We start from the raw sequence: 49,046 nt of genomic DNA on the forward strand, positions 1-49,046 counted from the left end.
CACCACCCAGAAGACCCTCAACCTTGAGACCCTACTCGCGGAAGACTCCACCTTCTACGGCGACCTCTTCCCGCACGTCGTCAAATGGGGTGGCGAACTCTACCTCGAAGACGGCGTGCACCGCGCGCTCCGAAACGCCCTGCACCGCCGCGCCGTCATGTATGCGCGCGTGCTGGACCTGGACTCCATCTCCCCGGCACTGTTGCCCGGCGCGTAAACCCCCCCGAATACAGAAAAAGCCGCGGACCGATGCAATGAAGCATCAGGTCCGCGGCATTTTTGTGACGTATAACTGCGCTACGTTTCGCGGTTCAGGTTCCGCGATTCAGAGGTGCCACGCTTAGGATGCGACCTTCAGGCCCGCCTCCTGCACCGGGGACTGCTCCGGCAGGGACTCCTCGGAGTCCAGGCGAACAGGGTTGCCCTCGGCGTCAAAACGCGCGCCCAGGCCCATCTGAATAAAACGGATGGTATTCAGAATCTGGCGCTCGCGGGTCTCCTCGTCCGGCGCGTCCTCGGCGCGGCCAGCGCTTGAGGAGAGCGAACCGTGCACGAGCATCGCCAGTTCGCGAATGTCGTTCTTGGGAATGTAGTTCTCAGCAATCGCGGCTGAGAGGATGTGTGCCAGCACCATCTGCAGCTCCTGCACGTGCTTGCCGAGCTTTGCGTAGGACTCGGGGGAGAGCATGGAGCGCATAGCCGGGCCCGGGGGCAGGTGGCGGCGCGCCAGGTCGTTGATCTGCAGGCGAATGTACACGGCGAGCTGGTCAATCGGGTTTTCGATGCCTTCCAGTCCGACGCGCAGTTCGTTGAGGAAGCGTTCGGTCTCGTCCAGGGCGTAGGCGACCAGCAGTTCGCCCATGTCGGCGAAGTAGTTGTAGACCGCGGTGCGGCCGATGCCGGCGTTCTTGGCGACGTCGGTCATGGTCAGGCCGGAGAGGCCGCGGTTGTAGAGGATCTCGCCGAAGGAGTTGAGGATGGCGCGCTTGGTGTTTTCGCGCTGGGCGGCGTTGGTTGCTGCAGAAATACGAGGCATAGTGACACTCTACCCCAAATCGTCAGCAAATGACGAATTTATCGAATGTGTCACCAAGAAATTTGCGCAATCCATGCGAATTTTCATGTTTATGACAAAACAACCGGCCCTACAGGAACCCCAAACGCGTAGCCGCCGCCAAATCAGCACCCACCAGCGACGCAATCGGATACCCCGTATGGCCCCGCCCCGGAGTCACCTGCAGAAGAGTCCGCGCCCCCAAACTCTCGTAGAACGCGCTACCCTCCTGCGCCGCAATACGCGCCGACCAGCTTCCCTCAGCACTCGTCGCCATACGACGACGACCCGACGGTGAACGCCCATCCAGTACACCCACATGCCAGCTCATCAGCAGACGCTCATGCGAAGAAGGATTCAGCGCAGCCCGCTCACGCACCCGCGCGGGCACACCGTCAGCGCCGCCACCACCGATGAAGGTGGCGCCGCCTCCGCGAATCCAGTCAATATCGTGCGACAGCAGCTCATAGCTGAGGAACTCCGCGCCGCCCGAATATCCGGCAAGCCAGACGCGGCTCATATCCACTCCGTACGCCAGGGCAATCTCCTCAACGAGGGCGCGGACCATCCTGCCGTTCGAGCGGGCGCGAACCCACCAGTTATAGGTCAGCGGAGGGGCATAGGCGCCAACATCCTTCAGCCGAGGCTCCCGCAGGCTGCCCGGTGAAAGCACCGGCACGGATAGCATGTTGAACTCAGCCGCCACCTGCGCCAACTCTGCACGCAACGGTGAAGTGCGGCGCAGCAGACGACTACCGGCGCGGGAGAGATGATCACCATCAAAATAGAACAGCACACCGGGCGCGGAATCAGACTCGGTCAGAAGGTGCAGATTATCGACCCGGTAGTAGATATTGCGGCCGCGATGCGTAAACGACCGGTAGCCGAGAAGCTCAGAGGACGCCAGCAGCATCGGCTCAAGAAGGGAAATGCCGGTACGAACCGCATGCGCCGCATAGGTCAGCACCGGATGCAACCGCGGGATATGTGCGCTGAGCCTACGCTGATTGCGGTGCCGCCTCTTCTGCGCTCGACGTGCAGAACGCCGTAGCGAACGTCGTATCGAGGCGCGTAGAGCACGACCCGTACCCGCTTCCAGCAGGGATGCGACCTGCTCAGTACGGTGAGCGCCGCTACGGTAAACTCCGCTGCGGTGAACTCTGCGGCTCAGTCTCTTCATATCTCCATTGTAAATGTGCGGGTTTTGCCGCTACCGGGATGAGATGGTGCCGCAGGCATCCCACGCCGGGTAACCGGGTGTATGCGGCGTCCACACTCTTGAAAGGCGTCCACACTCTTGAAAGAGGCGCAGAAACCTGCCGCCGCCACGGCATATAGGTACTATTAGATAGGCTCGGGTGGCAGACGAGCCGGTGAGTAGCGCCCTGCATAGCGCGCTCACCCACCACGCGTGAGGGCGGTGCCCTCGCGTGAAGAAACACATCGCATGAAGAAAGACTTGGGGAAAGTAATGGCTAAACCCGTTAGCGAATCTAAGGCTCAGACGAGCACCGTCAAGGTGCCCTGGGCTGGTCGCCGCGGCTACTTTGATCTGCTGCTGGGCGCGTCCTGCGTCATCCTGATCATTTCGAATATTGGTGCAACCAAGGGTGTGGAGTTCGGTCCGCTGCCCTTCGAACTGCCCCTTATCGGTAACACCATCGTCACCGATGGTGGTTTCTTCCTTTTCCCTCTCGCCTACGTTATTGGTGACCTTCTCTCTGAGGTGTACGGCTTCAAGCGTGCCCGCCGCGCTATTGTGGCTTCCTTCAGCTCGGCTGCTTTTGCCGCCCTGTGCTTCCTGCTGATTGTGCACCTGCCGCCGGCAAGCTTCTACACCGGCCAGGATTCGTTCGCACAGGTTCTCGGTCCGGTCTGGCAGATTTTTGCGGGCTCCCTGCTCGGCTACCTGTTCGGTCAGACCCTGAACGCCTGGGTCATGGTAGCGATGAAGAAGGCAAGCAAGGGCCGTTTCCTGTGGCTGCGCATGATTGTCTCCACCCTGGTTGGTGAGCTGCTCGACACCCTCATCTTCTGCTCGATCGCCGCACCGGTACTCGGCATCGACAGCATGGAAGCATTCCTCAACTACGTGCTGATTGGCTATATCTATAAGTGCCTGGTCGAGGTGCTCCTCATGCCGATCAGCTACCCGATTATTGGTTGGTTCAAGCGTCACGAACTGGAGTACGTGGCATAAGCTAACCTCCTTACAGCTGATGTGCAGAGCCGCCCGGCCTAACGACTGGGCGGCATTGCCTTTTCAGATTTGTTCAATACACAGCATGTCTAAGAAAGAGATACGTTATGTCTAAACTGCAGGGGAACACCCCCGAGCAGTCGGAGAAGAACGACTCGTTGAATCGTTCCCTCTCCCACGGCCAGTTGACCATGATTGCAATGGGCTTGGCGCTGGGTACGGGCCTGTTCCTGGGCTCCTCCTCCGCCATTAAGATTGCAGGCCCCGGCGCAATCCTCTCTTACGCTATTGGTTCGATGATTGCGGCAACCATTGCTGCGTGCGCGGGCGAAATGTCCGTGCGTCACCCCGTCCAGGGCGGTTTCGGCACCATTGCCAGCCGATACCTGAACCCCTTTAGCGGCTACCTGACTCGCTGGGCGTATTGGGCGTGCACCGTGCCGCTGGCCGGTGCTGAGCTGGTGGCGGTTGGCCACTACATGGCGTACTGGTTCCCGGACGTTCCCCTGGCTGTGTTCGTTGCTCTCTTCGGCGCGATTATTCTGGTGCTGAACCTGGTGAGCGTGAAGTCCTTCGGCGCCCTGGAGTTCCTGCTCTCTTCGATTAAGGTTTCTGCCGTCATCGTGTTCATGGTGATTGGTGTGCTGCTGGTGTTCGTGGGTCTGCCCGGTCACGCTGCGGCGGGTACCGCAAACCTCGTGAACGACGGCGGCTTCCTGCCGAACGGCCCGGCATCCATCTGGATTTCGATGGCTGTTGTCATGTTCTCCTTCGGCGGTGTGGAAATGATTTCCCTTTCCGCAGCGGAGGCGAAGGACCCGGCACGCTCGGTCGCAACCAGCGTGAAGGCAATGATTTGGCGCCTGTCCACCTTCTACGTGGTGTCCATGGCGATTATTCTCTGCCTGGTGCCCTGGCAGACCGCCGCACAGAACTCGGAGCTGACCGAGTCGCCGTTCGTGCTCGTCTTCTCTGAACTGGGTATCCCCTTCGCCGCGGACATCATGAACTTCGTGGTGCTCGTTGCTGCGCTCTCTGGCGCTAACGCCTCCCTGTACGCGGCAACCCGCCTGCTGCACGCCCTGGGCTCTGACCGTATGGCTCCCGCTGTGGCTGCCCGCACCTCCTCGCGTGGCGTGCCGGTCGTGGCTCTCCTGATCTCCTTCACCGGCGTGGTTGTGGCGACCGTGATGGCTGTTGCCAAGATTGGCGACATCTTCGCTCTGCTCATGGCGCTGGTGACCCTGTGCATCCTGATCGTGTGGATCATGATTCTGCTGACCTACCAGGCATACAAGAAGGACCAGAAGAACGCATCCTCCTTCACCGTGCTGGGTGGTCGCGTCACCGCTGGTCTGGCTCTGGCGGGTGTTCTGGCGACCCTGGCGGCAATGTTCATGCTGCCCGGCTCGGGTGTTCAGGAATCCATCATGGTCGGCATCGTCTTCTTCGTGCTGATTTCTATTGGCTACGCCATCTCCTCGAAGGTTAAGGGCGGTTATGAGCGCCCCGACCTGGACGCTATGCACGCCGACGAGGACACCAACGCGGCACAGCACTAAATAGCGTGAAAGCCTCGCGAGGCTAAAACATAAGAAGGCACCGGATGGGGGAGCAACCCCGTTCGGTGCCTTTTCGCTTTTGTGCTCTAGACGGCGCCGTTCTGAACAGCTCGGGCGTGCCCGTAGAATAGTTAACTATTCGTACCCGTCAACGAGGCTAGAAGCCGCAGGAGCCGGGTGCGAGCACACATTACACATCACGCCCCTAAGGCGTACTGACGGAAGGCACCTTCGTGTCCCACAACGACGATACCCGCAGCCAGGCTGCAGCGGGGACCGCCGGGCAGCGCACCCTGAAGCGTTCTCTGTCCCACGGACAGATGACCATGATTGTGATGGGTTCCGCGCTTGGTACGGGCCTCTTCTTGGGCTCGGGCACCGCTATTGCGATGGCTGGTCCTGCGGTCATTCTCACTTACGCTATTGGTTCTGCGCTCGCTTCGGTGATTGGCGCAGCAACCGGTGAAATGGCGGTTCGCTACCCTGTCCGCGGCGGTTTCGGCACTATTGCTACCCGCTACCTGGGCCCGTTCGCGGGCTTTTTGACTCGCATCGCCTACTGGACGGCGACTGTTCTGATTGCCGGCGTTGAGCTGGTGTCGGTGGCGACCTACCTGAATTATTGGTGGCCGCAGCTTCCCCTGTGGACGGGTATTGCCGCGTTTGGTGTGGCGCTGATTGTGCTGAACCTGACGAGCGTGAAGTCTTTCGGCATGCTGGAGTTCTTCCTCTCTTCGATTAAGGTCATTTCGATTGTTGCCTTCCTGCTGGTGGGTCTGTGTCTGATTTTCTTCGGTCTGCCCGGTCACGCCGCGGTGGGTACCGCTAACCTCTTCAATGACGGCGGTTTCATGCCTAATGGTGTGCAGTCGGTGTGGCTGTCGCTGGCCGTTGTGATGTTCTCCTTCGGCGGTATTGAGATGATTTCGATTTCTGCCGCGGAGGCGAAGGATCCCTCCCGCTCGGTGAGCTCCTCGGCGAAGGCGATGATGGTTCGCCTGGCGACCTTCTACGTGCTGGCGGTTCTGATTGTTGTTGCCGTCATTCCGTGGCGTTCGGCGTCGGGCCTGGGCGATGCGGTGGATGCTTCCCCGTTCGTTCTGGTCTTTGAGCAGCTGGGTGTGCACGGTGTGGCGCACTTCGTGAACTTTGTGGTGCTGATTGCGGCGCTGTCGAGCGCGAACGCGAACCTGTACGCGGGTGCGCGTCTGCTGCACTCCCTGGCGGCTGACGGCATGGCGCCTCGCCAGCTGGCTCAGGTGAACCGCGCCGGCGTTCCGGCTCGTGCAGTATGGCTGTCGACCAGCGGCATGGTGATTGCTATTCTGCTGGCGCTGTACAGCCCGAAGGAAGCATTCCTTTCCATGATTTTCGTGATCATGGTGTGCGCGCTGACCGTGTGGGTTCTGATTCTGTTCGCCTACATCGTATACAAGCGTGTTGAGCCGGCGACCGATGGTTTCCGCCTGTGGGGTGGCCAGTTCACTGCCGCGGTCGGTGTTCTGCTGCTTTTCGCGGTGTGGGTTGCGCTCTTCATGGTGCGCGGTTCCATGATTCCGGCTGTGGTGGGTGTGGGCTACTTTGTGGTCCTGAGCCTGCTGTACTTTGCTCGTATCCGCCACACTCACGTGATTGATGAGCAGACCTTCGTGGAGGCTCAGAAGGCAACCGGTGAGTATGACGCTATGCAGTACGACGCCGACCATGCTCTAGAGACCGCGGCGAAGCTGGGCCGCTAGGGTTTACGGTTCTGCGCCCTGGGGTTTGTCCCCTTGGAGCCCCGCACGGGGTAGCCGGGGGCTAGCGCGGGTAATAAACGAAAAATACGGAAACTTTTCGGAATTCCTCGTAATAAACCCGTAAAAATACCGTGGGCTCTCAGAGCGGGTCTATGATAGACAGTGAACCGTATGATCTTGTATGCGTTCAAATGTCTGTGTGTTGGATGAGGCTCGAAAGCATCGTAGCTTTCGAGCCTCATCATTTTAATTTCCAAACATATTTTTAGAGCATTAAACCTAGATAATGTGTTCATTTGCTTTATAGTGCGAACCTGTGTGAACAGCCCCCTCAAAGCGGCGGGGGAGTAGAGTTAAAACCATGCAAAGCCACGAAAACACCCCCGAAAAGAACTCCGCCTCCGAGGCAGCTACCACCGACGAACTGCTGGTTCACGTTCCTGCCCGCTGGGGCGACATGGACGCCTACGGCCACGTCAACAACGTCGCCATCCTCTCCCTCATGGAAGAAGCCCGCGTGGCGCTCTTCGGCCCGCCCCCGTCATCTGGTGAGAAGCCGGCCGTGGCACCACAGCCTCCCATTCCGCTTTTTGAACTGGTCACCGAGGGCGTGCAGGCGCTCATTGCCGAGCACGGCATCCGCTACCTCGCGCAGCTGCCCTACACCGGCGAGCCCGTACCCGTGCGCCTGCGCGTGGAGAAGGTCAGCGCCGCCTCCGTGCGGATTGGCTACTCGATTCTCTCCCCGGTGGACGGCCGCGAATGCGTGCGTGCCTTCACCGTGCTGGCGTTCTGGGATTCCGTGGCGGGGCGGCTGACCCGACTCAGCCCCGAGCAGCGTGACCTGCTGAGCTCCTACCTGCCGCAGAAGTAGGGGCTGGCGCTCTGCTGTAATAAACCGGTCTTGAACGGGGTTAAGCGTATGCTTTAAATACCTTCTGCAAAGGGTGCAAAAGGTTCATTCCCGGGAGAGATAACAATGTCGTTTCACCACACTCAGGCAGGCCCTGCCGGTTGGGGTCGCCGCACGATGCGCGCCACCGGATGCGCCGCCGCCCTGCTCCTTGCCCTGACTGGCTGCTTTGGCGGTTCTCAGAGCGAAAACTCCTCGTCGAACCCCAGCGCCTCCGGCACGGCTAACCACTCGAAGTACCCGCTACCGTCCTCGACGGCATCGCCGACGAAGAGCGCTGAGCCGGCAAAGAGTACCGAGCCGACGGTCACCGAAACCCAGGTGCCCGCCCCCGCAGAGAGCACCGAGGCGAAGGCGTCCGAATCCTCCGCACCCGCTGAGGCGAAGGAAACCCCCACCGCGGCAGCGACTCCTACCGGTGACACTCCTCGCGCGCCCGAAAAGGTGGAGGCTGAACGCGCCTCCGCCGGCGAGCGCTGCGGACACATCGGGCGCAAGGGCTACCTGAAGGGTGGCGCGGAAATCATCGTGTTGCGCGGTACCGTGGACTGCGCCCACGCACTGGATGTGCTGACCGAGTACGTCACCACCCCGCGTGCCGACGACAACCTGACCCAGCACCAGATCGCGAAGGTTCAGGACGCCACCTGCTACTGGAACCCGCAGTACGAGATGGCTGAGAACCGTCGCGAGGACCGCGGCGCCCCCGAATGCACTATTGGCGAGGATGCCGCCTTCGTGGCTCGCCTGCAGAACCCGGACGCTCCCGAGATCCCGTTCCTCATGGATCCTGCCCGGTACGACTCCGGTGCCGGCTACTACCGTTTCAAGAGCTACGATGAGCGCACCGTCTGCGAGTTGAATCCCGCTGAGTCAACTCTGACCTGTGAGCGTCGTCTGGGCGGTCAGCTCACCGATGGTAACGGCGCGGTGGGTCGTACCTTCTCGGCGCCGGTGCGCATCACCCGCATGAATTTTGCTACGGGTGCCTACGATGAGCGCGTGGAGGATGTTGCCCCCGCGACTCTGCATGCCGAGAGCACGACTGCGAACACGCTCATGTTGCGCCCGAATAATGTGACGACATTCCCTGCGGCTTCCGGTAAGCAGATTACCTGCTACGGTGATCCGGAGGACGGCATGATGACCTGCCAGGACGGCGGAACCTACTCGGTTCCGATTGGTGGCGGTCAGTTCTAAAACGGAGCGCGCGGGCATAATGGTTTGTCGATAGCTCGGGAGGGGCTCCCTGCAATGCCGGGGAGCCCCTCCTGCTGTGTTCTTCTGCCTGGTGCGTTCTTCCTGCGGTGTTTTTAGGGGGCTACCCTGCGGGCTCCTAAGTAGGCGTATAGCTAGCTCACAGGTAGCGTCTTTAGAATACTGGGTAGGAACCCGAACCGATGACGCAGAAAGGTCACCATGCATCCGGCACAGAAGCACTCTACCCAGACTTCTTCTACTACTCTCCGCACCGCTAAGCGCTACAGCCCCGTGGCGCTCGGTGCCACGCTCCTGCTGGCGCTGTCGGCGTGCTCCGGAGGCGCCACTACCGCCTCCCCGAGCGCTACTGCGACCCCGAGCCCGAGCGCTACGAGCGCGAAGGCAACCGCCAGCCCCACCCGCACCGCAACGGTCACTGAAAGCACTCCGACCGCCGGTACTGTGCACACCCCCAGCGCGGCGGCTACCGTCACCCCCGGCACCATCACTACCGTAAGCCCCGCAGCGACCGCGCAGGCGAGCGCGAAGGCGAGCTCCTCCGCATCGGCTAAGGCGAATACTTCGGCGAGCGCGTCGAGCACCGCAAGCCTGTCCAGCTCGGATGTTCAGTCTGCGGGCGGTAGCTGCGGCAGCATGGACGCTACCGGCTACCTGAAGCACAATGCTACGGTTCAGGTGGCCTCGGGTGCGGTGGATTGCCTGTTTGCGCGTGAGTTGATCCGCCAGTTTGTGGTGCAGAACCCCGCCGAGGTGACCGATAAGGCGAATGGTGAGCGTACCGTCATGTCGGCGCGCTGCTACTGGAAGCCGGGCGACGGCGCGGATCGTGCGACCCCCGAGTGCGTGTCCCTGGATGGTGGCAGCACCGTCATTACCGTGAAGCTGACCAACTAGTTTACGACTCACACCCGGCAGGGCACACCCCAGAAGGACCCCCCCCGCAAAGCACGGGTGTTAAACACAAGCGCCGCGTTGACGAATGATTCGTCAACGCGGCGCTTTCGTGTCTCGAAGCTATCTCAGGCAGCTGGCGCGGCGGGTTTTAGAGCTCTCCGCGGGCACGGGCGGCGAGCACGTCATCCAGGCGGGCGAAGGTCGAACGCCAGGTGGTGCGCACCTCCTCGTGGACCGAGGCGGGCATGGGACCAATCTCAATGACGATGCGGGTACCGGAACCCACGCCGTCGGCGGTAATCACGGTTTCGGGGAAGAAACGGTGACGCTGGTACACCAGCACGCTACCGGGGTTGCCCAGGTGGTCGGGCAGCTGCTCGGCGTATTCGAGCTCCTTGAACGGTTCAATGCTCAAAAAGCGGCTCTGCAGAATGCAGGACACCGAGGGGTCAACCTCGTTGATCATGGACAGGCGTTGCATGCCGCCGACGACGGGCTCCACGACAACGTCGGTGGGGCGCACGTGCCAGCCGGCGGGGCCGTACCAGCGGACCAGCAGTTCGGGGTCCAGGTAGGCGCCGAAGACGTCCTCGACCGGTGCGGCAATCTCGTGGTCGAAGACGAGAAGCTCCTCATCGGGAACATGAGTGATGCTCATAGGGTTCTCCTTAAACGGGTTGAAGAGCGGGTTTAGGGCTTCTTGCCGGAGTAGTAGTTGCCGAGGAACTCGTCACGGTACTCGAAGTAGGTGCCGTCCTTGATGGCTTCGCGGGCGTCGTCCACCATGCGCACGATGAAACGCTCATTGTGGATGGATGCGAGGGTCGCCGCCAGACGCTCGTCCGCTTTGAAGAGGTGGCGCAGGTAGGCGCGGGTGTAGTGGGTGCAGGTGTAGCAGTCGCAGCCCTCGTAGATGGGCGAGAAGTCTGCTTTGAAGCGTGCGTTGGTGATGTTGTAGCGGCCGGTGGGGGAGTAGACGGCTGCGTTGCGTGCCACGCGGGTGGGGGAGACGCAGTCGAAGGTGTCCACACCGTTCTCGATGCCGACGAAGATGTCGTCGGGTTCGGAGATGCCGAGCAGGTGGCGGGGCTTGGATTCGGGCAGCTCTTCGGCGCACCAGCGCACGATGGTGCCGAGGTTTTCCTTCTCGAGCGCGCCACCGATGCCGAAACCGTCAAAGGGCATGGAGCCGAGGTCCTGGCATGCCTTGCGGCGCAGGTCCTCGTACTGGGCGCCCTGAATCACGCCGAACAGCGCCTGGTAGGGCTTGCCCACGCGCTCTGCGGTCAGTCGCTGGTGCTCAGCGATGCAGCGCAGCGCCCACAGGCGGGTGCGTTCGAGAGCCTCCTCCTGGTAGCCGCGGGAGTTGTAGAGGGTGGTCAGCTCGTCGAAGGCGAACATGACGTCGGCACCAATCTGGTGCTGAACCTGCATGGACACCTCGGGGGTGAAGCGGTGAATCGAGCCGTCAATATGCGACTTGAAGTTTACGCCGTCGTCGTCAATGTGAGCGAGGCGTTCCTTGCCCTTCGCCACGTCGTCGTCGCCGAGGGGGCGGCCGTCGGCGCCCTTAGCGCCCGCGACGGTACCCATGTCGATAACCTTTTTGAATCCGGAACCCAAGCTCATGACCTGGAAGCCGCCGGAGTCGGTGAAGGTGGGGCCGTCCCAGTTCATAAAGGCACCCAGGCCGCCTGCCGCATCCAGGATTTCGGGGCCGGGCTGCAGGTACAGGTGGTAGGCGTTGGAGAGCAGAGCCTGAGCGCCGAGCTCCTTCATGGATTCGGGCAGGACCGCCTTGACGGTTGCCTTGGTGCCCACGGGGGTGAAGGCGGGGGTCTGAATCTGTCCGTGCGGGGTGGTGATGACACCGGTGCGTCCGCGGAACTGTCCGCCGTTGGCTTCTACACGTTCAGCGCTGGGGGAGGCGGTGTCCGCCAGGCGGCTGGTGATGGTGAAGCCAAAGTCCTCGGTGGGGAAAGAGTTATCTAGAACGCTCATTCTTCTCTCGATTGTTTGCTTTCCGTCTGAATGTCTACACCCTAGCCTACCGGAAAACCCCGCCTCCTTTGCCGGAGGCGGGGTTCGCAAGAAGCTAGCCGGGCGCAGCTGGGTTCAGCCAAGCTTAGCCGGCGAAGTCGCCGAGCATATCCACGGTCGGCACGAAGAAGAGGGTGCCGGTCACCGCGGTGCTGAAATCCAGCAGACGGTCGTAGTTGGCGCCGTCCACTCCCATGAACATGTTCATGAGCATCTTCTGAACGGTCGAGAAGGTGCTGGCGTAGCAGATGAAGTAGGTGCCCAGCTCGTTGTTACCCACGGTGCCGAAGGGCATGTTGTCGCGAATAACCTTGAAGTCGTCACCGATATTGGCGATGGCGGAGTGCGAGTTGGCGGGCTTTTCGTCCTCGCTCATCTCGATGTCGTCGTGCTTGGAGCGGCCGATGACCTTCTCCTGCTCGGAGACGGGCAGGGCGTTCCACGCGGTCATGTCGTGAATGTACTTCTGTACGAACTGATAGCTGCCGCCCTTGTACGCGGGGTCGTCGTCACCGATGAGGCCGAAGTATTCGCGTGCCGCGGGGGTCTGCGGGTTCTCGGTGCCGTCCACAAAACCGATGATGGAGCGGCCGTCCCAGTAACGGAAGCCGTGCACCTCCTCGAGCACCTCGGCAATATCGCGCAGAGCCGCGGTAATAGCGGACGCCATATCGTAGGCAACCGACGGCTGGGTCGCGCGGATGTGGAAGTGCAGATTGCCGGGAGTGGAGACTGCAGTGTGCTTGGGGCCCCTAATCTCCTCGAACTCCACAAGCTCCTGCGGCAGCGGCTTGGGCAGATCCAGGGTCAGCCACGCGCTGTGGCTGATACCCAGAACGACGTTAGCGTTCTCGGGCGAGTAGCGGTTAGCGGCGGTGTGGTTGAGGTTAATGACGAGCCCGCAGAGGTTCTGGAACCCCTCAATGAGCGCGTCCTGGGAGACGCCTTCCTTGAACTTCCACACCATGAAAATGGTGTTAGCGTTCGGGCTGGCAGTGACCTGTTGTGATTCTGAAGCAAGCATAAAATTCACCGTACGCCTGCCTGCAAGCCCCCGCAATGAAACCAGCCCTAACCTTCTGCGCTGCTGAGAGAAGGCTAGGGCTGGTATCAACGCTATGGAATATAAAAGCTGTGTTTAGAAACCGTGGGAGGCGAGGTCACGGGCATGCGCCAGACGTGCCGCCGTCTCAAAAATAGTCCACGCCTGCACCTGAGTGGACAGCTCCACCGGCGCGCCGGGCTTCACGACCTTACTCATCGGCTCGGTGAACCGCGGGGAGAACTGCACGAGCGCCTTACCGCGAATCTCGTTCGGATCAATGCCGTACTCGTTCATCGGAAGGTCGGGGTCAAACTCGCGGCGGCCCTCCCACAGGGCGCGTGCGGTCGAGTACACCAGGGTGGATGCGAGCGCTCGCGCCTCATCGCTGAGCAGCGGCGAGGATGCCGCCATGCCCAGGTAGCGTACGAGAATGCCGGTGAACAGGCCACCGTCGCCGTCGCCGTGCGAGATGAGGATGCGGCGGCGCGCACCGGAGAGGAACTCCACCTCTTCGGTCATGTGCTTGACGATGCCGACGATGAGGCGTTCGGCGCGTTCGGCGGGGTCCACCTCGCAGGGCACGCCGGAGGCGGCGAGGCTCAGCAGGGCGCCGAGGGCGGTTCCCTGGTTGTAGGTGTATTCGCCGCGTTCGTAGTCGTACTCGTCGCCGCGCACGTTCACGCCGTCAATATAGAGCGAACGTTCTGCATCCCAGAGGGTTTCGTTCATCCAGTCCATGAGCGCGGCGGCAGTCTTCGGGTCGCCCGCACGCACATACGCCAGGGCGGTCGGCGCGGTCGCCGCAGCATTCACAAAATCACGCTTGGACTTGCGCCAACTCATGCCACCCACCGGGGAGAAACCCTTTGCCAGCTGCTCGAAGAGAGCCGCGCCAGCATCCTGGGCGGCAACATCGTTCGCGCCGGTCAGCTCAATGCAGAAAGAGTTCATACGACCCACCGCGAGGGTCAGCCACGCCATATCGTCAAAGTAGTCGTTCGCGAAGCGGCCGTAATTACGCACGTTAATGCCGCGCAACAGTGCGCGGGCACGGTGCAGTTCCTCCTGAGCGGCGGTGATATCGCCCTCGCGCAGGTGACGCTGGCCGGCATCAATCACGCAGTCCAGCAGGTGCGCCTGCCACCAGTAATGCCAAATGTTTAGGCGCTGGCTCAGCGGGCGCGGGTCGGGTACCTGCACCGAACCGATGAGGGCGCCGGGAACACCAAGGATGCGGTGCGCGAAGGTGTCGGTGACGCTGGCGGCTGCGGCAGCGGCATGCGAGGAGGTGCGCTCGGCGTACTCGCTAATCGACTCCAGAGACTGCGCGTTGTGGGAAGACGGCTGGGAATTCATGGACCCTCTGTAGTTGCGGTGAAGTATTACGTCTGAAATTATCCCACTTTTTGCCCTCTGAGCGCCCGGATGCTGTGGGCGGGCTCTCGGGTGTGATCCCTCTTCGAGAGCCCGCCAAGAAGATGCACCGCAGGGAACGGGATGAACGCCACTCAAAAACCGCTTAGGCGGCTGCAGCCAGCGAACGTCCGCTGTACAGATTCACCCGCTCACCGGTGATGGGGTGCTCAAAGCGCAGGCTATACGCCAGCAGCTGCAGCGGGTACTCGGGGCGGTCGGGGGCATCGGGGAGTACCTGCGGGTAGAGCACATCGCCCAGAATGGGTGAGCCCAGCAGGTTCAGGTGCGCCCGCAACTGGTGCGTCTTGCCGGTGTGAGGAGCCAAATCATAGAGCGCCCATTCTCTATTCGGTTCCGCGCGCCAACTCTCGACCGCCTGCGCGCTCGGGGTGAAAGTCCGCAGAATCTTCGCGGTCGTGAGCGTATTTGGCTCCACGCCCTGCGCCGCGCACTCTTGCTCAGAAAGCTGCTGAACCTGCAACCGATCACGAATCTTCTGAATATGCGAACGCACCTGCAGACCCTCCGCACTCAACGTCTGCTCGAATGCCGCAATATCGGCGGGTACCGGCGCCACGGTACGGTAAGTCTTCGACACCCGGCGGTGCTGAAACATCATCTGGAAGGGACGGCGCGCCTCCACGGTCTTAGCAAAAAGCAGCACGCCCGCGGTCGGGCGGTCCAGACGGTGAATCGGAATCAGCAGCGGGTTCTGCTCGCGCACCCGCAACTTGGTCAGCGCGGTCTGCGCAATATAGGAACCGCGTGGGGTCGTCGGCAGAAAATGCGGCTTATCAATCGCCAGCACGTGCTCGTCCTCGTAGAGCACCGGCATATCGGAGGGCAGCTCCGGCTCATCGGCAAGCTCGCGGAAGTACCAGATGCGCTCGCCCGGCATGTAGGGGCTATCGCTGGTCAGGATTGTGCCGTCATCCAGACGCACCTCGCCAGTATTAAAGCGGGCGTGAATAATCTGCGGGTCGTTCGGGTAGAAGCGCGCAATCAGATAGTCCGCAATGGTCGCCGGGGCGGTGCTGCTCGGGGTGGTGCTGGTCGCGGAGCTACCGTTCGGGGCAAGCTCGGCGGGGAGCTCCTCTAGGTACGGCAGAATCAGCTGAATCGGGTCAATGCCGTTCTTCTGCGCCAGGGGAGGGGTCAGCAGACGGCGATGCGTGCGGCGTGCAGGCTTCGCCTGGTGGGCGGTGTCGGGCTGTATTCCCTGCTGCGTATCGGGCTGAGAGCTGGACTGCGGGCGTGCGGTGTTCTGTGTGGGCATGGCTCTACTCTACCGTCTTCGCGGGGCCGGTCGGTGGCGGCTCAGATGAGCCGGGCTGAACCGGGCTGTCTACCGGATGAGGCGGGTGGAAATATTGCCGTGGGTCTGGCTGTGGGGTTGCGAAAATCAGATTTGTCTGACACTCATGCACGTATGTGTGAATGTGTGGAACAAAAAACGAAAACTTCACAAATTTTTGAAATTATTGGACATTTAATTTAAAAAAACTGCATTAATTTTACAAAAAACAGCGTTTAAGTGCGGTATTTTCGAAAATGCTGTCAAATCAGAAACTAATAACCCTCAATTTAGCCCCTGTGGTTTTTCTAAGTATAAAAGATGTAAAGCAATTAAAGACCTGCTAACCTGGGCATCCTACGTCATAAACACCTTAATAAAGGCTGGAAACCGCCTTAAAGCGGTACGATTAAGACACAGAAGTTCGAAATGTCGAACGAAGGGGTCGAAATGGGACAGAAACAGCGCAAGGATGCAGAGATTAAAGGAACAGCCCCGATGACAGCGATGCAATCGGACAATTCTAAAATACCGGAAAATAAAGCAGGAGAGGTTATGGAACATTCACAAAAGAATGCAGAGCCTCGCACCGGTGCCCTGCGCATGGAACCGCACGAACGCGAAGAGCAAATTCTGAAAATTGCTGCAGAACATTTCGCTCGCCGCGGCGTGCTCGGCGCCTCCATGAGTGCTATTGCCCGCGACGCTGGCATCACGCGAGCCCTGCTCTACCACTACTTCCCCGGCAAGGACTCCCTGGCGGCAGCCGTCACCCGACGCGAAGCCAAAGCAGTCCTCGAAGCCCTGGGCGAGCACCACGAAAACCCCGAAGAGGCCCTGCGCAATGCACTGCGTACGTACTTCCTCGTCGTAGCCGGTGTCCCCACCCCCGGTGGGGAAGACTTCCCGAACAACCCCACCGACTACCTCGAATGGATGCTCGAGCACACCGGCATGCCGATTAATGACCGCACCCGCGTCATCCTCGGTGGTTGGTTGCAACTCGTCGACTACTTCGCCCTGCACGTCGTGCAGCTCAACCCCCGCGATCAGCGTACCGTTCGCTCCCGCGGGCTCGGGCTCGAAGAAGCCATCGACCTGTGCCTGGGTGCCGTGGACACCCTCACCGGCGGCTACTAGCTGCCTCAAGAAGTGACAGGTCAACGTAGGACTTCCCGCTCCGATGTTTGGTTACGTGCTCCACGGCAAAGGCGACGTGGACATCCGGGCGGTTATTCCTCCGCCGCGCCGCTTGCGACGTGGCGGACTCCGGGAACACCACCCGGTTCGTGAGTAGGGAAACATAATGCCCCGTACCCCCTTTCCGTGAGGGTACGGGGCATTATGATGCTCAGATTTTGTGATGTTCAGGTTGAGGGTGAAGGAATTAGCTTAACTTGAGGCTGAGCCTGAGGCTCTACGCGGAGGGCGCTAAATGGAGCGTCGCAACGACAGTCCGCGAACCGTCGCATAGAAACCCTGCGCCTGTAGCGCCGCGCGCAGTGCCTCCACCGGATGCTCCACAATTTCGCTACCGGAGGCGCTCAAAGTATGGGTGCCCAAAAGCTCCACATCGTTGACCTTCTCTACCGAAATCTTCTCCGCACCACCGGCAGACACCAGGCGCGCCAGGGCGGGGGCCGCCGCCTCCAGAAGCACCGGGTCGGTCGTAAATGCCAGCAGGGTCTTCGCGCCGCGCTCCACGTACAGCACCGGGGCGCCGTCCACCAGCACCACGCAGGCGCCCGCCTTACGCGCCGGGCGGTGCTTCACGGCGCCCTCGCCCTCGTGCGCAAAGGAGGGAATTGCGGGCCAGCTCAATGCCGCACCGTAAGGGTTCGCCGGGTCGGTCGCCGCCAGAAGGGTCACTGTGAACGTGCCGTACACCTGCTCGGTATCGGTACGCTGCGGGGTGTAGACACTCGCTCCAAAAGCCTGCGGACCTGCGTGAATGCTGAGATTATCGGCGGCGGAACGCAACAGATCCACCGTCGCCGGGGCAGCAAATTGCGCCGCACCCAAACCCTCAATAAAGTAGCCGCGACGCACCAGCGCACGATCCTCAGCCGCCGAATAAATCCGGTACAGCTGCGAGAACCCGCCGGTAGAATCCTCCACCTGCAGGCACCCGCGAGTCAGCACACCGTAGCGGTCCAAGAGCAGGTCGGCGCGTGCGAGTGCCGCAACCGTCGCCTCCACGGGCTCCTGCAGGAGCGTGTCCACGCGGGAGAAACGGCCGCTATCCTGCGGGGCAACGGCGGGAGCGGCGGCATGGAGCCCGCCGCGCAGGGAATGACCGCGCAGGGAACGCAGACCGCGCCCGGCGGCAGGCGCAGAGTAGCTGCCGGAACTATAACCGTCAGTGCCGTAGCCGCCCGCCATGCCGTTACCCATGGAGGCGCGCGCCGCCGCAATACGACCCGCACCGCGGCGACCCACCCGCGACAGACGCGCGGCAGGTGCCGGAGTCGGATGCGCACTGCGCACGCCCGCAAGCATCGCCCGAACCGGCGCGAAACTATCGTTCGTCACCGCACCAGCCCACACCAGACGCCACAGCGCCGCCGAAACCTCCGCCGCATCCGGGAAGGTCACCACCTGACCGGCGGGTGCAGCCGCACTCATCAGCTGCGCCACCCGCTCACGCAGCGCCGGCACGAACAGGCCGCCGTGAGCCAGCGCCTCATAGATGGCGTGCTCGAGTGTGCCCGGAGTCTGCAGCGCCTCCCAGGGTTCCGGGTTCTCCGCGCGCACCAGCTGCTCCGGGTAGTCCTCGCCCAGGGTCAGCGAAGAACTCTCGCTCAAATGCAGGCGAATCCAGCCGTCAGACTTCTGTGCGCTACCGCCGCCGAGCTGACCGGCGCCGGTGAAGAACACCCTGCCGCTGGCCATGAGCTCGTCCAGCATGTGCGGCTGGTAGCCGGGCACGCGCGCCGGAAGAATCAGCGTCTCCAGCGCGGAAGCCGGTACGCGCACACCCGCCAGCTGGTCGATGGCGGTGAGCAAATCCTCCGTGGCGGAGGTGGAGTCCTGGCTCGCATGGATGGTGCCGTTTTCTGCCGTCGGATTGAATGATGCCGAGCCGAGGGGTGCCACCCTCTCGCCCACCACTGTGGCGGCGCGGCGGGAGGGTATGAACGCACCGTAGGCGCTCGCCTCCGGCAGGGTCTGCGCAATCCGCACGGATAAAGAACGAACGTTCTGCCACGAAGGCAGGAAAACGCCGTAGACCTGCACCGATACCGGCTCAATCTCCTCACGCAGCGCCGCCAGAGAACGGGCACGAATCGTGCGCAAAACCTGAGTATCCACCCACTCAACACCGACCGCCCCGGAGGCGCGCAGCACCTCGGGCAGGAACTCGCCAGAGCTTAGGCGGCGCTGCTGCTGAAGACGCTGCAACACCGGGGTCAGCACGCCCACACCCACCGGGGTCAGGCGCGAAAAATGCTCCGCCGCCTGCTGCGCCGTGAAGGGAATATGGGTGCGCGCATAGCGAGAAACCAGGTCCTCTAAAGGCTCCGCGACCGACTCCAAAAGGGCAGCAGGAAGCGCCGCGGCGGGCATAATGCCCAGTCCATCGCGCAGGCGCGCGGCATCCTCAACCGCCGCATAGTACAGTTGCGGCTCGGTGGAACCATCGGCAGCTCCCATGAATGAGAACGCGCGGCGCGAGCGCACCAGCTGCTCCGCCAGGGCGCGCGCCTGATCCGTGCTGGCGTGCGCGCCGTACTCCTCGCTGTAATCTTCGGAGTCCTCATGCTTGGCGTCAGGTGCCGCAGTCCGCGGGTTGTCGGCACGCAAGCGCAGACTCAACTCCCGCGCGCTCAACGGACCCAGCTGACGCAAAAGATCCGCCACACCCTCCACGCCGCAGGCGCGGTAACGCTCACCCGTACGCTGCAGACGCTGCTGAGTCTGCACCAGAACCGCCGGATCCAGCAGGTCGCGCAGACCGCTCGACCCCAGTAGTTCAGCCAGCAACGCCGGGTCCAGCGACAGCGCGGCGGCGCGACGTTCGGCGGCGGGCGCATCGCCGTCGTAGAGGTGCTCGGCAACGTACTCAAAGAGCAGGGTGCGCGCAAAAGGCGAAGGGTCATTCGTCTCAACCTCCAGCATGGACACCGTCCGAGACTGCAACGAACGGTGCACTTGAACCAGCGCCGGAACATCGTACACATCCTGCAGACACTCGCGCGCCGTCTCCAAAAGCACCGGAAAATCAGGGTACTTACGCGCCACATCCAGCAGCTGCGCTGCACGCTGACGCTGTTGCCACAGCGGGGTGCGCTTACCCGGATTACGGCGCGGCAACAGCAGGGCACGCGCCGCATTCTCACGGAACCGAGACGCAAAAAGCGCCGAATCGCCCACGTGCTCGGTGACAATCGCCTCCAGCTCGTCCGGGTCGAAGAGGAACAGGTCAGCGCCGGGCGGCACATCCTCCATGGCGGGCAGGCGCAGAATCAAGCCGTCATCACTCGCCATGACGGAGGCGTCCACCCCGTACTGCTCCTCAATGCGGGCGCGCACCGCCAGCGCCCAGGGCGCGTGCACCCCGTAGCCGAGCGGCGAGTGCAGGACCACGCGCCAATCGCCCAGTTCGTCGCGGTGCCGCTCTACAATCATGCGGGTGTCGGAGGGGACCGCTCCGGTGGATTCGCGCTGCTCACGCAGGTAGGCGAGCAGGTTATCGACCGCCCAGGTGTCCAGTCCGAGCTGTTCGAGCTGCTGGCGGGCGGCGGCGCTATCGGTGGCGTCCAGGCTGGAGAGGGCGCGCGTGAACGCACCCGTCTGCACGCCCAGGGCGTAGGGGCGGCCCATGCGGTCGCCGTGCCAGAAGGGCAGGCGCGCGGGCTGACCGGGAGCGGGGGAGACCCGCACCGCGTCGTGCGTAATTTCTTCAATGCGCCAACTGCTCGCGCCGAGGGTGATGACCTCGCCGGCACGGGATTCGTACACCATTTCCTCGTCGAGCTCACCCACCCGCTTGGGGCCGCGCTCTTCATCGCCGCTGACCAGGTAGACGGGGAAGAGCCCGCGGTCGGGAATCGTGCCGCCGCTGGTGACGGCGAGGCGCTGCGCACCCGGGCGGCCCTCAATACTGCCGGAGGGGGCTTCCTCGGTGGGGGTGCGGTCCCAGATGATGCGCGGGCGCAGTTCGGCGAACTCGTCGGAGGGATAGCGTCCGGCGAGCATTTCGAGTACGGAGTCGAAGAGGGCGCGCGGCAGTTCGGCGTAGGGTGCGCTGCGGCGTAGCGCCTCGTACCAGGAGTCCACGCTGATGGGGCCCAACGCGCAGGCGGCGACGGTCTGCTGCGCGAGTACGTCCAGGGGGTTGGTGGGGATGGCAAGCGGCTCGAGGGTTCCGCTGCGCATTCCGGCGAGGGTGACGGTTGCGCCGAGCAGGTCGCCGCGGTGCTTGGGATAGAAGAATCCGCGCGAAATTTCGCCCACACGGTGTCCAGCGCGACCCACGCGCTGCAGTGCGGAGGCGACCGAGGGAGGCGCCGACACCTGGATGACGAGGTCCACGTGACCCATGTCGATGCCCAGCTCCAGGGAGCTGGTGGCGACCACGCAGCGCAGGGTTCCGCCCTTGAGTGCCTCCTCGATGAGGGTGCGCTGTTCCTTGGACACGGAGCCGTGGTGTGCGCGGGCGAGCGGCGGCACCTCGGCAATGTCGGAGATGCCTGCCGCGTAGTCTTCGGGGTCGATTCCCTGCTGTGCGAGGACGCGGCGCAGGTGAATATCGTTAAGTGCCGCGGTGAGCTTTTCCGCTAGTCCACGCGAGTTCACGAAAACAATCGTAGAACGGTTGTTCTCAATATGATCGACGATGCGCTCCTGCACACGCGGCCAGATGGAGGTCTCGGGGCGCTCGCTATCGGGGGTGTCTCGCAACGCCTTTTCGTGCAGCGCTCCCTCGCGCAATGCCTCTTCCGGGATGGTGAGCGTATTTTTGGGCGCGGCGGTATCGCCCTGTCGTGCCGGGTCTGCTTGCGCGGGTTCCTGAGCTGGGTTTGCTTGCTCGATTTCCTGCCCGGGGAATACGCCAATGGCATCTTCGAGCGTGTAGGGTGCGCTTGCCGGGATGCTTGCTGCACTAGAGATAGGCTGCGCCGCACTTACCGGCGAGCCGGCAGAAGCGGAGTGTGCAGTCCCGCCGCCTGGCACCTCCGAGGGTGCATATTCTGAGGGCGCGTAGAGCCCCTGCCCGTAGTCGTTGGCGCCTCCGAGTGCCGCCATGTCGGGTACGGGCACGCTCAGACGCAGGTCCCATTCTTTGGCGACCGGGCGGCTCATGATGGTCACCGGCTGAATGCCGCCGAGGAACCGGGCGACCGCCTCCGGGTTTTCGACGGTTGCCGAGAGCCCAATGCGCTGCGCGGGCTTCTCGAGGAGCGCGTCGAGGCGTTCGAGGGAGACTGCCAGGTGCGCGCCGCGTTTGGTGGCGGCGAGGTTATGGATCTCGTCCACGATCACGGTGGTGACGCCCGCGAGGGTGTTGCGGGCGGCGCTGGTGAGCATGAGGTAGAGGGATTCGGGGGTGGTGATAAGAATGTCGGGCGGGTTGCTGATGAGTTGGCGGCGTTCGCGTGCGGGGGTGTCGCCGCTGCGCACACCCACGCTGATGTTCGGTTCGCCCGTGTTGTTTTCGCTCAGGCGCGTGATTCCGGTCAGCGGTGCGCGCAGGTTGCGTTCGACGTCGGCGCCGAGTGCTTTGAGGGGCGAGATGTAGAGGATGCGCGTGCCGCCTACGGTTCCGGCTTCGTGTTCGCGGTGCAGGGCGTCGAGTGCCCAGAGGAAGGCGGCGAGGGTTTTGCCGGAGCCGGTGGGGGCGATGATGAGGGTGTTGTTGCCGTTGCGGATGCTCTCCCAGGCGCCTTCTTGGGCGGCGGTAGGTGCGCTGAAGGTGGCGCGGAACCAGTCGCGTACGGGGGCGGAGAAGTGGGAGAGTGCGTCGGTCATGTATCTATTATGGCGGGGTTTATGGTGTGCGCCTCTTGAATTGTTGGGGGTTGGGGGAGGAAGATGTGCTTGACAGTGTCTCTACAGAGTATGTAATGTTTTACTTGTAAAGTAATAGACTGAGGGAACAACCCAAAGGAGCCTCACCATGACCCGCCTGAACGAAGAACAGCTCATCAGCCTCTTCCACGAGCCGCGCACCGTCTCCTCCTTCACCGAGGAACCCGTCACCGACGAGCAGCTGCGCCGCATCCAGGAACTGACCTTCTATGGCCCCACCGCCTTCAATAGCCAGCCCCTGCGCATCACCTGGGTCAAGAGCCCCGAGGCACGCGAGCGCCTCGTCGCACACCTGGTAGACGGCAACAAGGCTAAGACCCAGGCGGCACCGGTGACCGCAATCCTCTCCGCAGACGCGAACTGGGTAGAGCACGCTGACACCTTCAACCCCAACGCTGCCGGCTTCATCAAGGGCTTCTACACCACCGAGGAGCTTGCCACCCCCGCCGCTGAGCTGAGCGCTCACCTGCAGGCAGGCTACTTCATCACCGCAATCCGCGCCCTCGGCCTGGATGCTGGCCCCATGACTGGCGCAGACTTCGCCGGCATCAAGAAGGAATTCTTCGCGGACAACGCAGAGATCCCCTTCCTGATCGTCAACATCGGCCACGGTGAGGCTCCCGCATACCCGCGCGGTGCACGCTTCAGCCACGATGAGGTTGCTCGCTCCCTCTAAGAGCGCGCGCTATGGTATGACTAAAGCTAAACCCTAGATTTAGACTTATAGACAGCTCAAGGGCGGTTCCCCATCATGGGGAACCGCCCTTGAACTATATGTGCGTTATACGCGCCGGTTTCTTAACCCTGAAACGCCGCGTTAGCGGGCACCAAACTGACCCACCGACAGCTGCGGAACAGACGAGGAACACGCGGTCGTATCCAGCGGAACAATCACGCCACCGGAACCGGAGGGAAGACCCACCAGGAAGCCCTGAACCGGGCGGCTACCACATGCGTCACCGAAGCGTGCCGGGTACACCGAACGCAGCACCGCGGTGGTGCTATCGCCGGGGTTGAGGGTCACACCCGCAGGGTTCATGTACTCGTCGGAGGTGGAAGCCTCACGACCAACCCAGGTTCCCGAAGGACCCGCATGGACCACGCGCGGGTAGCCGCGCAGGGTGCAGGGGGAGTTCGAGGAGTTCTGGAAGTACAGGGTGTAGTTTCGAGCGCCGGGGGAGCCATCTCCAATGGCAACCGAAACGTTCAGGTCGTCCAGATCGCACTGGGTCGGTCCCTCAGCGTTGTTGTTGGAGGAGTTAGAGGACTTCTCCGAAGAGCTCGAGGAATTCGAGGAGTTGGAAGAACTCGACGAGTTCGAGGAACCGGAGGAATTCGAGGAGTTACCCGAAGAGCGAGAGCCCGACTGCGAAGACGAGTCTGAGCCCTTCTGGGAATCCTGCTGAGAATCAGAGTCGTCCGACTTGTTCTGCTCGGAACCCTCGTGGTGGGAATCGGCAGAAGTGGAGCTCTGCTTCGACTCGTGAGTCTCGGTGTGGGAGGAAGACTCGGAGTGCTCAGAGGAAGACTCGTGGTGCTCCGCGTCGGGGGAGTTCACCACGGTAATGGAACCCGGGCTCACCGAAGGGGTAGCCCCGTCGGAGGCTACTCGAATCGTGCCGGGCTTGACCGAAGCCGAAGCGCTCGGCTGTGCCGAGGTGCCTTCAGCTTCCTGACCGGCCTGGGACGCGCCGCATCCACTGAGCGCGAGCACGCAACAGAGGAGGGTGGTTGATGCGAGTACCTGAGCCGATTTAAACATGATTACATCGCCGCCTGCATTTGGATTTCTGCTCCGTCCATACCGGGGGCGTACTCGACCTGGCAGCACAGGCGAGAGTATTCGTTGGCGACATCGTCGACCATGTCGAGCAGGTCCTGTTCAGCTTCGGTGCGCTCACCGGAAGCCTCGAAGTGCTCGGGGTCGATGAAGCCGTGGCAGGTAGCGCAGGATGCGTTACCACCGCAGGTTGCGAGGACCGGCACGCCGTTAGCCTGGAGGGTTTCCAGGAGGGTGTGGTGGTCTTCCCACTGAATGTCGTAGTTTACGCCTGCTTCGTCAGTGACCTTAATCGTTACGCCCATGCGTTCTCCTTCTTCTGTAGTGATGCGTTTCTATTGTAGAGGTAGGGGCTGTTATTCACCGTACTTTGTGGCGCATCCCCAACCCTACCGTCACGCATATCACGGGAACGCATATTAATTTTTATGCTGAGTAGCATGTCTGTATTGCCCCCAGTCTACCCCGTATTGCCCTGACAACGCGGGATATTGGCGCCAATGAATACTGCCCCCAGATGCAAAGACATGCTGGGGGCAGTATAAAGAACCGGCACGCGGGCGCGCTTCAACGGTGACGAAGAGCTACTCGGATTCCTTCTCCGCTGTCTTCTCCGCGCTCTTCTCGGCGTCCTGCTTTTCTGCGCTGTGGTCATCAGTATTCTGGACGCTTCGTCCCGGACCGCGCACAATACCGCGCACGCTATCGCGGGGGTCGGCGTAGCGCAGGTCAATACCGAAGGTATTGCGGATCTGACGTGCCGAGTTCAGGTGCCAACGCTGCGAATCCGAGGGAGTCACCGAGGTGACCGCCTTCTGACCCGGAGCCAGCTTCTCGTGGCGAATATCGTAGTGCTTACCGCCCATGGTGATGGTGAAGCCGTGCTCCTGCAGCAGCTGAACGAACGCATCCACATCGTGCGGGATCTTGCGGCCGCGCTGCCTCTTCGTGCCGCTCATTCTCGGCTGTGATTCGAAGGGGTTACGGCTGGGCGCGGTGCCGCGGCTAATACGAATCACCTGCTGGTCGGAGTGCGAGAACTCCACCTGGTAGCCGTTGAGTGAGTACACGGTGCGGCTACTGCCGGGAATCGGGCGGCGGTCCTCAGCCTCATCCAGGATGCGGGCAATATACTCGCCGGTCAGGCCAAACGACTTGAGCTGAGCTTGAGCATCGGGGGAGAGCTGGTAGCCTCCCGCGAGGGCCTGCAGCGGGCGTAGCGCGAGCACCTCGGCGGTCAGGGGGTTGAGCACCACCTGGTAGCCTTCCTCCTCGTGCGTATAGAGGGTAACTTCGCGACCGTAGCGGTTCTCCTGCGCGCTTTCCTGAACCACCGTGCTTGCGGGCGATTCAATGATGTCCAGCAGCAGCTCGTAGGTGAGCCCGTGGCGCATCATGTAGTCCATCACGCCGGGGAGCACACCGTAGATACGGCGGCGCGGCGGCACCTCGCCGTAGAACTCCTTCTCGATGCGCGCTGCAATACGCTGGTTCTCCAGCGGGACCTCGGTCAGCGGGATAAGGCGCTGGTTGGAGGGGCGAATCTTGGCGCGTGCGGCGGCGGGCTTGGGTGCCTGACGGTAAGCATCCACCAGCGCCTGCTGCTGCTCCACAAATTCCTGAGCGATGAGCGGTAGGAGGGTGAAGTAGAGCTCGGCCGCTTCGGGCTTGAGCGCGCCGTTCTCATCGAGCAGGGAGGCGCCATCCTTAGCGAGCAAATCCCACGGCTTATCGCTTGCCGTGCTCTCGTCGGAGTCCTGGTTGCCCCGGTAGCTATAGGTTGCGAGGGAGGCAAGCTCCTGCAGGCGAACGTACACCTCAAGAGGAACGGTAATCTGCTTAGCGGACATTATTTCTCCTCCTCAGTGGTGTTTTCCGCCTGGGTGGCTTTATCTTCTGTCTGCTTCGCCAGGGTGTTGCTGAGCTCTTCGAGTTGCACCTTACGCAGGGCTTCCGCGTGCAGGTTATGGAAGTCCGGGGTCTTCGCCAGAGCCAGCACAGTCCGCTCATCCGGCGAGATTGCGATTTCCAGACCCTGCGCCGCGTAGATGCGGGTCCAGCCGTCAGCCATACGCACGCTCTCGGGGCTGCTCAGCGCCTGAAGCATCAGGTCGAAAACGAACGGCGGGTTCTTCTTCAGGAAGATGCGGGCGCGCTCGCTGAACTCGAGCTCCAGGGCGTTGAGCGAAGTGTATTCGCCCTGTGCCAGGGAGGTTTGTGTCGCCTCGTTGTAGTCGGCGTCGTATTCGTCAATGACGGTAATGACTTCGGCGGAGGCGGTGTTCACGTCAACGCGGTAGTCATCGTGCGTGAAGCGGATGGTCCAGTCGTTGATGCGTTCCGCTTCGCCCTCGCGCAGGATGGTGCGCACGAGCTCTTCGCTGATGTTTTCGCGTTCGAGGCGGTCGCGCAGGCTCGGGCGCAGGCGGTAGTTGCGTTCGCGATCCTCGGCGGTAATGGCGCGAGGTGCTGCGGCTACCGGTTCTGCTGCGGGCGCGCTCGGGGTGGGAGCTGCGGGCTTCGGCGCACCCGGTTTCGGGGCGGTCGGCTTGGGGCCTGAAGTCGTAGGCACTGCGGGTGCGCTCGGCAAGGACTGGGCAAGCACCTGCTGCTCTTCAACGGCTGCCTGCTCGATAGCCTCTGCCTGCTGGGCAGCTTCCGCGGCGGCGGCTTCGGCTGCCTGCTGACGGGCGCGCAGACCCTCCAGGTACTCTTCGATGCGCGGCGGTCGGTAGGTGAGCGTGGACTTGCGGAACATGCCGGGGGATGGTGCACCGGGAGTCGGCACTGCAGGCTTCGCCACGGCGGGCTTGGGCGTAGTGGGCTTGGGTGCAACCGGCATAGGAACAGCAGGCTTGGGTGCCGCAGACGTTGCGGCGGCAATCGTTGCCGGGCTGGGCGCCGCTGCAGTCTTTTCTGCGTTCGCTTCCGCAGGTGCCTCTTCCGGCACGCTGGGAGCCGGGCTCGGCGCCTGCGCAGCACGTGCCGCAAAGAGCGCGGGGGAGGGGATCGGCTTCGGTGCTGCAGGCTTGGGAGCTGCAGGCTTGGGAGCTGCAGGCTTCGGAGCCGCGGGCTGCGGAGTATCAGCTGCGCTAACCTCGGTGTCCTCAACTGCTACAGGCTCGGCAGAAATAGTTTCAACCTCAGCCTCAACCGTAGAGTCTGCGGTCGTCGCTTCGGCTACCTGCAGGTCGTTCTGCTCCTCGTCAACAGGCTCATCGTCGCCGCGACGCAGGGCGGCAACGAGTTCCTGACGGGAGGTATAAGGAATGATTTCCTCGGGCGAATCAATATATCGGGGGAAATTCTCGTAAAGAATCTTCGCCGCAGCCTCAAAGAGTTTCTCTGCGGACGCGTTGGCGGCGGGTGCGCAGGGGCAAAGAAGCTCCTGGCGCTGCGCGTCATAGAGGGACCAGTGGGCGCATCGTTCGGTGGGCGGGAAATAGTCTAGCGTTCCCAAATCAGCTATATCGATGAGCGCACCTATCAGGGACTGCGGAATGGATAGCTGTGCCATAGTGCTCCTTCGTGTTGTCTGCTCTCCAACCTATGTGTGGAGAGTCCTCTTTCCATCGTAGGCGTTTTTCGACGGGTGTGCCCCGGAGCACGTCATCTTGGAGCGTAAATCTGTGGATTCACAGGTTGAGGTGCACTTTTGGTGCAGTTTTTGGTGCGGAAGCGGAAGCGCCAGTTGGTGGGCTCCCTTGCTACACCTCTGTATAGGTATCTCTGCACGCTGCAGCTTCTACATGTCTGTAGTTTCTGTATGCCGCGCCGTCTGCTGAGTGGGTGGCGCCTTCTGCACACAACTTCTGGATACACAAAAGATCCCCGGTTCGAAGAACCGGGGATTGTTGGTGCGCCCGAAGGGATTCGAACCCCCAACCTTCTGATCCGTAGTCAGATGCTCTATCCGTTGAGCTACAGGCGCATGTTCCTCGCTTCGGATTTCTTCAACCCGTCGCGGCAACAGGTACTACTATACGGATGTCCTTGAGGGCGTGCAAGCCGAAAATCTCGAAATATACCTAAAATTCCCTCCTTGAGAGTTGAAAATACCCCGTTTTACCGCGGAATTCCGGGGTTTTTGCGGTCGCAAAATTTTTTCAAAATATTTTTATTACGCACCAAAACCCACCCCGAAGGCACCCAAAAATACCCGTCTGCACCCTTCAGGAACATCCAGAAGTCCCTCAAAAAATCTTTTTGCGCCAAAAGAATGTGATGCGCAGAACGTAAGAAATAGCGTCATAGAGGGGTGTTCGGGTCATTAATGCGTTATTCTGTAAGCATCACGAGGAAGTGGCTTCTGTCCAAGCGTGCATATTCACCATTGTTTGCACGCTTGTAGTGTTTAACTGCTTCTTTGTTACCGCAGACCTATCCGGATCAACGTAGTATCCGGGCCACCGAATGAAGGGGAAAACGTCAATGGCTGACACCTCAACTCGTACTCTCTCTGCCGAGCTCGAAAAGGAGCTGCAGAGCGCACCCACTACCCACCAGGGTCTTCTGGATTGGGTTCGCGAAGTTGCGGCCCTGACCCAGCCCGCACACATCTACTGGGTCGACGGCACCCAGGAAGAATACGACCGCCTTGCACAGGAACTGGTCGACGCTGGCACCTTTGTTCGCCTGAGCGATCACGAATTCCCGAACTCTTACGCAGCTTTCTCTGATCCCGATGACGTGGCACGTGTCGAGGAGCGCACCTTCATCTGCTCCGAGACCGAAGAAGGCGCAGGCCCGACCAACAACTGGCGTGACCCCGTCGAAATGAAGCAGACCCTCTCCGGCCTGTTCGAGGGCTCCATGCGTGGCCGCACCATGTACGTTATTCCCTTCGTCATGGGCTCCCTGAAGGCTAAGAACCCCAAGATTGCTGTTGAGCTGAGCGACTCCGCATACGTTGTCTGCTCCATGCGCATCATGGCAACCATTGGTAAGGACGTTCTTGCAAAGCTGAACGAGACCAACGGCTTCTTCGTCAAGGCTCTGCACTCCGTTGGTGCACCCCTGGAGCCCGGCCAGAAGGATGTTCCCTGGCCCTGCAACCCCGAGAAGTACATCGTCCAGTTCCCCGAGACCCGCGAAATCTGGTCCTTCGGCTCCGGCTACGGCGGTAACGCACTGCTCGGTAAGAAGTGCTACGCACTGCGTATCGCATCCGTCATCGGTCGCGATGAGGGCTGGATGGCAGAGCACATGCTCATCCTGAAGATGACCAACCCCGAGGGCAAGGTTCGCTACATTTCCGCAGCGTTCCCCTCCGCATGTGGCAAGACCAACTTCGCAATGATGGAACCCACCATTGACGGCTGGAAGGCTGAGATGGTCGGCGACGACATCGCATGGATTGAGTTCGACGAGAACCACCAGGCACGCGTGGTCAACCCCGAGGCTGGCCTGTTCGGTGTGGCACCGGGCACCGGTTACTCCACCAACCCGAATGCTATGAAGGCTATCGCCAAGGGCAACACTATCTTCACCAACGTTGCTCTGACCGATGACGGCTCCGTCTGGTGGGAGGGCAAGACCGACGAAGCTCCCGCACACCTGATTGACTGGACCGGCAAGGACTGGACTCCCGAGTCTGGCCGCCCGGCAGCTCACCCGAACTCCCGCTTCTGCACCCCCGCATCCCAGGTCGACATGCTCGCTCCCGAGTACTACGACCCCGAGGGTGTGCCGCTGAGCGCTATCGTTCTGGGCGGTCGCCGCAAGACTACCGTTCCGCTGGTTTCTGAGTCTGAGAGCTGGGAGCAGGGCGTGTTCCGCGCTGTTACCCTGTCCTCCGAGACCACCGCGGCTGCTAAGGGTGCTGTCGGCGTGATTCGCCGCGACCCGATGGCTATGCTGCCCTTCATCGGTTACAACGCTGGTGACTACTTCAAGCACTGGATTGACCTGGGCAAGAAGCACGGCGCTGAGAACATGCCGAAGGTCTACTACGTCAACTGGTTCCGCCGTACCCCCGATGGTGGCTTCGCATGGCCCGGCTTCGGCGAGAACTCTCGCGTTGTGAAGTGGATTTTCGACCGCCTGGACGGCAAGGCTGGTGGCGAGGAGACCTTCCTGGGCACCGTTCCCACCAAGGAAGACCTGGACCTGACCGGTCTGGAAATCTCCGAGGAGGAGCTGAAGGCTGCTCTGGCTGTCTCGAAGGAAGAGTGGGCTGCTGAGCTGCCCGGCATCGACGAGTGGCTCGAGAAGTTCGGCGACAAGCTGCCTGCTGAGGTTCGCGAGCAGCGCGACGCTCTGGCAAAGGCTCTGGAGGGCTAAGACATTCCAGCTAATACCTAAGGTTTAGCGCTTTGAAGGAGCGGGATCTCCCGGTGAGATTCCGCTCCTTCCTTCCGTTTATGGGGGTCGTTTGAATCCCTGTCAGATGGGAGGTGATGAGTCGTCTCTCGGAGAGCTGTGAGTGTAAGGCTATGCAGTCCATCTGCTCTTGAGAAATACTCTAAAGATATCGGGAAGGCTACGAGAGCATGATTATGGCTGGCCCTGATTTCTTGCCCTCTTGCTACCCCTATACAATGCCAATGTAAGATTTTTGAACGCGTCGAACCCACCCGGGCTCGCGCATCCGTTGCCGCCTCCGTGAAGGTACGGCAGCACGAGAAGGATAGAAGGAGTATCCATGCGTTTGACAGCATTCTCGGATGTCTCGCTCCGCGTTCTGATGCTCCTGTCTGCTCTGGAGCCCGGTCAGAAGCTTTCCACTCAGAAGATTGCTGAGGGAGTGGACACCCCCTACAACCACGTGGCGAAGGCTGTGGCCTTCCTCGTGAATATGGGTTACCTGGACTCGACTCGTGGTCGCGCCGGTGGCGTGATGCTTTCGGACGCAGGACGTTCTGCGACCGTCGGCACTATTCTTCGCGCTACTGAGGGCGATATCCCCATGATTGAGTGCGAGGATGAGAATGGCCACTGCCCGCTGGATAAGTTCTGCCGCCTGCGCAATGTGCTGGCGAGGGCTCGCGAGGCGTTCTATGCTTCGGTTGATTCGGTGGTCATTAGCGAGCTGACTGCCGGTGCGCGCCCCGTTGGTCCGGTGTTTGTTGAGCTGGGCTTTGCGCCTCCGGAGAATGCGTTGCCTGCACACTAGGCTGGCACGCTACAAGAAATACGTGATACCTGTGGAGCTTTCCGGTGGGAGGCTCCACGGAGTTTTTAAGGCGTTCTTGCGGCTAACGTAGGGCTGTTGAGGGTCTTCCCGGTGGCTTTCTCGGTGGCTTTCTGCGGAGGTTTTTGAGGGAGCACCGGGAGTGTCTTTGCCTCTGTCTGCGGGGGTGCTGGAACCTGTGTGATTCCTGAATTTGTGCAGGAAATGCAGAAAATTGCAAACTTGCTTTTCAAATGCAGAAAATGTGACCATATTCATTTTTGCACTACACTGCATACTTTCCCTAGTAAATATATTTTCGGTCCAGAATTTTTATGCATACTTCGGGGCTAGTCACCCGGCGAACTCAAAAGCAGTGCTGAAAATATATAGTGTGACGCTCGGCTCTCTCTTTGAGTCAGGGTGAACCATAAGTAGCATCTATAGTGCCAAATAACCCTCGGGGCATGACCTGCACTCAGCGCAAACACCCCGCAAAATGCTACGGTAAGGGTGCTTTGTAAACACTCTGTCACCAACTGAGCTGTCCGAGTGAACGCCCCGCATCACCCACATTAAGGGCGTCACCACAACGACCGAGGTGACCACACAGGAAGAAGGCATGACATGCTCTCTGAGAAGTCCCGCCCCATTATTGAGGCAACGCTGCCCATTATTGCTGAGCGCATCAACGACATCACCCCCGACTTCTACCGTCGAATGTTCGCCGCCCGCCCCGACCTGATGGACGGCATGTTCTCCCGCTCCTCCCAGCTCGAAGGCACCCAGCCCAAGGCGCTGGCAGGCTCCATCGCCGTATTCGCCTCCTACATTGTCGAGCACCCGAACTCCTACCCCGACGAGGTCCTCTCCCGCGTTGCACACAAGCACGCATCCCTGGGCCTGAAGGAAGAAGAGTACCCCACCGTCTACAAGTACCTCTTCGAGGCAATTGCCGCTAACCTGGGCGACCTGGCTACCCCCGAAATCGTTGAGGCATGGACCGAGGTCTACTGGCTCATGGGCAACGCCCTCATCAAGCTGGAGAAGGGCCTGTACGCTTCCCAGGCAAACGACGTCATGTTCGCACCCTTCAAGCTCGTTGAGCGCAAGGAGACCGGCGAGAACGTCGTCGTGCTGACCTTCGAGCCCGCCGACGAGACCCCCATGACCGAGTCCAAGGGCGGCCAGTACATCTCCATCATCGTTCCCGCACGCGACGGCCTGCGCCAGGCACGCCAGTACACCCTGCTGCCCAGCGAAAAGAACCAGCGCCGCATTGGTGTGAAGCTCGACCCCAACGGCGAGATGACCTCCATCCTGCACGAGCTGGAAGTCGGCGCAGTCGTCGAGATCTCCAACCCCTACGGTGACCTGACCCTGGAAGGCTTCGGCGACCCCGAGGCACCCCTGTACCTCTTCTCCGCAGGTATCGGCACCACCCCCATGCTCAGCTTCCTCTCCGAGCTGGTCGAGAAGGGCTCCGAGCGCCCCGTGACCGTGGTTCACGCAGATCGCCGCCTGGACACCTGGCCCCTGCGCGAAGAGCTCACCGAGCTCGTCGGCAAGCTGCCCAACGCACGCCTCGTCTCCTTCATCGAGGGTGAGGGTGGCGACTACACCGGCCGCGTCGACGTCTCCAAGCTGGACGTTCCCTCCAACGCTAACGTTTACCTCTGCGGCCCGCTGCCCTTCATGCAGGGCGTACGCTCCGCACTGGTGGAGGCAGGCGTTCCCGGTAAGAACATCAACTACGAGATCTTCGGCCCCGACCAGTGGATGCTCCACGACCAGGCACGCGAGGCGTAAAAACTCCGTAAGCCGGCTCGTCCGCTAGGTTTCTTAAACCCGGCTAGGTTCTTCCTCTTAGACAGAAGAACCTAGCCGGGTTTTTAGAACTCAAAATAAAAATCCCGCCCCGCAGACGAATCTGCGAGGCGGGATTTTTAGTAGCTAGCTAGTGCTTAGCCCTGGCGAACCAGAGCCAGAACCTCGTCGCGGACGCGCTCCATAGTCGCAACATCCGGAGCCTCAAGGTTCAGGCGCAGGAAAGGCTCAGTGTTCGAAGGACGCAGGTTGACCCACCAGCCCTCTTCAGTGTTGGTGAAGGTGGTGCCGTCGGAGTCCTCAACAACCACGGGAGCGTTAGCGTAGTGTGCACGCACGCGATCCACAGCGGCAGCCTTGTCTTCGATCTCGGAGTTGATCTCGCCGGAGGCAACGTACGGGGAGTACTTTGCGCTGATCTCGGAGAGGGGCTGGTCGCCGCCACCCAGAGCAGCCAGCACGTGCATTGCAGCGAGCATGCCGGTGTCTGCGTTGAAGAAGTCCTTGAAGTAGTAGTGAGCGGAGTGCTCGCCACCGAAAACGCCGTTCTCCTCAGCCATAACAGCCTTGATGAAGGAGTGGCCCACGCGGGTCTTCACTGCGCGGCCGCCCAGCTTCTCAACCAGCTCGGGAACAGCCTTCGAGGTGATCAGGTTGTAGATGATGACGGGCTCTTCGTTGCCCTCAGCCTTTGCACGAGCGATCTCGCGCTCAGCAACCAGAGCGGTCACAGCCGAAGGAGTGACGGGCTCACCCTTCTCGTCGATGACGAAGCAGCGGTCAGCGTCGCCGTCGAATGCCAGACCAATGTCAGCACCGTGCTCAACAACAGCCTTCTGCAGGTCAACCAGGTTAGCCGGCTCCAGCGGGTTAGCCGGGTGGTTCGGGAAGGTGCCGTCCAGCTCGAAGTACAGGGGAACGATTTCCAGGGGCAGGCCCGGCAGGATGGTGTCGCCCAGAACAGCGGGGGTGGTCATACCACCCATGCCGTTACCAGCGTCAACAACAACCTTCAGGGGACGGATGGAAGACAGATCAACCAGCTTGCGCAGGTACTCTGCGTAAGGCTTGAGGATGTCCTTCTCAGAAACGGTGCCGACCTTCTCCACGGAAGGAATCTCGCCCGCATCCAGGTACTTCTGAGCCAGGTCGCGAATATCGAACAGACCGGACTCGGAAGACAGAGGAACAGCGCCAGCCTTAGCCATCTTCATGCCGTTGTACTCTGCGGGGTTGTGGCTAGCGGTGAAGGTAACACCGGCAGCGTTCTCAACGCCACATGCGAAGTACAGAACGTCAGTGGAGATCAGGCCGATCTTCTCAACATTTGCACCGCGAGCGGTTGCACCCTGGGCGAATGCATCCATGAATTCGGGGGAGGAGGGGCGCATGTCGCCACCGACCAGAATGGTCTGGCCCTCCAGGCCCAGAACGTCTACGAAAGCCGCACCAGTAGCGCGAACAGTCTCTGCGGTAATGGTCTCGCCGACGATGCCACGCACGTCGTACGCTTTGAATGAGTCATGTAGATTAATAGTAGTCACGCCTTTTATTTTAGCGGTAAAGAAGTGCAACTAGCCTCTATAATGGGCAGGTAAAACCTTATAAATTCCGCTGAATGTATGGGTTTTTTATCACTTCACTTACTTCAAACAACTCACGTCGAGAGGTATTTTCCCCCATGGGTGAGATTTTTTCCCTAAAAAACCAGATTCAGAATTATGCGTGGGGTTCCCGTGAAATTCTCGGACGCATGCGTGGCGTGCCTGTCCCCACCGAACAGCCCGAGGCTGAGGTGTGGGTTGGCGCGCATCCGGCTGCGCCCTCCCGTGCGACCGTTGACGGCACCGAGTCCCCGCTCAACGAGCTGATCCAGGCTGAGCCGTCCCGTTTCTTGCGTCCGGACCGTACCTCCGACTGGTTCCCCTTCCTCTTTAAGATCCTTGCGATTGACGCCCCCCTGTCGATTCAGGTGCACCCCACCCCCGAGCAGGCTATTGCCGGCTTCGAGGATGAGCAGGCACGCGGCATCGCGATTGACGCGCCGCACCGTAACTACAAGGACCGCTACTCCAAGCCTGAAACCGTCATCGCCCTGACCCAGATGCGCGTGCTCACCGGTGTGCGCACCTCTGAGCAGCTGGCAGAGCTGGCTGAGGCGTTCAAGGCTGGCTGGCTGGCAGAGCGTGTGGAGCTCACCCCCAAGCAGCTGCTGACCGAGATTATCCGCATGCCCGAAGAGACCGCCACCGCGGCTGTTGAGCAGGTTGTTGAGGCGGCGGCACAGCTGACCGGCTCCGACAACGCACTCATCGCTGACGCAGCTGAGCTCGTGCAGATTGTTGCCGGCAAGTACCCCGGCGACCGCGGTCTGCTCGTTGCCTTCGTCATGAACCTGGTTCACCTGGCACCGGGCGAATCTGCCTTCACCCCCGACGGTCAGGTGCACGCCTACGTCTCCGGCACCGCTATTGAGCTGATGAACCCCTCCGATAACGTGATGCGCGCGGGCCTGACCGCAAAGCACATCGACACCGAGGAGCTCATCAAGGTTCTTGGCGAAAGCCAGGACGCCCCCGTTATCCAGCGTCCCACCCCCGAGAACGCACCTGTGGGCACCTACGCCATGTGGGACGAGCGTATGAGCGTAACCCGCATCCGCGTTGAAGAGGGCAAGCCGCAGGAATACACCTTCGAGGGCATTAGCGCCGCGCTGAGCGTATCCGGCAAAATCACTATTCACGCAGCAGACGGCAACGGCACCGAAGAGTTCGTTCTGGGCGCCACCGAGTCGGTACTGCACGTGGGTGAGCCCTCGGTGGCAACCCTGAGCGGTAATGGCGAGCTGTACATCGCTTCTTACGTCTAGGTTTAATATTTGGGTCTTACCTCTACATGTTGCGTCTGGGAAGCGTCTCTAGACACTCAAATCTAGACAGCTCAATGGAGCATTCAAAAGAGATCGCTCCGCTAATGACGCTCATAAAGAATCCACGTTCTTTCGTACCTCTGAATAAGGTGAAGGGACGTGGATTTTTTATTCCCCCGATGTTCGGTGGGAGGGGCTTTTTGTGTTGACCCTGCAGAATGTGTTCTGGGTAACCTATAATTGCTCTTATAAATATGCGTGTACCTGTGCCTTTATGCACCTCTTCATTGGGTACGCATCCCCAAACCACTAGGAGAACACTGTGAAGATCATCCTCACCGTCACAGGCATCGACCACGAAGGCATCATCGCCGCCGTGACCGCAACCCTCGCCGAGCGCAAGGTCAACGTCCTCGACGTCTCCCAGACCATCATGGGCGAATTCTTCACCATGATCATGCACTGCTCCTTCGACGAAGAGCAGCAGAACCTCATCGACCTGCAGGAAGCCATGGTTGGTGTTGAGCACGAACAGAAGGTCCAGATTCGCATCCAGGCAGAATCCATCTTCAAGGCAATGCACACCATCTAAGCGGCCACCATGATGAATGACAATATTCTTGAAACCATCCGAATGATCGAGGAGCAGAAGCTCGACATTCGCACCGTCACCATGGGCATCTCCCTGCTCGACTGCGCCGACTCTGACGGTGAGGTAGCCCGCCGCAAAATCTACGACAAGATCACCAGCCGCGCCGCAAACCTCGTCAGCGTCTGCGAAGGTATCGAAGCTGAGCTTGGCATCCCGATCGTCAATAAGCGCATCGCCGTCACCCCTATCGCGCTGGTGGCAGGCGCCTCCAACGATGAGGACTATGTAGAGTTCGCTCGCACCCTCGACGCGGCAGCTAAGGCAGTCGGCGTGAACTTCGTCGGCGGCTTCAGTGCCCTCGTCGATAAGGGCATGACCCCCGCTGACGAAAAGCTGATTCGTTCCATCCCTCGAGCGCTCGCAGAAACCGACGTTGTCTGCTCCTCCGTAGATATCGGATCCTCTCGCGCCGGCATCAACATGAGTGCCGTCAAACTCATGGGCGAAACCATCCGCGCCACCGCAGACCTGACCGCGGACACGCACGGCTTCGGCTGCGCCAAGCTTGTCGTCTTTGCGAACGCTGTCAGCGACAACCCCTTCATGGCGGGCGCATTCCACGGCGTGCAGGAGGCAGACACCACCATCTCCGTAGGTGTCTCCGGCCCCGGCGTGGTGCACCGCGCCCTGCAGAAGGTCCGCGGCGAATCCTTCGACACCTGCGCAGAAGAAATCAAGAAGGCAGCCTTCAAGATTACCCGCGTCGGCCAGCTGGTCGGTACCCTCGCCGCTGAACGCCTTGGCGTGCAGTTCAACATTATCGACCTCTCCCTGGCACCCACCGCAGAGATTGGCGACTCGGTCGCACACATCCTCGAGGAAATGGGTCTGGAAACCGTCGGTACCCACGGTACCGTCGCAGCCCTCGCACTGCTCAACGATGCGGTGAAGAAGGGCGGCCTCATGGCGTGCTCGAACGTCGGTGGCCTCTCCGGCTCCTTCATCCCGATCTCTGAGGATATCGGCATGATTGAATCCGCCGCAGCCGGACACATCAGCCTCGACAAGCTCGAAGCAATGACCGCCATCTGCTCCGTCGGCCTGGACATGGTCGCGGTTCCCGGTGACACCCCCGCCGCCACCCTCGCCGCAATGATTGCCGACGAGGCAGCCATCGGCGTGATGAACCACAAGACCACCGCGGTCCGCGTCATCCCGGCGGTTGGCCTGGGCGTAGGCGACATGGTCGAATTCGGTGGCCTGCTCGGTCGAGCACCCGTCATGCCCACCCATACCCCGAGCGCGGATGCGTTCATCGCCCGCTGCGGTCGTATTCCGTCGCCGGTTCACGGTTTCCGCAACTAAGCTCGATTCCGCAACTAAACTCTAGGGGCACTGAGAACCAATAGAAAAAGGGGAGGCATCGAAGAATATTTCTTCGGTGCCTCCCCATTTTGTGCTGTCTTGAAGAGCCAAAGACTCTTGTCTGAGCGTTTCTAATACACGAAGCGGCTCATCAATGCTTCAAGCGCCAGACGCGCATTTGCGTTCGTCCGCAGGCGACGCAGAGTCAGCTCAATCGCCTGCACATCCTCCAGTAGCTGCAGGGCGGAACGGCGGGTGCAGAACGCTTCTAGGGGCTCACGCAAATGCTCATTGACCAGCGGAGCCTTCGCCGACAGAGCCACCGTCAACGCATCACGCAGTACCGTCTGAACCTGCGCCACGGAACGCAACAGCGTATCGGAGGAAACGCGCTTAGCGCGGCGCTTCTGCTGCTCCTCCAGGCGGCGAACCTGCGCTCGCAAGGACGGCGAAACCCGCTCACCCTCACGGATACCCAGCAGTGCCAGTAGCTCCTGGCGTTCCTGCTCGTCCTTGAGAGCGGAGACAGCCTGCGCGTCCTGATCAGCAAGGTCGGTGAGCTTCTCAGCTGCGTTGAAAGCCGAAGAAATAGAACGAACATTCAGAATCAGGGAGGTAATCAGCTCCCGACGAGCCATCGCCTGCTCATTGGTCGCCAAACGGTACCCCTCCTGCGCATCGCCCAGAGCCAGGCGTGCCGCACGCTGCGCCAACGGATCAGCCACACCGTGCGCCAGCAGATACTCGTGCACCTGCGCATCCGTCGGAACCGGCAATTGCACCGGACGGCAACGCGAACGAATCGTCACCAGAACATCGGTGGGGGAGGGCGCCGTCAGCAACCAAATCGTGTGCGGCGGTGGCTCCTCAATCGCCTTCAGCAGCACATTGGAGGTACGCTCCGGCATGCGCTCGGTGTCCTCCACCAAAATCACACGCCAACGACCCACGGTCGGGCGGTCCTGAGCCTTCATGACCAGCTCGCGTGCCTCATCAATGCTGATCTGCGTCGCCTCAGTACTAAAGTGCGTGAAATCTGCGTGCGAACCGTTCATGACGGTCACACAACCCTTGCACTGGCCGCAGCCGCGGTTCTGCGGGTCGGGCTGCTCGCACAGCAGAGCGGCAGCAAAAACCTTCGCCGCCTCACGGTGAGGCGCACCGGTCGCCCCGGTAAACAGCCAAGCGTGCGTGGGACGGCTAGCTGCGGCGTCTGCGCGTAGCTGCTGCAGCTTATCGGCGGGAATTAGCAGGGTATCCCAGAGGCTCATGAGTCCTCCCTACCGGTGCGGACCAGCTCGCGGGCGGCGAGCAGCGGTTCAATCACCTCGAGCACGCGCGCGTGTACCTGCTCAATCGTGCCCACGCCGTCAATGATGCGGTGCGAACCGTTAGCGTCCTCGCGGGCAATCTGCTCGAACGCGCCGTGAATACGTGCCTTGAACGCCGCGCCTTCAGCCTCAATACGATCAACGGTGCCGCGCTGGTCCATGCGTTCCTGCTCGGCGCTCAGCGGTACGCTCAACAGCAGGGTTGCGTCGGGAACCAGATCGGCGGTGGCCCAGCGGCTCAAATCGACAATGGTCTCAACGCCCAGATCACGGCCTACGCCCTGGTACGCGGCGGAGGAATCAATATAGCGGTCGCTCAGCACGATGGCGCCCTCAGCGAGCGCGGGGCGAATCAGCTGGGAGGCGTGCGCCGCGCGGGACGCCGCGAAAATCAGCGCCTCGGCGCGGTCGTCAATAGTGCCCTGACCTGCCTCAAGGACGAGTGCGCGTAGCTTTTCGCCAATCTCGGTGCCGCCGGGTTCGCGGGTGGTGATGACACGGTATCCGCGGTCGCGTAGTGCTTTATTCAGCAGTGCGAGCTGGGTGGTTTTGCCGGCGCCGTCGCCTCCTTCAACCACGATAAAAAGCCCGCGGCGACCGGTCGGGTCGGCGGGAAGATTCTGCGCATCGGGGGTGTAGCTGAGAGTATCCATCACTTCTTAAGAGTACCGGGTCTGCCCAAATCCTCGGTGTGGCTTCGGCGACGGTTCCGAACAGCATTGAGTGCGCTTACAGGTAAAAAACATGTAAATACTGTGTACCGTCACCTGCGTGGGCGTGCGTTCTGGGCGTGGGTGTGCCAGGCTTAAAGGCATGAGTGCAGATAACCACGACATGAATTACTCCGCCGAGACCTTCGTCGTCTCCGGCGGCCGCCCGGCACACGAGCATGACGCGCCGGTGAACCCCCCGATCGTTCTTTCTTCCACCTACCGCGGCGTGGACGCTGTCAACATTGAGCAGGACCGCGTGTACGCCCGCTTCTCGAACCCCACCTGGGAGGGTATGGAAGAGGTTGTGGCGAAGCTGGAGAACGCATCCCAGCCGGGTCTGCTGTTCCCCTCCGGCATGGCTGCTGTCGCCGCCGTGATTGACCTGGTTCCGGTTGGTTCCATTGTGCTGATTCCGAAGCACGCGTACATGGCGTCGGTGACCCTGTGCAAGGATTTGGAACGCCGCGGCATTATCGAGCTCATTCGCGTGGACATTGAAGATACCGAGAGCGTTATCGCCGCTATGGAGGATGCCGCATCCCGCGCCGGCGTGACCCCCGAGAACGTGAACTACTCGGCACCGAAGGTCCTGGCGTGGCTGGAGAGCCCCACCAACCCGATGCTTGAGGTCGCTGACCTGCCCGCCCTGCTGTCTACCGCTCGCCGCCTGGGCATTGTGACCGCGGTGGACAACACCTTCGCGACCCCGATTCTGCAGCGTCCCCTGGATTTGGGTGCTGACGTCGTGGTTCACTCCGCTACGAAGTTCCTTGCGGGCCACTCGGATGTTCTGCTGGGTATGGCCCTCACCTCGAATGAGGAGCTGTACAAGGCGATGCTGCACCACCGCATCACCAACGGCGCAATCCCCGGTCCGGTGGAGGCGTGGCTTGGTCTGCGTGGCCTGCGCACCCTGGCGCTGCGCGTGGAGCGTGCGGTGCAGAACGCGCAGGTACTGGCTGAGCGCCTGAGCGAGCACCCCTTCGTGACCGAAGTGCGTTACCCGGGTCTGGAGAGCGACCGCGGCCATGAAGTCGCGAAGAAGCAGATGGATGGTTTCGGCGCGATTCTCTGCGTCACCCTGGATACCGACGCGGCGGGTGCCCGTAACGTTGTGGAGGCGCTGAAGCTGTGGACCCCGGCAACCTCCCTGGGTGGTGTGGAGTCCCTGGTGGAGCGTCGCCGTCGCCACGGTAACGAGCCGGATTCGATTCCGGAGTCGCTGCTGCGCCTGTCGGTGGGTATTGAGAACGTTGATGACCTTTACAATGACTTGGTTGAGGCCTTTAAGGTTGTCCGCTAGGCACTTTGCTAGGGTTGTCTAGAGAAGCTGCTGATTCTAAGGAATACTATGTCTCCTATTCTGTTGGTCTGGTATGTGACCACTTTTGTTGATACGCTGCTGGCTATTGCAGCTGCTGTGGTTGGCGTGCTGGCTTTTGTGCGTGCGTGGATGTCTCCGGCTAATGCTTACGATTTTGCCGGTAAGCGCCCGAAGAACACCTGGCTGGCTTTGACCGGTGGTGCTGCCGCGGTGTCGCTGTTTAGCGTTTTTGCTGCGGTGACTGGCGGCGGTAATACTGTGCTGATTCTTCAGCTGGTTGCTGCTGTGATTAGCTGCGTGTTCCTGGCTGGTGTGTGGCCTTCGGTTGGTCGCCGCCGTTTCTAGCGTTAGCTTGTGCGCTCGCTTTGAGCGATACGTTGTGGAGCCTCGCGTGCCGTTTGTCGGGTTTGTTCCGGTTGGGTGGTGTGCGGGGCTTTGCCGCGTCTTGGCGCGGTTTTTGCCGTTCCTCTTCTGGTAGAAAAGACCCTTATAAATTTTTGGGAGAATGCATATTTTCTAGGCTCTAAGGCATGACAAACCGGCGGGTAAATGAAAAAATAGAGGTATGACTTACAAACTAGTACTCCTGCGCCACGGCCAGTCCGAGTGGAACGAGAAGAACCTGTTCACCGGCTGGGTGGACGTTAACCTGACCGATAAGGGCCGCGCTGAGGCTAAGCGTGGCGGTGAGCTGCTGGCAGAGCGCAACATCCTCCCCGATGTTGTTCACACCTCCCTGCAGCGTCGCGCAATCAACACCGCAAACCTTGCACTGGATGCAGCAGACCGTCTGTGGATTCCCGTCAAGCGCACCTGGCGCCTGAACGAGCGTCACTACGGTGCCCTGCAGGGTAAGAACAAGTCCGAGATCCGCGAGGAATACGGCGACGAGAAGTTCATGACTTGGCGTCGTTCCTACGACGTTCCGCCGCCCCCGCTGGACGACAACGACCCCTACTCGCAGGCACACGACCCCCGCTACGCGAATGTTGAGAACGCTCCCCGCACCGAGTGCCTGAAGGACGTTCTGGGCCGTATGCTTCCCTACTGGGAGTCGGACATCAAGCCCGACCTCGCAGCAGGCAAGACCGTTCTGGTTGCTGCACACGGTAACTCCCTGCGTTCGCTGGTCAAGCACCTCGAGGGTATTTCCGATGAGGACATTGCTGGCCTGAACATCCCCACCGGTATTCCGCTGTACTACGAGCTGGATGAGAACTTCAAGCCCGTCAAGGCTGGCGAGTACCTGGACCCCGAGGCTGCTAAGGACGCTATTGCTGCCGTAGCAAACCAGGGTAAGTAATACCTTCGACAGGGTTTCGCCCCTGTACTTGTGATGAGCCGTCCACCGGTAAGGTGGGCGGCTCATTGCGTTCTCTGCCAGGTTTCCGCACGGAGGGCGTGTCTGAGAAGAGGCGCGCTCGCCTGAGTGCTGGGTAGCAGCCACATTTATACTGAGTGGGGTACTCGAATAGAAGGGAAGTACATGGATGCCGGTCTGATCGCCTTTATTGCGGGCATGATAGGTCTGCTGGTGGGCGTCCTGAGCATGAACGCGGTGGCGCGTAGTGAGCGTGAGCAGGAGCGTAGCTTGGTGTCGGCGCCGGCGCTGCGTGATGGTGCCGCTCAGGTGCTTGCTGTGATTGGTCGCGCCTACCTGGTGATTGATGAGGTGGGCGGCGTGGTTCAGGCTTCTCCGGGTGCTTATGCGATGGGTCTGGTGCGTGGCCATACGGTGGCGTCTGATGAGCTGGCGGATATGATTCGCACGGTGCGTCATCGCGGTATTTTTGTGGAGCGTAGCTTTGAGATTGACCGCGGTGAGGGTGAGGCGCTGGTCCTGGATGTGCGTGTTGCGTCGCTGGGTGATGAGTACATTCTGGTGCTCGCGGATGACCGCACTGAGATTTCTCGTGTTCAGCGTATGCGTAATGACTTTGTGGCGAATGTGTCGCATGAGTTGAAGACTCCGGTGGGTGCGGTGAGTCTGTTGGCTGAGGCTATTGAGCAGGCGAGTGATGACCCGGAGGCTATCGAGTATTTTGTGGGTCGTCTGCATAAGGAGACTCGCCGCCTCTCTGCGCTGGTGCGTGACATTATTGAGCTTTCGCGTCTGCAGTCGACCGATGTAATTGCGCGCGGTGGTCCGGTGTCGGTGCCTTCTTTGGTGGCTGATGCGGTGGATCGTTCGCATATTGTGGCGGAGGAGAAGGACATCCAGATTTCTACCCGCATCGAGGAGGTCCCCGAGGTGTATGGTGACGCCGAGCTGCTCGGTATTGCTGTGCAGAACGTGGTGGAGAATGCGGTGCGGTATTCGCCGGAGCATACGAAGGTGGATATTTGGGTGCATCGCGTGGCTGATCAGCTGCTGGTTGAGGTTTCTGATCAGGGCGTGGGTATCCCGGAGGATGAGCAGAAGCGTATTTTTGAGCGTTTTTACCGGGTTGATCCGGCTCGTTCGCGTCAGACGGGTGGCACTGGTTTGGGCTTGAGTATTGTGAAGCATGTGATGACTCAGCACGGTGGTAGCGTGACGGTTCGTTCGATGCCGCAGGAGGGCTCGACGTTTACGTTGGCGTTGCCGCTGAATGAGGCTCCGGTCGCAGTGTAGTGTTAGCGGTATAGGTTTTATGGAATCGAAGGAAGTTATTGATGTCTAAAATTCTGATTGTTGAGGACGAAGAGGCCCTCTCGGATCCTCTGGCGTTTTTGCTGGGTCGTGAGGGTTTCCAGACGATTGTTGTAGATAACGGTCTGGATGCTCTGCCGGTGTTTGACCGCGAGGGTGCGGACCTGGTGCTGCTGGATGTGATGCTTCCGGGCATGTCCGGTATGGAGGTGTGCCGTAAGCTGCGTGAGGTGTCTTCGGTCCCGATTATCATGCTGACCGCTAAGGATTCTGAGCTGGATAAGGTTCTGGGTCTGGAGCTGGGCGCTGATGACTATGTGACGAAGCCGTATTCTGCGCGTGAGTTGATTGCTCGTATCCGCGCGGTGTTGCGTCGTCGTTCGGCGGAGACTGATTCTGCGACTGAGTCGGTGCTGCAGGGCGGCCCGGTGCGTATGGATATTGACCGCCATGTGGTGACGGTTAATGGTGAAGAGATTTCTATGCCGCTGAAGGAGTTTGAGCTCCTTGAGATTCTGCTGCGCAATGTGGGTCGTGTGATGACTCGTGGCCAGCTGATTGAGCGCGTGTGGGGTGCCGACTATGTGGGCGATACGAAGACTCTGGATGTGCATATTAAGCGTCTGCGTTCGAAGATTGAGCCGGATTCTTCTGCTCCGCAGTATGTGGTGACGGTTCGCGGCTTGGGCTATAAGTTCGAGGCGTAGGCGGGCTAGAGACTGATGACTTCTGCTTCTGCGGCGAATACTGCTGTGATTGTTTTGGCGGCTGGTTCGGGTACTCGCCTGGGTGAGCCGATTCCGAAGGCTGCTGTGCGTGTGCACGGTCGTACTCTGCTGGATTATGCGTTGGAGGGTGCGCTTGCTTCGGGTGTTGCTGAGCATGTGGTGGTGACTGTTCCTGCTGATTGTTCGGTGAGCTGCCCGGAGCTTTTGGAGGATGCCCGCCGTACCGGCGCGTTGATCACCACCGGTGGTGATACTCGTACTGCTTCGGTGGTTGCGGCGTTGGATGCGTTGAAGGATGCGCAGGTTCCGGTGGATTATGTGCTGATTCATGATTGCGCTCGTGCGTTTACGCCGCCGCAGGTGTATCACCGTGTGATTGAGGGGCTGGGTTCTGAGAGTCCGCAGGGTGTTGTGCGTGCGGTGATTCCTGTGTTGCCGGTGGTGGATACGGTGAAGACCGTTGATTCTGCCGGCCTGGTGACGGGTACTCCTTCGCGCGCGCAGATGCGTGCGGTGCAGACTCCTCAGGGTTTTGAGGTCTCTGCCCTGTTGGCGGCGCATGAGCGTAGCCGATCCCTGCCGCCCGAGGAAGCTGAGCTGTTGACTGATGATGCGATGGCTATGGAGGCGGCGGGCGAGCCGGTGTTGACGGTTGCCGGTGATGCGGATGCGTTTAAGGTGACGACTCCGATGGATTTGCGGGTTGCTCGCGCGCTGTTTGGCGATTCTGCTTCCTAATCCTGCCGCGTAACGCCTCTTATACCTGCCTCTGTAGTGGGGCGGGCACTGCTGCTGAGAAGATTTTTGTTCGATTGAAGGGTCCTGTAATGACTGTTATTCCTCGTGTTGGTACCGGTGTTGATGTCCATGCTTTCGGTGAGGAGGGCACTCCTCTGTATATTGCTGGCCTGCATTGGCCGGGTGAGCGTGGTTTGAGCGGCCATTCTGATGGTGATGTGGTGGCTCATGCTGCTGCTGATGCGCTGTTTGCTGCCTCTGGCACGGGGGATTTGGGCTCTAATTTCGGTGTGGATCGCCCGGACATGAAGGGTGCTTCGGGTGTTCGTATTCTTTCTGAGGCTGCGGCGATTGTGCGTGCGGCTGGTTTTGAGATTGGTAATGTGAGCGTTCAGCTGGTGGGTAACCGCCCGAAGTTCTCTCCGCGCCGTGATGAGGCGAACCGTGTGCTGAGCGAGGCGGCGGGTGCTCCGGTGACGGTGATTGCGACGACTACTGACGGTCTGGGTTTGACGGGCCGCGGCGAGGGTGTGGCTGCTATTGCGACGGCGCTGGTGTATCCGCGTTCGTAGGTGTTTGGCTGCTTCGAGCCATTCTGTAACCTATCGCTGATTTACCGCCCCGGCGTCTGAACCGACCCCGTAGAATGAGAGTGTGACTATGCGTTTTTATGATTCAGCTTCCGCGACTATTCGCGAGTTTGAGCCCGTCGTGCCCGGTGAGGCGCGTATCTATTATTGTGGTGCTACGGTGCAGGGTGAACCGCATCTGGGCCACATCCGTTCGGCGTTGGTTTTTGACCAGTTGAGCCGTTGGATGCGTTACCGTGGTTTGAAGGTGACGACGGTCCGCAATGTCACTGATATTGATGACAAGATTTTGGCGAAGTCTGCTGATTCTATGGAGCCCGGTTTTGAGGGTGAGTTCCCGAATGAGCAGTGGTGGGCGCTCGCGTATCGTTTTGAGAAGGTTTTTGCTCAGGCGTATGCGGCGTTGGGTATTGATCCGCCGACGTATGAGCCGCGCGCGACCGGTCATATTCCGGAGATGTTTGCTCTGATTCAGCGTCTGATTGATCGTGGCCACGCGTATCCTGCACTGGATGATTCTGGTGACGTGTATTTTGATGTGCGTTCGTGGGATAAGTATGGTGCGCTGACGAATCAGAGCGTTGAGGATATGCAGGATTCTGCGGATGCTGATCCGCGCGGTAAGCGTGACCCTCGCGATTTTGCCCTGTGGAAGGGCTATAAGGAGGGTGAGCCGCTGACTGCTTCGTGGGAGTCTCCGTGGGGTCGCGGCCGTCCGGGCTGGCACCTGGAGTGCTCGGCGATGGCTGGTAAGTATTTGGGTTCGCGTTTCGATATTCACGGTGGCGGTTTGGATTTGCGTTTCCCGCACCATGAGAATGAGCTGGCGCAGTCGACTGCAGCTGGCGATGATTTCGCGAATTTCTGGATGCATAACGGCATGGTCACCTATGAGGGTGAGAAGATGTCGAAGTCTATCGGTAATACGATTTCGCCGGCGCAGATGCTGCAGATGGCCCGTCCGCTGGTGGTTCGTTATTACCTGGGTAGTGCGCATTATCGTTCGATTCTTGATTACCGTCCGTCGTCTCTGCAGGAGGCGGCAACCGCTATTGAGCGTGTTGAGGCGTTCCTTGCTGCAACTCAGGATGTGCTGAAGCCGGGTCGTGAGGTTCCGGAGGCTTTTGCAGAGGCTATGGATGATGACGTGAATATTCCGCGTGCTCTGGCGGTTCTGCATGAGCAGACTCGTGCCGGTAATGCGGCGCTTGCTGCCGGTGAGGATGCTTCGGAGGCGGCGAATGCTGTGATGGCTATGGCTGAGGTTCTGGGCCTGGCGCAGCTGATGAGCTTTAATGCTGAGGGCACTTCGGGTGCTGAGCATGAGGCTCTGGATGCGCTGATTCAGGCTGTATTGGCGGAGCGTGCTGCTGCTCGTGCTCAGAAGGATTGGGCGAAGGCTGATGCGATGCGTGATCTATTGGCGTCTGCTGGTGTGCAGGTGAAGGATGGCGCGAATGGTTCGAGCTGGAGCGTTGGCTAGAGGGTGATGTGCCCCGCGTTTGTGCGTAAGGCTTAGGTCGCGCGGGTTTCTCTCGCGTAGACTCGTATTCATTACTTTGACGAAGGAAGAGAAGAATGGCTAAGGCAGGTTCGCGCCCGGGCGCTACCACCAAGAAGAAGGGTGCTACTAAGGGCACTGGCGGTCACGGTCGTAAGGCGCTTGAGGGTAAGGGTCCTACTCCGAAGGCTGAGGACCGCGTTTATCACAAGGCGCATAAGATGAAGCGCGCGGCTGAGCGTCGTGCTGCTACCGGTACGAACCGTAAGTTCCAGACTCGTCTGGGCGGTAAGCGTGCTAGCGATGAGCTGGTGACTGGTCGTAATGCGGTGCTTGAGGCTCTGCGTACTGAGATTCCCTCGAAGCACTTGTACATCATGAGCCGTGTTGAGGTTGATGACCGCGTTCGCGAGATTATGACTATTGCGAATAAGCGCAATATTCCGATGCTGGAGATTCCGCGTAGCGAGCTGGATCGTTTGACTGATGGTTCTGTGCATCAGGGTGTTGCGATGCAGATTCCGCCGTACAAGTACCCGGACGCGACTGATTTGGTGCTGGATACTATGGAGCGTTGGCACTCGGGTAAGCTGTCGACTCCGCCGCTGTTTGTTGCTTTGGACGGTATTACTGATCCGCGTAACTTGGGTGCGATTATTCGTAGCGTGTCCGCATTTAGCGGTGATGGTGTGATTATTCCTGAGCGTCGTTCGGCTGCTGTGACCGCTGGTGCGTGGAAGACTAGTGCTGGTGCGGCTGCTCGTATTCCTGTTGCGATGGCGACTAATCTGACTCGCGTGATTCAGCAGGCTAAGGAGCAGGGTATTTTCGTGATTGGTCTGGATGGCGGTGGCGATATTGAGCTGCCGGCTCTGGAGCTTGCGAATGAGCCGCTGTGCGTGGTGGTTGGTTCTGAGGGTAAGGGTCTGTCCCGCCTGGTGACTGAGAACTGCGATCAGATTGTGTCGATTCCGATTGATTCGGCGATGGAGTCTTTGAACGCAGCGATGGCTGTGGGCATTACTCTGTACGATGTTTCTCGTCGTCGCGCTTCCGCGAACTAGAGTTTTGAAGCTAGCGAGCTACGGACTGTAGCTCTGTAGCTTGAACCCTATAGCTTGAACAAGGAGGGCGCCCCGTGAGGGGGTGCCCTCCTTTTCTGTGCTCTCCCCATATATAGGTGCTCATATATAGGGAGACTACAGAACTGGGAGGTACAGAACGGGGAAGTGCAGCGGTACAGATATGCGGGATACAGAGATGGGGGAGGGGGCGGAGCCCCTCTTCCCATCTTTTCTTCCCGTCTTCTCTTCTTATCTTCTTGATGCTGAGAGGCTTTTCTGCCCTTCTATATGGGCTCTTCAGGGAGCTTCTGCAGGTTTTTCGGGGTCTTTTGAAGGTTTTTAAACTTTTTTCAAAGAGCTTTTGAGGAGCTTATCCTGTGCTGACTAGGCGGTTTAGTGTCTGGAGGGGTGTTTGGGACCCTTTCAAGGCCCTTTTTGTGTGCTACTTCACCCTTTTTCGGGTTGCAGGGG

At 60.5% G+C, this 49,046-nt stretch carries 39 protein-coding genes and 1 tRNA gene (1 of these 40 only partly in view); 24 read left to right on the forward strand and 16 right to left on the reverse strand.

Annotated features, from left to right (window positions below):
• Positions 1–217 carry the 3' portion of a type II toxin-antitoxin system VapB family antitoxin gene (locus RWL87_RS06880; protein WP_005507186.1) on the forward strand. Its footprint begins 107 nt before the window's first position, so 217 of the gene's 324 nt are visible here — the last part of the coding sequence; its start codon lies beyond the left edge, outside the window; it ends in the stop codon at positions 215–217.
• A gap of 123 nt (positions 218–340) precedes the next feature.
• On the opposite strand, the gene RWL87_RS06885 is transcribed toward RWL87_RS06880, so the two are convergent.
• Together RWL87_RS06885 and RWL87_RS06890 are read right to left on the reverse strand one after the other, a co-directional pair.
• A complete protein-coding gene (locus tag RWL87_RS06885; protein WP_313969354.1) occupies positions 341–1,036 on the reverse strand; it encodes a TetR/AcrR family transcriptional regulator in 696 nt (231 codons plus the stop codon).
• A 109-nt stretch (positions 1,037–1,145) separates the two neighbouring features.
• Positions 1,146–2,234: a hypothetical protein gene (locus tag RWL87_RS06890; protein ID WP_313969355.1), complete on the reverse strand. Its 1,089-nt coding sequence runs from the start codon at positions 2,232–2,234 to the stop codon at positions 1,146–1,148.
• Between the two features lie 291 nt (positions 2,235–2,525).
• On the opposite strand from RWL87_RS06890, the gene RWL87_RS06895 reads away from it, so the two are divergent.
• From RWL87_RS06895 to RWL87_RS06920, 6 genes are all read left to right on the forward strand, one after another.
• Positions 2,526–3,254 (forward strand): queuosine precursor transporter, encoded by a 729-nt coding sequence (locus tag RWL87_RS06895; protein ID WP_070846970.1) that lies wholly within the window; start codon positions 2,526–2,528, stop codon positions 3,252–3,254.
• A 107-nt stretch (positions 3,255–3,361) separates the two neighbouring features.
• Positions 3,362–4,816, forward strand: coding sequence for an amino acid permease (locus RWL87_RS06900; RefSeq protein ID WP_313969356.1), 1,455 nt, complete (start codon positions 3,362–3,364; stop codon positions 4,814–4,816).
• A 233-nt stretch (positions 4,817–5,049) separates the two neighbouring features.
• Entirely contained in the window at positions 5,050–6,555 is a 1,506-nt protein-coding gene (locus RWL87_RS06905; RefSeq protein WP_313969357.1) for an amino acid permease, read from the forward strand.
• A gap of 361 nt (positions 6,556–6,916) precedes the next feature.
• Positions 6,917–7,429 carry an acyl-CoA thioesterase gene (locus RWL87_RS06910; protein WP_313969358.1) on the forward strand — a complete coding sequence of 171 codons (513 nt, stop codon included), beginning with the start codon at positions 6,917–6,919 and terminating at the stop codon, positions 7,427–7,429.
• Between the two features lie 105 nt (positions 7,430–7,534).
• Complete coding sequence (locus RWL87_RS06915) at positions 7,535–8,668, forward strand: phosphoglycerol transferase (RefSeq protein ID WP_313969359.1); 1,134 nt, start codon at positions 7,535–7,537, stop codon at positions 8,666–8,668.
• 219 nt (positions 8,669–8,887) lie between these two features.
• Entirely contained in the window at positions 8,888–9,583 is a 696-nt protein-coding gene (locus RWL87_RS06920; protein WP_313969360.1) for a hypothetical protein, read from the forward strand.
• 148 nt (positions 9,584–9,731) lie between these two features.
• On the opposite strand, the gene RWL87_RS06925 is transcribed toward RWL87_RS06920, so the two are convergent.
• The 5 genes from RWL87_RS06925 to RWL87_RS06945 form a co-directional block, all read right to left on the reverse strand.
• Positions 9,732–10,241: an SRPBCC domain-containing protein gene (locus RWL87_RS06925; RefSeq protein ID WP_005507177.1), complete on the reverse strand. Its 510-nt coding sequence runs from the start codon at positions 10,239–10,241 to the stop codon at positions 9,732–9,734.
• A 32-nt stretch (positions 10,242–10,273) separates the two neighbouring features.
• Positions 10,274–11,584 (reverse strand): tRNA guanosine(34) transglycosylase Tgt, encoded by a 1,311-nt coding sequence (tgt, locus tag RWL87_RS06930; RefSeq protein WP_070641819.1) that lies wholly within the window; start codon positions 11,582–11,584, stop codon positions 10,274–10,276.
• A gap of 124 nt (positions 11,585–11,708) precedes the next feature.
• Positions 11,709–12,647, reverse strand: coding sequence for a Dyp-type peroxidase (locus RWL87_RS06935; RefSeq protein WP_313969361.1), 939 nt, complete (start codon positions 12,645–12,647; stop codon positions 11,709–11,711).
• Positions 12,648–12,761: 114 nt separating this feature from the next.
• Entirely contained in the window at positions 12,762–14,024 is a 1,263-nt protein-coding gene (locus RWL87_RS06940) for a glycoside hydrolase family 76 protein (RefSeq protein WP_313969362.1), read from the reverse strand.
• 163 nt (positions 14,025–14,187) lie between these two features.
• On the reverse strand, positions 14,188–15,360 hold the full coding sequence (locus RWL87_RS06945; RefSeq protein ID WP_313969363.1) for a pseudouridine synthase: 1,173 nt from the start codon (positions 15,358–15,360) through the stop codon (positions 14,188–14,190).
• A 573-nt stretch (positions 15,361–15,933) separates the two neighbouring features.
• On the opposite strand from RWL87_RS06945, the gene RWL87_RS06950 reads away from it, so the two are divergent.
• Positions 15,934–16,518 (forward strand): TetR/AcrR family transcriptional regulator, encoded by a 585-nt coding sequence (locus tag RWL87_RS06950; protein WP_313969364.1) that lies wholly within the window; start codon positions 15,934–15,936, stop codon positions 16,516–16,518.
• 291 nt (positions 16,519–16,809) lie between these two features.
• Here the strand turns inward: RWL87_RS06950 and RWL87_RS06955 are convergent, their stop codons facing one another.
• Positions 16,810–22,350, reverse strand: a complete 5,541-nt coding sequence (locus RWL87_RS06955) for a DEAD/DEAH box helicase (RefSeq protein WP_313969365.1) — start codon at positions 22,348–22,350, stop codon at positions 16,810–16,812.
• A gap of 148 nt (positions 22,351–22,498) precedes the next feature.
• On the opposite strand from RWL87_RS06955, the gene RWL87_RS06960 reads away from it, so the two are divergent.
• Positions 22,499–23,086 (forward strand): malonic semialdehyde reductase, encoded by a 588-nt coding sequence (locus RWL87_RS06960; RefSeq protein WP_313969366.1) that lies wholly within the window; start codon positions 22,499–22,501, stop codon positions 23,084–23,086.
• Positions 23,087–23,227: 141 nt separating this feature from the next.
• On the opposite strand, the gene RWL87_RS06965 is transcribed toward RWL87_RS06960, so the two are convergent.
• From RWL87_RS06965 to RWL87_RS06985, 5 genes are all read right to left on the reverse strand, one after another.
• Positions 23,228–24,172 (reverse strand): DUF4232 domain-containing protein, encoded by a 945-nt coding sequence (locus RWL87_RS06965; protein ID WP_313969367.1) that lies wholly within the window; start codon positions 24,170–24,172, stop codon positions 23,228–23,230.
• Between the two features lie 2 nt (positions 24,173–24,174).
• A complete protein-coding gene (locus RWL87_RS06970; protein WP_005509285.1) occupies positions 24,175–24,495 on the reverse strand; it encodes a 2Fe-2S iron-sulfur cluster-binding protein in 321 nt (106 codons plus the stop codon).
• A gap of 279 nt (positions 24,496–24,774) precedes the next feature.
• A complete protein-coding gene (locus RWL87_RS06975; RefSeq protein WP_313969368.1) occupies positions 24,775–26,040 on the reverse strand; it encodes a cell wall biosynthesis glycosyltransferase in 1,266 nt (421 codons plus the stop codon).
• Complete coding sequence (locus RWL87_RS06980; protein ID WP_313969369.1) at positions 26,040–27,707, reverse strand: DNA repair protein; 1,668 nt, start codon at positions 27,705–27,707, stop codon at positions 26,040–26,042. Before RWL87_RS06980 ends, RWL87_RS06975 begins: the two co-directional genes overlap by 1 nt.
• A 338-nt stretch (positions 27,708–28,045) precedes the next feature.
• Positions 28,046–28,121 (reverse strand) — tRNA-Arg (locus RWL87_RS06985).
• A 500-nt stretch (positions 28,122–28,621) separates the two neighbouring features.
• Between RWL87_RS06985 and RWL87_RS06990 the strand changes: the two genes are divergently transcribed.
• The 3 genes from RWL87_RS06990 to RWL87_RS07000 all read left to right on the forward strand — a co-directional run bounded on the left by RWL87_RS06990 (position 28,622) and on the right by RWL87_RS07000 (position 33,110).
• Positions 28,622–30,472: a phosphoenolpyruvate carboxykinase (GTP) gene (locus RWL87_RS06990; protein WP_313969370.1), complete on the forward strand. Its 1,851-nt coding sequence runs from the start codon at positions 28,622–28,624 to the stop codon at positions 30,470–30,472.
• 361 nt (positions 30,473–30,833) lie between these two features.
• Positions 30,834–31,304: an Rrf2 family transcriptional regulator gene (locus tag RWL87_RS06995; protein ID WP_313969371.1), complete on the forward strand. Its 471-nt coding sequence runs from the start codon at positions 30,834–30,836 to the stop codon at positions 31,302–31,304.
• Between the two features lie 624 nt (positions 31,305–31,928).
• Positions 31,929–33,110 carry an FAD-binding oxidoreductase gene (locus RWL87_RS07000; protein WP_313969372.1) on the forward strand — a complete coding sequence of 394 codons (1,182 nt, stop codon included), beginning with the start codon at positions 31,929–31,931 and terminating at the stop codon, positions 33,108–33,110.
• Positions 33,111–33,265: 155 nt separating this feature from the next.
• Here the strand turns inward: RWL87_RS07000 and RWL87_RS07005 are convergent, their stop codons facing one another.
• Positions 33,266–34,672 (reverse strand): phosphomannomutase/phosphoglucomutase, encoded by a 1,407-nt coding sequence (locus RWL87_RS07005; RefSeq protein WP_296545446.1) that lies wholly within the window; start codon positions 34,670–34,672, stop codon positions 33,266–33,268.
• Between the two features lie 137 nt (positions 34,673–34,809).
• On the opposite strand from RWL87_RS07005, the gene manA reads away from it, so the two are divergent.
• From manA to RWL87_RS07020, 3 genes are all read left to right on the forward strand, one after another.
• Entirely contained in the window at positions 34,810–35,997 is a 1,188-nt protein-coding gene (gene manA / locus RWL87_RS07010; protein ID WP_297606149.1) for a mannose-6-phosphate isomerase, class I, read from the forward strand.
• A gap of 322 nt (positions 35,998–36,319) precedes the next feature.
• Positions 36,320–36,589, forward strand: coding sequence for an ACT domain-containing protein (locus RWL87_RS07015; RefSeq protein WP_005507158.1), 270 nt, complete (start codon positions 36,320–36,322; stop codon positions 36,587–36,589).
• A 9-nt stretch (positions 36,590–36,598) separates the two neighbouring features.
• The gene (locus RWL87_RS07020) at positions 36,599–37,954 is read left to right on the forward strand and encodes a PFL family protein (protein WP_313969373.1); all 1,356 of its coding nucleotides are present in this window, start codon (positions 36,599–36,601) and stop codon (positions 37,952–37,954) included.
• A gap of 131 nt (positions 37,955–38,085) precedes the next feature.
• On the opposite strand, the gene RWL87_RS07025 is transcribed toward RWL87_RS07020, so the two are convergent.
• Positions 38,086–39,225 (reverse strand): DNA polymerase III subunit delta', encoded by a 1,140-nt coding sequence (locus RWL87_RS07025; RefSeq protein ID WP_313969374.1) that lies wholly within the window; start codon positions 39,223–39,225, stop codon positions 38,086–38,088.
• Complete coding sequence (tmk, locus tag RWL87_RS07030) at positions 39,222–39,938, reverse strand: dTMP kinase (RefSeq protein WP_313969375.1); 717 nt, start codon at positions 39,936–39,938, stop codon at positions 39,222–39,224. Before tmk ends, RWL87_RS07025 begins: the two co-directional genes overlap by 4 nt.
• Positions 39,939–40,098: 160 nt before the next feature.
• Between tmk and RWL87_RS07035 the strand changes: the two genes are divergently transcribed.
• From RWL87_RS07035 to rlmB, 9 genes are all read left to right on the forward strand, one after another.
• Positions 40,099–41,301, forward strand: coding sequence for an aminotransferase class I/II-fold pyridoxal phosphate-dependent enzyme (locus RWL87_RS07035; protein ID WP_313969376.1), 1,203 nt, complete (start codon positions 40,099–40,101; stop codon positions 41,299–41,301).
• 48 nt (positions 41,302–41,349) lie between these two features.
• Complete coding sequence (locus RWL87_RS07040) at positions 41,350–41,667, forward strand: DUF2516 family protein (RefSeq protein WP_049353395.1); 318 nt, start codon at positions 41,350–41,352, stop codon at positions 41,665–41,667.
• A 220-nt stretch (positions 41,668–41,887) separates the two neighbouring features.
• Positions 41,888–42,625 carry a phosphoglyceromutase gene (locus RWL87_RS07045; protein ID WP_294642459.1) on the forward strand — a complete coding sequence of 246 codons (738 nt, stop codon included), beginning with the start codon at positions 41,888–41,890 and terminating at the stop codon, positions 42,623–42,625.
• Positions 42,626–42,808: 183 nt separating this feature from the next.
• Entirely contained in the window at positions 42,809–43,936 is a 1,128-nt protein-coding gene (locus tag RWL87_RS07050; protein WP_070833235.1) for a cell wall metabolism sensor histidine kinase WalK, read from the forward strand.
• Between the two features lie 41 nt (positions 43,937–43,977).
• Complete coding sequence (locus RWL87_RS07055; RefSeq protein WP_005507150.1) at positions 43,978–44,661, forward strand: response regulator transcription factor; 684 nt, start codon at positions 43,978–43,980, stop codon at positions 44,659–44,661.
• Positions 44,662–44,676: 15 nt separating this feature from the next.
• The gene (ispD, locus tag RWL87_RS07060; protein ID WP_313969377.1) at positions 44,677–45,420 is read left to right on the forward strand and encodes a 2-C-methyl-D-erythritol 4-phosphate cytidylyltransferase; all 744 of its coding nucleotides are present in this window, start codon (positions 44,677–44,679) and stop codon (positions 45,418–45,420) included.
• A gap of 89 nt (positions 45,421–45,509) precedes the next feature.
• Positions 45,510–45,992 carry a 2-C-methyl-D-erythritol 2,4-cyclodiphosphate synthase gene (ispF, locus tag RWL87_RS07065; protein ID WP_005509302.1) on the forward strand — a complete coding sequence of 161 codons (483 nt, stop codon included), beginning with the start codon at positions 45,510–45,512 and terminating at the stop codon, positions 45,990–45,992.
• Between the two features lie 82 nt (positions 45,993–46,074).
• The gene (gene cysS, locus RWL87_RS07070) at positions 46,075–47,493 is read left to right on the forward strand and encodes a cysteine--tRNA ligase (protein WP_070688153.1); all 1,419 of its coding nucleotides are present in this window, start codon (positions 46,075–46,077) and stop codon (positions 47,491–47,493) included.
• A 95-nt stretch (positions 47,494–47,588) separates the two neighbouring features.
• The gene (gene rlmB, locus RWL87_RS07075; RefSeq protein ID WP_005509305.1) at positions 47,589–48,575 is read left to right on the forward strand and encodes a 23S rRNA (guanosine(2251)-2'-O)-methyltransferase RlmB; all 987 of its coding nucleotides are present in this window, start codon (positions 47,589–47,591) and stop codon (positions 48,573–48,575) included.
• Positions 48,576–49,046 lie beyond the last annotated feature (471 nt).

Source organism: uncultured Rothia sp., assembly GCF_963555405.1.
GTDB lineage: Bacteria > Actinomycetota > Actinomycetes > Actinomycetales > Micrococcaceae > Rothia.

Coding starts and splice junctions, on each gene's coding strand:
- RWL87_RS06885 (WP_313969354.1), bottom strand. CDS start 1,036: ATGCCTCGTATTTCTGCAGCAACCAACGCCGCCCAGCGCGAAAACACC.
- RWL87_RS06890 (WP_313969355.1), bottom strand. CDS start 2,234: ATGAAGAGACTGAGCCGCAGAGTTCACCGCAGCGGAGTTTACCGTAGC.
- RWL87_RS06895 (WP_070846970.1), top strand. CDS start 2,526: ATGGCTAAACCCGTTAGCGAATCTAAGGCTCAGACGAGCACCGTCAAG.
- RWL87_RS06900 (WP_313969356.1), top strand. CDS start 3,362: ATGTCTAAACTGCAGGGGAACACCCCCGAGCAGTCGGAGAAGAACGAC.
- RWL87_RS06910 (WP_313969358.1), top strand. CDS start 6,917: ATGCAAAGCCACGAAAACACCCCCGAAAAGAACTCCGCCTCCGAGGCA.
- RWL87_RS06915 (WP_313969359.1), top strand. CDS start 7,535: ATGTCGTTTCACCACACTCAGGCAGGCCCTGCCGGTTGGGGTCGCCGC.
- RWL87_RS06920 (WP_313969360.1), top strand. CDS start 8,888: ATGCATCCGGCACAGAAGCACTCTACCCAGACTTCTTCTACTACTCTC.
- RWL87_RS06925 (WP_005507177.1), bottom strand. CDS start 10,241: ATGAGCATCACTCATGTTCCCGATGAGGAGCTTCTCGTCTTCGACCAC.
- tgt (WP_070641819.1), bottom strand. CDS start 11,584: ATGAGCGTTCTAGATAACTCTTTCCCCACCGAGGACTTTGGCTTCACC.
- RWL87_RS06935 (WP_313969361.1), bottom strand. CDS start 12,647: ATGCTTGCTTCAGAATCACAACAGGTCACTGCCAGCCCGAACGCTAAC.
- RWL87_RS06940 (WP_313969362.1), bottom strand. CDS start 14,024: ATGAATTCCCAGCCGTCTTCCCACAACGCGCAGTCTCTGGAGTCGATT.
- RWL87_RS06945 (WP_313969363.1), bottom strand. CDS start 15,360: ATGCCCACACAGAACACCGCACGCCCGCAGTCCAGCTCTCAGCCCGAT.
- RWL87_RS06950 (WP_313969364.1), top strand. CDS start 15,934: ATGGAACATTCACAAAAGAATGCAGAGCCTCGCACCGGTGCCCTGCGC.
- RWL87_RS06955 (WP_313969365.1), bottom strand. CDS start 22,350: ATGACCGACGCACTCTCCCACTTCTCCGCCCCCGTACGCGACTGGTTC.
- RWL87_RS06960 (WP_313969366.1), top strand. CDS start 22,499: ATGACCCGCCTGAACGAAGAACAGCTCATCAGCCTCTTCCACGAGCCG.
- RWL87_RS06965 (WP_313969367.1), bottom strand. CDS start 24,172: ATGTTTAAATCGGCTCAGGTACTCGCATCAACCACCCTCCTCTGTTGC.
- RWL87_RS06970 (WP_005509285.1), bottom strand. CDS start 24,495: ATGGGCGTAACGATTAAGGTCACTGACGAAGCAGGCGTAAACTACGAC.
- RWL87_RS06975 (WP_313969368.1), bottom strand. CDS start 26,040: ATGTCCGCTAAGCAGATTACCGTTCCTCTTGAGGTGTACGTTCGCCTG.
- RWL87_RS06980 (WP_313969369.1), bottom strand. CDS start 27,707: ATGGCACAGCTATCCATTCCGCAGTCCCTGATAGGTGCGCTCATCGAT.
- RWL87_RS06990 (WP_313969370.1), top strand. CDS start 28,622: ATGGCTGACACCTCAACTCGTACTCTCTCTGCCGAGCTCGAAAAGGAG.
- RWL87_RS06995 (WP_313969371.1), top strand. CDS start 30,834: ATGCGTTTGACAGCATTCTCGGATGTCTCGCTCCGCGTTCTGATGCTC.
- RWL87_RS07000 (WP_313969372.1), top strand. CDS start 31,929: ATGCTCTCTGAGAAGTCCCGCCCCATTATTGAGGCAACGCTGCCCATT.
- manA (WP_297606149.1), top strand. CDS start 34,810: ATGGGTGAGATTTTTTCCCTAAAAAACCAGATTCAGAATTATGCGTGG.
- RWL87_RS07020 (WP_313969373.1), top strand. CDS start 36,599: ATGATGAATGACAATATTCTTGAAACCATCCGAATGATCGAGGAGCAG.
- RWL87_RS07025 (WP_313969374.1), bottom strand. CDS start 39,225: ATGAGCCTCTGGGATACCCTGCTAATTCCCGCCGATAAGCTGCAGCAG.
- tmk (WP_313969375.1), bottom strand. CDS start 39,938: ATGGATACTCTCAGCTACACCCCCGATGCGCAGAATCTTCCCGCCGAC.
- RWL87_RS07035 (WP_313969376.1), top strand. CDS start 40,099: ATGAGTGCAGATAACCACGACATGAATTACTCCGCCGAGACCTTCGTC.
- RWL87_RS07040 (WP_049353395.1), top strand. CDS start 41,350: ATGTCTCCTATTCTGTTGGTCTGGTATGTGACCACTTTTGTTGATACG.
- RWL87_RS07045 (WP_294642459.1), top strand. CDS start 41,888: ATGACTTACAAACTAGTACTCCTGCGCCACGGCCAGTCCGAGTGGAAC.
- RWL87_RS07050 (WP_070833235.1), top strand. CDS start 42,809: ATGGATGCCGGTCTGATCGCCTTTATTGCGGGCATGATAGGTCTGCTG.
- RWL87_RS07055 (WP_005507150.1), top strand. CDS start 43,978: ATGTCTAAAATTCTGATTGTTGAGGACGAAGAGGCCCTCTCGGATCCT.
- ispD (WP_313969377.1), top strand. CDS start 44,677: ATGACTTCTGCTTCTGCGGCGAATACTGCTGTGATTGTTTTGGCGGCT.
- ispF (WP_005509302.1), top strand. CDS start 45,510: ATGACTGTTATTCCTCGTGTTGGTACCGGTGTTGATGTCCATGCTTTC.
- rlmB (WP_005509305.1), top strand. CDS start 47,589: ATGGCTAAGGCAGGTTCGCGCCCGGGCGCTACCACCAAGAAGAAGGGT.